General features: G+C 71.4%; 57 protein-coding genes and 1 pseudogene (1 of these 58 only partly in view). 39 read left to right on the top strand and 19 right to left on the bottom strand.

The annotated features are described in order from the left end of the window. A protein-coding gene (locus DRV84_RS11230) for a cation-translocating P-type ATPase (protein WP_147298855.1) crosses the window boundary here: on the top strand, window positions 1-1,956 show its 3' portion. The gene continues 750 nt to the left of window position 1, outside the view; only the last 1,956 of its 2,706 coding nucleotides appear in the window; its start codon lies off the left edge, out of view; its stop codon occupies window positions 1,954-1,956. A 10-nt stretch (window positions 1,957-1,966) separates the two neighbouring features. Here DRV84_RS11230 and glmS read toward each other — a convergent pair whose 3' ends face one another. Together glmS and glmU are read right to left on the bottom strand one after the other, a co-directional pair. Next, the gene (gene glmS / locus DRV84_RS11225; protein WP_115980619.1) at window positions 1,967-3,787 is read right to left on the bottom strand and encodes a glutamine--fructose-6-phosphate transaminase (isomerizing); all 1,821 of its coding nucleotides are present in this window, start codon (window positions 3,785-3,787) and stop codon (window positions 1,967-1,969) included. 2 nt (window positions 3,788-3,789) lie between these two features. Next, complete coding sequence (glmU, locus tag DRV84_RS11220; protein ID WP_115980617.1) at window positions 3,790-5,139, bottom strand: bifunctional UDP-N-acetylglucosamine diphosphorylase/glucosamine-1-phosphate N-acetyltransferase GlmU; 1,350 nt, start codon at window positions 5,137-5,139, stop codon at window positions 3,790-3,792. Between the two features lie 114 nt (window positions 5,140-5,253). Between glmU and DRV84_RS11215 the strand changes: the two genes are divergently transcribed. The 36 genes and pseudogenes from DRV84_RS11215 to DRV84_RS11040 all read left to right on the top strand — a co-directional run bounded on the left by DRV84_RS11215 (window position 5,254) and on the right by DRV84_RS11040 (window position 37,305). Beyond that, window positions 5,254-5,916 (top strand): HAD-IA family hydrolase, encoded by a 663-nt coding sequence (locus DRV84_RS11215; protein WP_115980614.1) that lies wholly within the window; start codon window positions 5,254-5,256, stop codon window positions 5,914-5,916. 38 nt (window positions 5,917-5,954) lie between these two features. Next, a complete protein-coding gene (locus tag DRV84_RS11210; RefSeq protein WP_115980612.1) occupies window positions 5,955-7,172 on the top strand; it encodes a DegT/DnrJ/EryC1/StrS family aminotransferase in 1,218 nt (405 codons plus the stop codon). Window positions 7,173-7,231: 59 nt separating this feature from the next. Next, window positions 7,232-8,395, top strand: coding sequence for an isovaleryl-CoA dehydrogenase (locus DRV84_RS11205; RefSeq protein WP_115980609.1), 1,164 nt, complete (start codon window positions 7,232-7,234; stop codon window positions 8,393-8,395). Between the two features lie 33 nt (window positions 8,396-8,428). Further along, window positions 8,429-8,941, top strand: a complete 513-nt coding sequence (locus tag DRV84_RS11200; protein ID WP_115980606.1) for a lysozyme inhibitor LprI family protein — start codon at window positions 8,429-8,431, stop codon at window positions 8,939-8,941. 350 nt (window positions 8,942-9,291) lie between these two features. Continuing rightward, entirely contained in the window at window positions 9,292-9,603 is a 312-nt protein-coding gene (locus DRV84_RS11195; protein WP_115980603.1) for a hypothetical protein, read from the top strand. Window positions 9,604-9,673: 70 nt separating this feature from the next. Then, on the top strand, window positions 9,674-11,278 hold the full coding sequence (locus DRV84_RS11190; RefSeq protein ID WP_115980601.1) for a carboxyl transferase domain-containing protein: 1,605 nt from the start codon (window positions 9,674-9,676) through the stop codon (window positions 11,276-11,278). Between the two features lie 136 nt (window positions 11,279-11,414). Continuing rightward, the gene (locus DRV84_RS11185; RefSeq protein ID WP_115980598.1) at window positions 11,415-13,355 is read left to right on the top strand and encodes an ATP-binding protein; all 1,941 of its coding nucleotides are present in this window, start codon (window positions 11,415-11,417) and stop codon (window positions 13,353-13,355) included. Next, on the top strand, window positions 13,348-14,202 hold the full coding sequence (locus tag DRV84_RS11180) for a hydroxymethylglutaryl-CoA lyase (protein WP_115980595.1): 855 nt from the start codon (window positions 13,348-13,350) through the stop codon (window positions 14,200-14,202). Before DRV84_RS11185 ends, DRV84_RS11180 begins: the two co-directional genes overlap by 8 nt. A gap of 58 nt (window positions 14,203-14,260) precedes the next feature. Continuing rightward, window positions 14,261-15,055, top strand: coding sequence for a crotonase/enoyl-CoA hydratase family protein (locus DRV84_RS11175; RefSeq protein WP_115980592.1), 795 nt, complete (start codon window positions 14,261-14,263; stop codon window positions 15,053-15,055). Further along, on the top strand, window positions 15,052-15,438 hold the full coding sequence (locus DRV84_RS11170; RefSeq protein ID WP_115980589.1) for a hypothetical protein: 387 nt from the start codon (window positions 15,052-15,054) through the stop codon (window positions 15,436-15,438). The genes DRV84_RS11175 and DRV84_RS11170 overlap by 4 nt, the downstream gene beginning before the upstream one ends. Window positions 15,439-15,611: 173 nt before the next feature. Continuing rightward, window positions 15,612-15,977 carry an NADH-quinone oxidoreductase subunit A gene (locus DRV84_RS11165; protein ID WP_115980586.1) on the top strand — a complete coding sequence of 122 codons (366 nt, stop codon included), beginning with the start codon at window positions 15,612-15,614 and terminating at the stop codon, window positions 15,975-15,977. Next, on the top strand, window positions 15,968-16,516 hold the full coding sequence (locus tag DRV84_RS11160) for a NuoB/complex I 20 kDa subunit family protein (RefSeq protein ID WP_115980584.1): 549 nt from the start codon (window positions 15,968-15,970) through the stop codon (window positions 16,514-16,516). The genes DRV84_RS11165 and DRV84_RS11160 overlap by 10 nt, the downstream gene beginning before the upstream one ends. 16 nt (window positions 16,517-16,532) lie before the next feature. Next, complete coding sequence (locus DRV84_RS11155) at window positions 16,533-17,159, top strand: NADH-quinone oxidoreductase subunit C (RefSeq protein ID WP_115980581.1); 627 nt, start codon at window positions 16,533-16,535, stop codon at window positions 17,157-17,159. Beyond that, window positions 17,156-17,356 carry a hypothetical protein gene (locus tag DRV84_RS11150; protein WP_337957856.1) on the top strand — a complete coding sequence of 67 codons (201 nt, stop codon included), beginning with the start codon at window positions 17,156-17,158 and terminating at the stop codon, window positions 17,354-17,356. The genes DRV84_RS11155 and DRV84_RS11150 overlap by 4 nt, the downstream gene beginning before the upstream one ends. Further along, window positions 17,356-18,573, top strand: a complete 1,218-nt coding sequence (locus tag DRV84_RS11145) for an NADH-quinone oxidoreductase subunit D (RefSeq protein ID WP_115980647.1) — start codon at window positions 17,356-17,358, stop codon at window positions 18,571-18,573. The genes DRV84_RS11150 and DRV84_RS11145 overlap by 1 nt, the downstream gene beginning before the upstream one ends. After that, complete coding sequence (locus DRV84_RS11140) at window positions 18,570-18,857, top strand: hypothetical protein (protein ID WP_115980578.1); 288 nt, start codon at window positions 18,570-18,572, stop codon at window positions 18,855-18,857. The genes DRV84_RS11145 and DRV84_RS11140 overlap by 4 nt, the downstream gene beginning before the upstream one ends. 28 nt (window positions 18,858-18,885) lie before the next feature. Next, window positions 18,886-20,082: an NADH-quinone oxidoreductase subunit E gene (locus tag DRV84_RS11135; RefSeq protein WP_115980575.1), complete on the top strand. Its 1,197-nt coding sequence runs from the start codon at window positions 18,886-18,888 to the stop codon at window positions 20,080-20,082. 25 nt (window positions 20,083-20,107) lie between these two features. After that, window positions 20,108-20,782 (top strand): NADH:ubiquinone oxidoreductase, encoded by a 675-nt coding sequence (locus DRV84_RS11130; protein ID WP_115980572.1) that lies wholly within the window; start codon window positions 20,108-20,110, stop codon window positions 20,780-20,782. 17 nt (window positions 20,783-20,799) lie between these two features. Beyond that, on the top strand, window positions 20,800-21,033 hold the full coding sequence (locus DRV84_RS11125) for a DUF5337 family protein (protein WP_115980569.1): 234 nt from the start codon (window positions 20,800-20,802) through the stop codon (window positions 21,031-21,033). A gap of 23 nt (window positions 21,034-21,056) precedes the next feature. Next, on the top strand, window positions 21,057-22,352 hold the full coding sequence (gene nuoF, locus DRV84_RS11120) for an NADH-quinone oxidoreductase subunit NuoF (protein WP_115980566.1): 1,296 nt from the start codon (window positions 21,057-21,059) through the stop codon (window positions 22,350-22,352). Window positions 22,353-22,474: 122 nt separating this feature from the next. Continuing rightward, window positions 22,475-22,768 carry a hypothetical protein gene (locus DRV84_RS11115; protein WP_147298854.1) on the top strand — a complete coding sequence of 98 codons (294 nt, stop codon included), beginning with the start codon at window positions 22,475-22,477 and terminating at the stop codon, window positions 22,766-22,768. After that, window positions 22,762-23,184, top strand: coding sequence for a DUF5333 domain-containing protein (locus tag DRV84_RS11110; protein WP_239995059.1), 423 nt, complete (start codon window positions 22,762-22,764; stop codon window positions 23,182-23,184). Before DRV84_RS11115 ends, DRV84_RS11110 begins: the two co-directional genes overlap by 7 nt. Before the next feature lie 4 nt (window positions 23,185-23,188). Next, window positions 23,189-25,213, top strand: coding sequence for an NADH-quinone oxidoreductase subunit NuoG (gene nuoG / locus DRV84_RS11105; protein ID WP_115980561.1), 2,025 nt, complete (start codon window positions 23,189-23,191; stop codon window positions 25,211-25,213). After that, complete coding sequence (locus DRV84_RS11100; protein WP_115980559.1) at window positions 25,210-25,620, top strand: hypothetical protein; 411 nt, start codon at window positions 25,210-25,212, stop codon at window positions 25,618-25,620. Before nuoG ends, DRV84_RS11100 begins: the two co-directional genes overlap by 4 nt. A gap of 7 nt (window positions 25,621-25,627) precedes the next feature. Beyond that, window positions 25,628-26,665, top strand: a complete 1,038-nt coding sequence (gene nuoH / locus DRV84_RS11095) for an NADH-quinone oxidoreductase subunit NuoH (protein ID WP_115980556.1) — start codon at window positions 25,628-25,630, stop codon at window positions 26,663-26,665. A gap of 1 nt (window position 26,666) precedes the next feature. Then, window positions 26,667-26,855 carry a hypothetical protein gene (locus DRV84_RS11090; protein ID WP_115980553.1) on the top strand — a complete coding sequence of 63 codons (189 nt, stop codon included), beginning with the start codon at window positions 26,667-26,669 and terminating at the stop codon, window positions 26,853-26,855. Next, window positions 26,852-27,346 (top strand): NADH-quinone oxidoreductase subunit NuoI, encoded by a 495-nt coding sequence (gene nuoI / locus DRV84_RS11085; protein WP_115980551.1) that lies wholly within the window; start codon window positions 26,852-26,854, stop codon window positions 27,344-27,346. The genes DRV84_RS11090 and nuoI overlap by 4 nt, the downstream gene beginning before the upstream one ends. Before the next feature lie 229 nt (window positions 27,347-27,575). After that, complete coding sequence (locus DRV84_RS11080; protein WP_115980548.1) at window positions 27,576-27,989, top strand: carboxymuconolactone decarboxylase family protein; 414 nt, start codon at window positions 27,576-27,578, stop codon at window positions 27,987-27,989. Window positions 27,990-27,991: 2 nt separating this feature from the next. Next, window positions 27,992-28,594: an NADH-quinone oxidoreductase subunit J gene (locus DRV84_RS11075; RefSeq protein ID WP_115980546.1), complete on the top strand. Its 603-nt coding sequence runs from the start codon at window positions 27,992-27,994 to the stop codon at window positions 28,592-28,594. A 52-nt stretch (window positions 28,595-28,646) separates the two neighbouring features. After that, window positions 28,647-28,952, top strand: coding sequence for an NADH-quinone oxidoreductase subunit NuoK (gene nuoK / locus DRV84_RS11070; RefSeq protein ID WP_115980543.1), 306 nt, complete (start codon window positions 28,647-28,649; stop codon window positions 28,950-28,952). Window positions 28,953-28,956: 4 nt separating this feature from the next. Then, window positions 28,957-31,017: an NADH-quinone oxidoreductase subunit L gene (nuoL, locus tag DRV84_RS11065; protein WP_115980541.1), complete on the top strand. Its 2,061-nt coding sequence runs from the start codon at window positions 28,957-28,959 to the stop codon at window positions 31,015-31,017. Then, on the top strand, window positions 31,017-32,573 hold the full coding sequence (locus tag DRV84_RS11060) for an NADH-quinone oxidoreductase subunit M (protein ID WP_115980538.1): 1,557 nt from the start codon (window positions 31,017-31,019) through the stop codon (window positions 32,571-32,573). The genes nuoL and DRV84_RS11060 overlap by 1 nt, the downstream gene beginning before the upstream one ends. Then, the gene (gene nuoN, locus DRV84_RS11055; RefSeq protein ID WP_115980536.1) at window positions 32,570-34,012 is read left to right on the top strand and encodes an NADH-quinone oxidoreductase subunit NuoN; all 1,443 of its coding nucleotides are present in this window, start codon (window positions 32,570-32,572) and stop codon (window positions 34,010-34,012) included. The genes DRV84_RS11060 and nuoN overlap by 4 nt, the downstream gene beginning before the upstream one ends. 64 nt (window positions 34,013-34,076) lie before the next feature. Next, window positions 34,077-34,872: pseudogene (locus DRV84_RS11050) on the top strand (biotin--[acetyl-CoA-carboxylase] ligase). Beyond that, window positions 34,856-35,641 carry a type III pantothenate kinase gene (locus tag DRV84_RS11045; RefSeq protein ID WP_115980533.1) on the top strand — a complete coding sequence of 262 codons (786 nt, stop codon included), beginning with the start codon at window positions 34,856-34,858 and terminating at the stop codon, window positions 35,639-35,641. The pseudogene DRV84_RS11050 and the gene DRV84_RS11045 overlap by 17 nt, the downstream one beginning before the upstream one ends. Further along, window positions 35,638-37,305 carry a ribonuclease J gene (locus DRV84_RS11040; RefSeq protein ID WP_115980531.1) on the top strand — a complete coding sequence of 556 codons (1,668 nt, stop codon included), beginning with the start codon at window positions 35,638-35,640 and terminating at the stop codon, window positions 37,303-37,305. Before DRV84_RS11045 ends, DRV84_RS11040 begins: the two co-directional genes overlap by 4 nt. On the opposite strand, the gene DRV84_RS11035 is transcribed toward DRV84_RS11040, so the two are convergent. The 17 genes from DRV84_RS11035 to secG form a co-directional block, all read right to left on the bottom strand. Continuing rightward, window positions 37,306-37,836 carry a hypothetical protein gene (locus tag DRV84_RS11035; protein ID WP_205026734.1) on the bottom strand — a complete coding sequence of 177 codons (531 nt, stop codon included), beginning with the start codon at window positions 37,834-37,836 and terminating at the stop codon, window positions 37,306-37,308. A gap of 84 nt (window positions 37,837-37,920) precedes the next feature. Beyond that, the gene (locus DRV84_RS11030) at window positions 37,921-39,429 is read right to left on the bottom strand and encodes a DEAD/DEAH box helicase (RefSeq protein WP_115980528.1); all 1,509 of its coding nucleotides are present in this window, start codon (window positions 39,427-39,429) and stop codon (window positions 37,921-37,923) included. 127 nt (window positions 39,430-39,556) lie between these two features. After that, the gene (locus tag DRV84_RS11025; RefSeq protein WP_115980525.1) at window positions 39,557-40,864 is read right to left on the bottom strand and encodes an NAD(P)/FAD-dependent oxidoreductase; all 1,308 of its coding nucleotides are present in this window, start codon (window positions 40,862-40,864) and stop codon (window positions 39,557-39,559) included. Between the two features lie 85 nt (window positions 40,865-40,949). After that, window positions 40,950-42,308 carry a glutamine synthetase family protein gene (locus tag DRV84_RS11020; RefSeq protein ID WP_115980522.1) on the bottom strand — a complete coding sequence of 453 codons (1,359 nt, stop codon included), beginning with the start codon at window positions 42,306-42,308 and terminating at the stop codon, window positions 40,950-40,952. Further along, complete coding sequence (locus DRV84_RS11015; protein ID WP_115980520.1) at window positions 42,305-42,988, bottom strand: type 1 glutamine amidotransferase; 684 nt, start codon at window positions 42,986-42,988, stop codon at window positions 42,305-42,307. The genes DRV84_RS11020 and DRV84_RS11015 overlap by 4 nt, the downstream gene beginning before the upstream one ends. 55 nt (window positions 42,989-43,043) lie before the next feature. Continuing rightward, window positions 43,044-44,396 (bottom strand): glutamine synthetase family protein, encoded by a 1,353-nt coding sequence (locus DRV84_RS11010; RefSeq protein WP_115980518.1) that lies wholly within the window; start codon window positions 44,394-44,396, stop codon window positions 43,044-43,046. Between the two features lie 43 nt (window positions 44,397-44,439). Continuing rightward, complete coding sequence (locus tag DRV84_RS11005; RefSeq protein WP_115980515.1) at window positions 44,440-45,246, bottom strand: ABC transporter permease; 807 nt, start codon at window positions 45,244-45,246, stop codon at window positions 44,440-44,442. Continuing rightward, window positions 45,243-46,127 carry an ABC transporter permease gene (locus tag DRV84_RS11000; protein WP_115980513.1) on the bottom strand — a complete coding sequence of 295 codons (885 nt, stop codon included), beginning with the start codon at window positions 46,125-46,127 and terminating at the stop codon, window positions 45,243-45,245. Before DRV84_RS11000 ends, DRV84_RS11005 begins: the two co-directional genes overlap by 4 nt. A gap of 66 nt (window positions 46,128-46,193) precedes the next feature. After that, entirely contained in the window at window positions 46,194-46,910 is a 717-nt protein-coding gene (locus DRV84_RS10995; protein ID WP_115980510.1) for a transporter substrate-binding domain-containing protein, read from the bottom strand. Window positions 46,911-46,941: 31 nt separating this feature from the next. Continuing rightward, window positions 46,942-47,718, bottom strand: coding sequence for an ABC transporter ATP-binding protein (locus tag DRV84_RS10990; RefSeq protein ID WP_115980508.1), 777 nt, complete (start codon window positions 47,716-47,718; stop codon window positions 46,942-46,944). Between the two features lie 110 nt (window positions 47,719-47,828). Further along, window positions 47,829-48,563 (bottom strand): PhnD/SsuA/transferrin family substrate-binding protein, encoded by a 735-nt coding sequence (locus DRV84_RS10985; protein WP_115980505.1) that lies wholly within the window; start codon window positions 48,561-48,563, stop codon window positions 47,829-47,831. Next, window positions 48,560-49,000, bottom strand: coding sequence for a tellurite resistance TerB family protein (locus DRV84_RS10980; RefSeq protein ID WP_115980502.1), 441 nt, complete (start codon window positions 48,998-49,000; stop codon window positions 48,560-48,562). Before DRV84_RS10980 ends, DRV84_RS10985 begins: the two co-directional genes overlap by 4 nt. A gap of 38 nt (window positions 49,001-49,038) precedes the next feature. Continuing rightward, a complete protein-coding gene (locus tag DRV84_RS10975; RefSeq protein WP_115980499.1) occupies window positions 49,039-49,479 on the bottom strand; it encodes a tellurite resistance TerB family protein in 441 nt (146 codons plus the stop codon). Then, window positions 49,479-49,772 (bottom strand): DUF1330 domain-containing protein, encoded by a 294-nt coding sequence (locus DRV84_RS10970; protein WP_115980496.1) that lies wholly within the window; start codon window positions 49,770-49,772, stop codon window positions 49,479-49,481. The genes DRV84_RS10975 and DRV84_RS10970 overlap by 1 nt, the downstream gene beginning before the upstream one ends. Window positions 49,773-49,872: 100 nt before the next feature. Then, the gene (locus DRV84_RS10965; protein ID WP_115980494.1) at window positions 49,873-50,679 is read right to left on the bottom strand and encodes a hypothetical protein; all 807 of its coding nucleotides are present in this window, start codon (window positions 50,677-50,679) and stop codon (window positions 49,873-49,875) included. Continuing rightward, on the bottom strand, window positions 50,679-52,322 hold the full coding sequence (locus DRV84_RS10960; RefSeq protein WP_115980491.1) for a CTP synthase: 1,644 nt from the start codon (window positions 52,320-52,322) through the stop codon (window positions 50,679-50,681). The genes DRV84_RS10965 and DRV84_RS10960 overlap by 1 nt, the downstream gene beginning before the upstream one ends. Window positions 52,323-52,525: 203 nt before the next feature. Next, window positions 52,526-52,900, bottom strand: coding sequence for a preprotein translocase subunit SecG (gene secG / locus DRV84_RS10955; protein WP_115980489.1), 375 nt, complete (start codon window positions 52,898-52,900; stop codon window positions 52,526-52,528). Between the two features lie 176 nt (window positions 52,901-53,076). Here secG and DRV84_RS10950 point away from each other — a divergent pair, with 176 nt between their 5' ends. Together DRV84_RS10950 and DRV84_RS10945 are read left to right on the top strand one after the other, a co-directional pair. After that, window positions 53,077-54,369, top strand: a complete 1,293-nt coding sequence (locus DRV84_RS10950; protein ID WP_115980486.1) for an adenylosuccinate synthase — start codon at window positions 53,077-53,079, stop codon at window positions 54,367-54,369. Beyond that, window positions 54,369-54,596, top strand: a complete 228-nt coding sequence (locus DRV84_RS10945) for a DUF2842 domain-containing protein (RefSeq protein ID WP_115980483.1) — start codon at window positions 54,369-54,371, stop codon at window positions 54,594-54,596. Before DRV84_RS10950 ends, DRV84_RS10945 begins: the two co-directional genes overlap by 1 nt. Window positions 54,597-55,044 lie beyond the last annotated feature (448 nt).

Genomic DNA, 55,044 nt, shown 5'->3' with positions numbered 1-55,044 from the left:
CGGCGGCTTCTGGTGGTGATCCTGATCGTCTCGGCGGTCACGGCGGCGATCGGCGTGGCGAGCGGGCGCGAGATGCTCCTGATGGTCGAGACCGGCGTCGCCCTCGTCGTCGCCGCGGTGCCCGAGGGGCTGCCGATCGTGGCCAGCGTCGCGCTCGCGCGGGGCATGTGGCGGCTGGCGCGGCGCGACGCGCTGGTCGAGCGTCTCTCGGCGGTCGAGACGCTGGGCGCGACCAACGTCATCTGCACCGACAAGACCGGCACGCTGACGGAAAACCGCATGACCCTCGCCCGGATGGCGCTCGACGGCGGCACGGTGGAGGCGGCGGGCGAGGCGGAGGGCGACGCAGAGGCGCCCTTCACCCGCGAGGGCGAGACCGTCGAGCCGCAGGAGCACGCCGGCCTGCGCCGCGCGCTGGAGGTGGGCGCGCTCTGCAACGCCGCGACGCGCGACGCGGGCGACGGCGCGCCGCAGGGCGACCCGATGGAGATTGCGCTCCTCGAGGGGGCGGCGCGCGCCGGGCTCGCGCGGGAGACGCTCACCGAGGCGCAGCCGGAGGCGCGGCGCGTGCCCTTCGAGCCGGACGTGCGCATGATGGCGAGCTTTCACGAGACGGACGACGGCCTGCGCGTCGCCGTGAAGGGCGCGCCCGAGGCGGTGCTCGCGGCCTGTTCCCATGTCCTGCGTGACGGCGCGGCGGAGGCGCTCGACGAGGCGGCGCGCGACGACTGGGCCGCGCGCAACGAGGCGCTCGCCGCCGAGGGGCTGCGCGCGCTCGCCCTCGCCGAAAAGACGGTGACCGACGCGGAGGCCGCGCCCTACGAGGGGCTCACGCTGATCGGGCTCGTCGGCCTGCTCGATCCCCCGCGCGCGGCGGTGCGCGACGCGGTGCGCGCCACCCGCGCGGCGGGCATCCAGCCGGTGATGGTCACCGGCGATCAGCCGAGCACCGCCCGTGCCATCGCCGAGGCGGTGGGCCTCGTCGACGCGGCCGCCGACGCGGAGGTCGTCCTCGGCTCGGAGATGCCGGCCCCCGAGGACATGTCAGAGGACGAGCGCGCGCGGCTTCTCGCCACGCCGATCTTCGCGCGCGTCGATCCGGAACAGAAGCTCGACCTGATCCGCCTCTATCAGGACGCGGGCCGCGTCGTGGCGATGACGGGCGACGGCGTCAACGACGCGCCCGCGCTCGAGAAGGCCGACATCGGCGTGGCGATGGGCCGGCGCGGCACCGAGGTCGCGCGCGAGGCCGCCGACATGATCCTGCGCGACGACAGCTTCGCCAGCATCGTCGCCGCGATCCGGCAGGGCCGCACGATCTTCGGCAACATTCGCAAGTTCGTGATCTACATGCTCTCGGGCAACACGGGCGAGATCTTCGCCGTCTCGGTCGTGGCGCTGATGAACGCGCCGCTGCCGCTGCTGCCCCTGCAGATCCTCTACATCAACATCGTCTCCGACGTCTTCCCGGCGCTCGCGCTCGGCGTGGGCGAGAGCCGGGCGGACGTGATGAAACGCCCGCCCCGCGACCCGCGCGAGCCGATCCTGACGCGCCGCCACTGGTCGGCGATCGGCGGCTACGGCGCGGTGATCGGGCTCTCGGTGCTCGCGGTGTTCTGGCTCGCCTTCCGGATGGGCATGAGCGCCGAGGAGGCGGTCACGATCTCCTTCCTCGCCTTCGGCTTCGCCCGGCTCTGGCACGTCTTCAACATGCGCGACGCCGACGCGCCGGTCCTGCGCAACGAGGTGACGACGAACCGCTACGTCTGGATCGCGCTCGGGGTGGGCATCGCGCTCCTGCTGGGCGCGGTCTGGCTGCCGGGGCTCGGCGGGGTGCTGAGCCTCGTCGCGCCGAGCGCGGCGGGCTGGGCGCTGATCGCCGCCGGCAGCCTCGTGCCGCTCGTCGTGGGGCAGACCGCCAAGGCGCCGGCGCTGCGCCGGCGCGCCCGGCGCTGACGGGCGCGGCTCACTCCACCGTCACCGACTTGGCGAGGTTGCGCGGCTGGTCCACGTCCGTCCCCTTCGCCACCGCCGTGTGATAGGCCAGAAGCTGCGCGGGCACGGCGTAGAGGATCGGCGTCAGCATCGGGTCGGCCGTGGGCAGCACGATGCGGCGCCAGACGGTCTCGCCCGCGGCCTCCGCGCCGGCGGCGTCGGTGATCAGCAGCACCTCGCCGCCGCGGGCCATGACCTCCTGCATGTTGGAGACGGTCTTGTCGAAGAGCGCGTCGCGCGGCGCCATGACCACCACCGGCACGGTGTTGTCCACGAGCGCGATGGGGCCGTGCTTCAGTTCGCCTGATGCGTAAGCTTCGGCGTGTATATAGCTGATTTCCTTGAGTTTCAGCGCGCCTTCGAGCGCGAGCGGGAACATCACGCCGCGCCCCAGAAAGAGCACGTCGCGCGCCTCGGCGACCTCGGCGGCGGCGCTCTTCAGCGGGCCGTCGGTCTCGAGCGCGGCGGTGACGAGCGCGGGCAGCGTGCGCAGCGCCGAGAGCCGGTCGGCGAGCGCGGCGGCGTCGAGCGCGCCGCGCGCCTCGGCCGCGCGCAGCGCCATCAGCAAAAGCACCGAAAGCTGCGCGGTGAAGGCCTTGGTCGAGGCGACGCCGATCTCGGGCCCGGCGTGGATCTGCAGGTCGAGATCCGCCTCCCGCGCGATCGAGCTTTCCTCGACGTTGGTGACCGAGACGATCTGCGCCGCGCGGCCCTGCACGTAGCGCAGCGCGGCGAGCGTGTCGGCCGTCTCGCCCGACTGGCTGACGAAGACGGCGAGCGTTCCGGGCGCGACGGGCGGCTCGCGGTAGCGGAACTCCGAGGCGATATCGACCTCCGCCGGGATGCCCGCGATCTGTTCCAGCCAGTATTTCGCCGTCAGGCAGGCGTAATAGGCGGTGCCGCAGGCCACCAGCAGCACGCGCTCCGCGCGCGCGACGTCCAGCGCCGCGGGCAGGGCGAGCGCCGCGCCGCTCTCGCCGAGATAGGCGTCGAGCACCGCCGCGATGGCGCGCGGCTGCTCGGCGATCTCCTTGGACATGAAGTGCTTGTGCCCGGCCTTGTCGAGCCGCGCGACCTCGGCGCGCACGGTGCGCGCCGGGCGGGTCACCCGGCGGCCCTCGGCGTCCGCGATCTCGGCGCCCGCGCGGCGGATCACGGCGCGGTCGCCCTCCTCGAGATAGGTGAGCCGGTCGGTCAGCGGCGCCAGCGCGATGGCGTCGGAGCCCACGAACATCTCCCCCTCGCCCCAGCCGATGGCGAGCGGGCTGCCGCGGCGCGCGGCGACCATGAGATCCTCCTCGCCCTCGAAGAGGAAGAGCAGCGCGAAGGCGCCCTCGAGCCGGGCGAGCGTCGCGTCGGCGGCGGCGACCGGGTCGAGTCCCTGCGCGATGTGGCGCGCGGTCAGATGCGCGATGGTCTCGGTGTCGGTCTCGGTGGCGAAGTCCGCGCCGTCGTCCGCCAGCTCGGCGCGCAGGTCGCGGAAGTTCTCGATGATGCCGTTGTGCACGACGGCGACCGGCCCGGCCCGATGGGGGTGGGCGTTCGTCTCGTTCGGCGCGCCGTGGGTGGCCCAGCGGGTGTGCCCGATGCCGATCTTGCCGGCGAGCGGCGCGTGCACGAGCCGGTCGGAGAGATTGACGAGCTTGCCGACCGCACGGCGCCGCTCCAGCCGGCCGGCGTTGACCGTGGCGATGCCGGCGCTGTCGTAGCCGCGGTATTCGAGCCGCCCGAGCGCCTCCACGAGCATCGGCGCGACCTCGTGGGCACCGATCAGACCGACGATTCCGCACATGGTTACCTGTCCTTCGTCTTGCCTGCGCGCTCGCGCAGCATCTGCATCAGCCGCGCGGCGAGGCCCGGCTTGGTGACCTGCCGCGCCCGGCCGAGGGCGAGCGCGGCGTCGGGCACGTCCTCGGTGATGACGGAGCCCGAGCCGGTCATCGCGCCCGCGCCGACGCGCACCGGCGCGACAAGCATGGTGTCCGAGCCGATGAAGGCGCCCGCGCCGATCTCGGTGCGGTGCTTGGCGACGCCGTCGTAGTTGCAGGTCACCGTCCCCGCGCCGAGGTTCGCGCCTGCGCCAACGGCGGCGTCGCCCACGTAGCTCAGGTGGTTGACCTTCGCGCCCTCGTCGAGCGTGGCGCTCTTCACCTCGACGAAATTGCCGACGCGGACCTCTTCGCCCAGTTCCGCGCCGGGGCGCAGCCGCGCGTAGGGCCCCACGACCGCCCCGCGCGAGACATGGGCGCCCTCCAGGTGGCTGAAGGCGCGGATCGTCGCGCCCGTTTCGACGGTCACGCCGGGGCCGAAGACGACATGCGGCTCGACAGTCGCGTCGCGCCCGATCACCGTGTCGTGGGCGAAGAACACCGTCTCCGGCGCGGTCAGCGTCACGCCCGTCTCGAGCGCGGCGGCGCGCGCGCGGGCCTGAAAGGCGGTCTCGGCGGCGGCGAGATCGGCGCGGGAATTGACGCCGAGCATCTCCTCCTCGGCGCCACGCACCACCGTCGCGCGCGCGCCCTCGGCCCGGGCGAGCGCGACCACGTCGGTCAGGTAGTATTCCCCGCTCGCCGCCGCCGGCTCCAGCCGGTCGAGCAGCGGAAAGAGCAGCGGCGCCGGCGCGGCGAGCACGCCGGAATTGCAGAGCCCGATGGCGCGCTCGCCCGCGTCGGCGTCCTTCCATTCGACGATGCGGAGGAGATCCTCGCCCTCGGTCACGAGCCGACCGTAGCGCGCGGGATCGGCGGGCTCGAAGCCGAGGACGACCACCTCCGCCTCCGCCCGCGCGGCGCTCATCGCCTCGAGCGTCGCGGGCCGGACGAAGGGCGTGTCGCCGTAAAGCACCACCACGTCGCCCTCGAAGCCCTGCAGGAAGGGCGCGGCCTGCGCGACGGCGTGCCCGGTGCCGAGGCGCTCGGCCTGCACGGCGATGCCCGCCTCGGGCCACTCCTCGTGCGCGGCGGCGGCGACGTCCTCCATGCCGGGGCCGGTGACGACGACGACCCGCTCGGGCGCGAGGGCGAGGCCCGCGCGCAGCGCATGCGCGATCAGCGGCGCGCCGCCCACCTCGTGCAGCACCTTGGGCCGGTCGGAGCGCATCCGCGTGCCCATGCCGGCCGCGAGAATCACCAGTGCCGTCGCCATCCTGCCCCTCGGTTTCGCTTTGCCTCCGCGCACTCCCCGTATTACCGAAGGGCAGGGCGCTCGCAAGGTCGCGCCCCTTCACCAAGGATGTCGGGCTGTAACAGGAGCGTGGGCGTGCGCACGGTGATCTTCGACCTCGACGGCACGCTCGCCGACACGAGCGGCGACCTGATCGCCGCGGCGAACGCCTGTTTCCGCGCGATGGGCGCGGGCGACGTCCTCGACCCGCTGCGCGACGCGGGCACCGCCTTCCACGGCGGGCGCGCGATGCTGCGCCTCGGGTTCGCGCGCCTCGGGCGGGCGGCGGACGAGGCCGCCGTCGACCGGCATTACGACGATCTGCTCGCGGCTTACGAGCGGGCGATCGACGTGCACACCGTCCTCTATCCCGGCGCGCTCGAGGCGGTGGGCGCGCTATCGGAGGCGGGCTTTCGCGTCGGTATCTGCACCAACAAGCCCGAGCCGCTGGCCGAGCTGCTGACCGCGCGGCTCGGCGTGCGCGACGCCTTCGCCTCGCTCGTGGGCGCGGGCGTCCTGCCGCGCAAGCCCGACGCGGCGCCCTTCGTCGAGGCGGTGCGCCGCGCGGGCGGCGACCCGGCGCGCGCGCTTCTCGTGGGCGACACGGAGACGGATTTCCGCACCGCCCGCGCGGCCGGGGTCCCCGCGGTGCTCGTCACCTTCGGCCCGGAGGGCGAGCGCGTCGCGGCGCTCGGACCGGAGGCGGCGATCGGCCATTTCGACGAATTGCCGGAGGTGGCGACGCGGCTGTTGCCCTGAGCGTTGACGCGAGGGCGCCCAGCGGCCATTGACGACACATGAGCGCGCGTTTCACCGGCAGCTTCACCCAGCAGGAGCCGATCCCCGAAGAGGGGATCGCGGCGGCCGTGGAGGCCATGCGCCACGGGCGGCTCCATCGCTACAACCTCGTCCCCGGCGAGACGGGGGAGGTGGCGCTCCTCGAGGAGGAGTTCGCCGCCTTCACCGGCGCGCGCTACTGCCTCGCCGTCGCCTCGGGCGGCTACGCCATGGCGACCGCGCTGCGCGCCGCGGGCGTGGGGCCGGGCGACGCGGTGCTCTCCAACGCCTTCACGCTCGCCCCCGTGCCCGGCGCCATCGCGAGCCTCAGCGCGCATCCCGTGCACGTGGGCGTGACCGAGGCGCTGACCATCGACCTCGACGATCTCGCGGCGAAGGCCGATCGCGCGCGCGTCCTGCTGCTGAGCCACATGCGCGGGCACATCGCGGACATGGACCGGCTCATGGCGATCTGCGACGCGGCCGGCGTCACGGTGATCGAGGATTGCGCGCACACCATGGGGGCGGCGTGGCGCGGCGTGCCGTCCGGGCGGCACGGGGTAGCGGGCTGCTACTCGACGCAGACCTACAAGCACATGAACTCGGGCGAGGGCGGACTGATCGTCACCGACGACGCGGAGCTCGCCGCGCGGATGATCCTGCTCTCGGGCTCCTACATGTTCTACGACCGCCACGGCGCGGCGCCGCCGCCGGAGGCCTTCGAGCGGCTGAAATGGGAGGTGCCGAACGTCTCGGGGCGGATGGACGACCTGCGCGCGGCGGTCCTGCGCCCGCAGCTCCGCACGCTCGCGGCGCGCTGCGACGCCTGGACCGAGCGCTACCGCGCGGTCGAGGCGGGCCTGCGCGGCACGCCCGGCCTGACGCTGATCGACCGGCCGGAGGCGGAGCGCTTCGTGGGCTCCTCGTTCCAGTTCCTCCTCCTCGACTGGCCGGCGGAGGCGGTGGCCGAGGTCGTCGCGCGTGCGGCCGCGCGCGGCGTCGAGCTCAAGTGGTTCGGCGAGGCCGTTCCGCGCGGCTACACCTCGCGCTACGACGCGTGGCGCTTCGCGCCGGCCGAGGCGATGCCCGCGACGGACCGGGTGCTCGCCGGGCTGCTCGACATGCGGCTGCCGCTGACCTTCAGCCTCGAGGATTGCGCGCTCATCGCCCGCATCCTGCGCGCGGAGATCGGCGCGGTCGCCGCGCGCGGGGCGCCGGCGGACCAGCGCCGCGCTTGACCGGACGTCCCGCCGCCGTGTATTGAACACCTGTTCAATTCTGGAGGAGGAGAGCGGCGATGTTCATGGGCTCCATGCGCTTCGACCTCGGCGAGGACGTCGATGCGCTGCGCGAGACGGTGCACCGCTGGGCGCAGGAGCGGGTCAAGCCGCTCGCGGACCAGATCGACCGGGAGAACGACTTTCCCGCCGCGCTCTGGCGCGAGATGGGGGATCTCGGCCTTCTCGGCATCACCGTGGGAGAGGAGCACGGCGGCGCCGACATGGGCTATCTGGCGCACACGGTCGCGGTGGAGGAGATCGCGCGCGCCTCGGCCTCGGTGAGCCTCTCTTACGGCGCGCATTCCAACCTCTGCGTCAACCAGATCAAGCTCAACGGGACCGAGGCGCAGAAGGCGAAATACCTGCCCCGCCTCGTTTCGGGCGAGCATGTCGGCGCGCTCGCCATGTCGGAGGCGAGGGCGGGCTCCGACGTGGTGGGCATGAAGCTCGCCGCCGAGCGGCGCAACGACCATTACCGCCTGAACGGCACGAAATACTGGATCACCAACGGCCCCGACGCCGACGTTCTGGTGGTCTACGCCAAGACCGACCCGGATGCGGGGTCCAAGGGGATCACCGCCTTCCTGATCGAGAAGGAGATGGCGGGCTTCTCCACCAGCCCGCATTTCGACAAGCTCGGCATGCGCGGCTCGAACACCGCCGAACTGATCTTCGAGGACGTCGAGGTACCCTTCGAGAACGTGCTCGGCGAAGAGGGGCGCGGCGTGCAGGTGCTGATGTCGGGCCTCGACTACGAGCGCGTCGTGCTCTCGGGGATCGGCACGGGCATCATGGCCGCCTGCCTCGACGAGATCATGCCCTACATGCGCGACCGCACGCAGTTCGGCCAGCCCATCGGCAGCTTCCAGCTGATGCAGGGCAAGATGGCCGACATGTACACCAAGATGAACTCGGCCCGCGCCTACGTCTACGAGGTGGCCAAGGCCTGCGACCGCGGCGAGGTCACGCGTCAGGATGCCGCGGCCTGCGTTCTCTACGCCAGCGAGGAGGCGATGGTGGTCGCGCACCAGGCCGTGCAGGCCATGGGAGGGGCCGGATTCCTCAACGATTCCCCGGTTTCGCGCATCTTCCGGGACGCCAAGCTGATGGAGATCGGGGCCGGCACCTCCGAGATCCGGCGCATGCTGGTGGGGCGTGAACTTCTGAATGCTATGATGTAACAGAACGGCGGATCAACACGATGGAGACACGTGATGCGATTGGCCGTTCTGACCGCTGCCGTGGGCCTGGCGCTTTCGGGCGCCGCCGCGGCGCAGGATATCGATTTCGACATTCAGCCGACGCTCGACTGCATCGAGGAGGCGCCGCGCTCGGATCATCGCCCGATCTGCGTGGGCGAGGCGGCGCAGGCCTGCGTCCGGCGCCTGCGCGGCGCGGGGCCGGTCGATATCTCGCTCTGCATGGAGCAGGAGACGCGCTACTGGGCGCGCCGGATGGAGACCGCGCTCGACGCGATGGAGGAGAAGGCGAAGGCGGCGGACGAGGCCTTCGCCAAGACCGAGATGGCCGAGAAGGTGCCCTTCGAGCTCACCGAGGATCTCGCGCTGATGCAGACCGCCTGGGAAGACTGGCGCGAGAAGCGCTGCGCCTTCGAGGCGATGCTGCACCGCGGCACGCCCGACGCCTCGCTCGCCGCGGCGTGGTGCATGGTGCGCCGCACCGGCGCGCAGGCGCTCTTTCTGGAGCGCGCGGTGGCGCAGGACTGACCGCGCCGGGCCGCCGCCGTGCGGCGGCGGCCTGAGATGGCCGCGTTCCGGGACACCGGGCGCACGGCGCGGGGCCGGTGTGGCCCTCGTGTGACATCCGGCGCGGTCGCGCGGCCGGGCGGTGAGGCGCGGCGGCGGGGCGCGTCGGCCTGTGCGCGCGGTGCGGAGCGGTCGCGGGGCCCCGGCGGCGGGAAGCGCGGGCTGACTGAGTCACCGGCACCCGGATTTCCGGATGATCGCGCGGCGACCGGTGCCGGTCGGTGCCGCCGGGGGCTCCGCGCCACCATGGCGCCTCGGGACGTCCGGCGGGCTACGCCCGCGACGCGCCGGCGCGGCGGAGGAGGGCGGCCATGCCCCGCGGCGCGGTGATCTCGCTCGGGGTGTTCCTCGCGCTCGTGGGGGCGCTGGGCCTGCGGCTCGGCTGGCTCGCCGCGACGCTGGACGAGTCGGCGCTCATCGACCGCTACGCCGCGGCCTACGTCGCCGGCGGCGGCGCGCGCTCGGAGTGTCACGCCGAACCGGGGGCCGGGCCGCTCGCGCGGCTGCGCGTCGTCTGCGCGCCGCCGGACCGGCCCGCCGCGCGCCACGTCTGGACCGTCGCGCCCTGGGGCCAGCTTCTGAGCGTGGACCGCCCCGGCGACGGCGGGGGAGACGCGGCATGAACCGTGCGCATCCGGCGGGCCGGGCGCCTGCGCGCGGCGGGGCGCCGGCGCGAACGAGGGAGGGGAAGCGATGAAGATCGACTCGCGGGTTCTGACCGGCGCGGAGGGGTTTCAGGCCAACCGCGCCGCGCATCTGGCGCTGCTCGACGAGGTGCGCGCAGCCGCCGAGGCGGCGGCCGCGGGCGGCGGCGCGCGCGCCCGGGCGCGTCACGAGGCGCGCGGCAAGATGGCCCCGCGCGAACGGGTGGCCAACCTCCTCGATCCCGGTTCGCCCTTCCTCGAGGTGGGCGCGACGGCGGCGCACGGCATGTACGACGGCGCGGCGCCCTGCGCCGGCGTGATCGCGGGCGTCGGGCGCATCCACGGACTCGACTGCATGGTGATCTGCAACGACGCCACGGTGAAGGGCGGCACCTACTTCCCGATGACCGTCAAGAAGCACCTGCGCGCGCAGGAGATCGCGGAAGAGAACCACCTGCCCTGCGTCTATCTCGTGGATTCGGGGGGCGCGAACCTGCCGCAGCAGGACGAGGTCTTCCCCGACCGCGACCACTTCGGGCGCATCTTCTACAATCAGGCGAACATGTCGGCGAAGGGCATCCCGCAGATCGCCGTGGTCATGGGCTCCTGCACCGCGGGCGGCGCCTATGTCCCCGCGATGTCCGACGTCACCATCATCGTGCGCGAGCAGGGGACGATCTTCCTCGCCGGTCCGCCGCTCGTGAAGGCCGCGACGGGCGAGGTGGTGAGCGCCGAGGATCTCGGCGGCGGCGACGTGCACACGCGGCTCTCGGGCGTGGCGGATTACCTCGCCGAGGACGACGGCCACGCGCTGGCGCTCGCCCGCCGCGCGGTCGCCGGGCTCAACCGCCGCGCGCCCGAGACGGTCGTCTGGGAGACGCCCGAGCCGCCCGCCTACGACCCCGAGGAGATCCTCGGCGTGGTGCCCGCCGACCTGAAGACTCCTTACGACATCCGCGAGGTGATCGCGCGGATCGTGGACGGCTCGCGCCTCGACGAGTTCAAGCCGCGCTTCGGCGAGACGCTGGTGACCGGCTTCGCCCATGTCGCGGGCTGCCCGGTGGGCATCATTGCCAACAACGGGGTGCTGTTCAGCGAGGCCGCGCAGAAGGGCGCCCATTTCGTCGAGCTTTGCTCGCAGCGGAAGGTGCCGCTGGTTTTCCTGCAGAACATCACCGGCTTCATGGTGGGCCGGCGCTACGAGAACGAAGGCATCGCGCGCCACGGCGCGAAGATGGTCACGGCGGTCGCCACGACCCAGGTGCCCAAGATCACGCTTCTGGTCGGCGGCTCCTTCGGGGCGGGGAACTACGGCATGGCCGGACGGGCCTATTCCCCGCGCTTCCTATGGACATGGCCGAACAGCCGGATCAGCGTCATGGGCGGCGAACAGGCCGCCGGCGTGCTGGCCACCGTCAAGCGCGACGCGATGGAGCGCGCGGGCGAGGACTGGTCGGCCGAGGAGGAAGCCGCGTTCAAGCGCCCCACCATCGAGATGTTCGAGCGCCAGTCGCATCCGCTCTACGCCTCGGCGCGGCTCTGGGACGACGGGGTGGTGGACCCGCGCAAGAGCCGGGAGGTGCTCGCGCTCTCGCTGAAAGCCGCGCTCAACGCGCCCATCGAAGAGACACGCTTCGGCGTGTTCCGGATGTGAGGCGCCCGGGGGCCGCCGGAGGAGGGGGCTCTGCCCCCGTCGCGCGTGCCGCGCGACTCCCCCGGGATATTTTGACCAAGAAGAAGGAGCGGGGCGCCGCCGCGCCCCTTGGCTGCAGCATGGAGGGGAGGGCGCCGTGTTCGACAGCGTATTGATCGCCAATCGCGGCGAGATCGCCTGCCGCGTGATCGCGACGGCGCGGGCGATGGGGATGCGGAGCGTGGCCGTGCATTCCGACGCCGACGCGGGCGCGCGGCATGTGGCCATGGCGGATCGTGCGGTGCGGATCGGGCCGCCGCCGCCCGCGGAGAGCTACCTGCGCGGGGACGCGATCATCGAGGCGGCTCTTGCGACGGGCTGCGGCGCGATCCATCCGGGCTATGGCTTCCTGTCGGAGAACCCGGACTTCGTGGAGGCGGTGGAGGCCGCGGGGCTCACCTTCGTCGGGCCCTCGGCGGAGGCGATCCGGGCGATGGGGCTCAAGGACGCCGCGAAGGCGGCCATGGAGGCGGCCGGCGTGCCGGTCGTTCCCGGCTATCACGGCGAAAGCCAGGACGACGCGCATCTCTCCGGCGCGGCCGAGGCCATCGGCTATCCGGTGCTGATAAAGGCGGTCGCCGGGGGCGGCGGCAAGGGGATGCGCCGGGTGGACCGGCCGGAGGACTTCGCCGGCGCGCTCGCCTCGGCGCGGGCGGAGGCGCAGGGCGCCTTCGCCAACCCCGCGGTGCTCATCGAGAAGTTCGTGGCCAAGCCGCGCCACATCGAGGTGCAGGTCTTCGGCGACGGGGCGCGGGCCGTGCATCTCTTCGAGCGGGACTGCTCGCTCCAGCGCCGCCACCAGAAGGTGATCGAGGAGGCGCCCGCGCCCGGCATGACCGAGGAGATGCGCCACGCCATGGGCGAGGCCGCCGTGCGTGCGGCCGAGGCGATCGGCTACCGCGGCGCGGGGACGGTGGAGTTCATCGTGGACGCCTCCGAGGGGCTCCGGCCCAATCGTTTCTATTTCATGGAGATGAACACGCGGTTGCAGGTCGAGCATCCGGTCACGGAGGCGGTGACGGGCGTCGATCTCGTGGAATGGCAGTTCCGCGTGGCCGCGGGCGAGGCGTTGCCCGCGCGGCAGGAGGATCTGAGCCTCTCGGGCCACGCCTTCGAGGCGCGGCTCTACGCCGAGGACGTGGGCAAGGGCTTCCTGCCGGCGACGGGGCGGCTCTCGCATCTGGCCTTCCCGGCGGCGGCGCGGGCGGACACCGGCGTTCGGGCGGGCGACGCGATTACGCCGCATTACGACCCGATGATCGCGAAGCTGATCGTGCACGGGCCGACGCGCGACGTGGCGCTCGGCAAGCTCCGCCGCGCGCTGGACGAGACGCAGGTCGCGGGCACGGTCACCAATCTCGCCTTTCTCGGCGCGCTCGCGCGGCACGCGGGCTTCGCCGCGGGCGACGTGGACACCGGGCTCATCGACCGCGACCGCGCGGCGCTCGTCGCGGCGCCGGAGCCGGCGCCCGAGACGGTGGCGGAGGCGGCGCTCGCGGCTGCGGGGCTTCTCGAGGCGCGCGCGCCCGAGACGGGCTTCACCCTCTGGGCGCCGCTCCGGCGGCGGGTCGCGCTCGGCCGCGGCGAGGCGGAGATCGGGGTGCAGATCCGTGCCGAGGGACCGGACGCGCATGTCGTGGAGCTCGACGGGCGGGAGGTGCGCGCGGCGCGGCGCGACGGCCGCTGGCGCCTCGACGGGCGGCCGGCGGTGGGCGCGCATATGGGAGATGGCGTCGTCACCGTCTTCGCCGATCACGGGCAGTCCTTCGCGATCGTCGATCCGCTTGAGCGGGGTGCGGCGGCCCACGGCGCCGACGTGATCGAGGCGCCGATGCCGGGGCTCCTGCGCGAGGTGCTGGTCGCGCCGGGCGACAGGGTGGCGGAGGGCCAGCGCCTCGCCGTGCTGGAGGCGATGAAGATGGAGCACGCGCTGACCGCCTGGCGCGACGGCGTGGTGGCCGAGGTGCTGGCCGCGCCGGGCGGGCAGGTCGAGGCGGGCGCGGCGCTCATCCGGCTGGAGGAGGCGGGCGATGGCTGAGCGCGTCGAGATCTTCGAGGTGGGCCCGCGCGACGGGTTGCAGAACGAGGCGGCGGAGATCCCGACCGAGGCCAAGATCGCCTTCGTGGACTGCCTGAGCCGCGCGGGCTTCCGCCGGATCGAGGTGGCGAGTTTCGTGAACCCGAAGCGCGTGCCGCAGATGGCGGATTCGGGCGCCGTGCTCGCCGGCATCCGCCGCGCGCCGGGGGTCTCCTACGCGGCGCTGACGCCGAACATGACGGGCTTCGAGCGCGCGATCGCGGCGCGGGCGGACGAGATCGCGGTCTTCGCCTCCGCCTCGGAGGGGTTTTCGCGGGCCAACATCAACGCGACCGTGGACGAGAGCCTCGAACGGTTCCGCCCCGTGGTCGAGGCGGCGCGGGCCGCGGGGCTGCCGGTGCGCGGCTACGTCTCCTGCGTGACCGATTGCCCCTACGACGGGGCGGTGGCGCCTGGGGACGTGGCGCGGGTGGCCGGCGCGCTCTTCGCCATGGGCTGCTACGAGATCAGCCTCGGCGACACGATCGGGCAGGGCACGCCCGAGGGGGTGGCCGCGATGCTGGAGGCGGTGGCCGGCGTGGTGCCGCCCGCGCGCCTCGCCGGGCATTTCCACGACACCGCCGGGCGCGCGCTCGAGAACATCGAGGCGGCGCTGGACAAGGGGCTCCGCGTCTTCGACGCCGCGGCGGGGGGGCTCGGCGGCTGCCCCTTCGCGCCGGGGGCGGCGGGCAACGTGGCGACCGAGCGGGTGGCCGCGCGCCTCGCCGCGCTGGGCTACGTGACGGGGCTCGACATGGCCGTGCTGGAGGAGGCCGCGGCGATGGCGCACCGGCTGCGGTCGGGGTGAGGCAAGGCGTTTGCAAACGCCTTGCCCAAAATTCTTGCAAGAATTTTGGGGGCGCGGGATGAGCGACTTCGAGACGATCCGGATCGGGACCGACGCGCGGGGGGTGGCGACGCTCACGCTCGCGCGGGCGGAGAAGCACAACGCCATGTCCGCGCGCATGATCGCGGAGCTGACGGAGGCCGCGCGCCGGCTTGGCGGGGACGCGCGCGTGCGCGTCGTGGTGCTCGCCGCGGAGGGCCGGAGCTTCTGCGCCGGCGGCGATCTAGGCTGGATGCGCGAACAGATGGCGGCCGACCGCGCGACGCGCATCCGCGAGGCCACGAAGCTCGCCGAGATGCTTCTCGCCCTCGACCGGTTGCCGAAGCCGCTGATCGGGCGGGTGCAGGGCAACGCCTTCGGCGGCGGCGTCGGCCTCGCCGCGGTCTGCGACGTGGCGATCGGCGCGGAGAGCGTGAAGATGGGGCTCACCGAGACCCGCCTCGGCATCATCCCGGCGACCATCGGGCCCTATGTCGTCGCGCGCATGGGCGCGACGAAGGCGCGGCGCGTCTTCATGTCGGCGCGGGTCTTCGGCGCGGCGGAGGCCGAGCGGCTGGACCTGCTCGCCCGCGTCGTGCCGGAGGCCGATCTCGACGCGGCGGTGGAGCGGGAGGTCGCCCCCTATCTCTCCTGCGCGCCGGGCGCGGTGGCGGCGGCCAAGGCGCTGATCCGCAACGTCTCCACCCCGCCCGATGCGGCGATGATCCGCACGACGATCGAGGCGCTCGCCGACCGCTGGGAGACGGCGGAGGCCGACGAGGGCACCGCCGCCTTCTTCGCGAAGCGCGCGCCCGACTGGGCGCCGGAGGGGTGACCGCGCAGATCGCGCATCTCTACGCGCTGGGTTGTCTCGCCGGCGTCTTCTTCGAGATCGCGGTGATCGCCGGTCTGCCGCTCGGCGCCTTCACGCAGGGCGGGCGGCACCGGGGCGCGCTGCCGCGCCGCGCGCGGGCACTCGCCGCCGCGGGTATTCCGGTGCTGATCCTGCAGGCGCTCGCGATCCTCTCGGCGGCGGGCTTTCCGGGGCTCGGCTGGCCGCGCTGGACGGGCTGGGCGGCGCTGGCGCTCACGCTCGGGGAGGCGGCGCTCGCGCGGGTCTCGCCCTCGGGCGAGGAACGCGCGGTGCGGTTTCCGGTGGCGCTGGTCATGGCGGGGGGCGCGGGCTACGTCCTGGTTGTGACCGCGGGGCAGGGCTGACGCCGGGGCGGGCGGCGCGCGGCGCTTGACCCCGCCGGCATGCGGCCGCATACAGCGCGCGCCGCGGACCCCCGGCCCGGCGCCCTGCATTGACCGGACCGGGGGGCGAGCGTATCTCATGGGCGACCGCGGCCCGGCGCGGCGGACGCCCGAAGGCCGAAAGGAGCCGTCTCATGGACGACCTGCTCAGGGAATACGCCCCGATCCTGCTGCTTCTGGCGGTGGCGCTCGGGCTCGGGATCATCCTGATCCTCGCGGCGGTGGTCGTCGCCGTGCGCAACCCCGACCCCGAGAAGGTCTCGGCCTACGAATGCGGCTTCAACGCCTTCGACGACGCGCGGATGAAGTTCGACGTGCGCTTCTATCTCGTCTCGATCCTGTTCATCATCTTCGATCTCGAGATCGCCTTCCTCTTTCCCTGGGCGGTGGCCTTCTCGGAGATCTCGATGGCGGCCTTCTGGTCGATGATGGCCTTCCTCGCCGTGCTGACCGCGGGCTTCGCCTACGAATGGAAGAAGGGGGCCATGGAATGGCAGTGACGCCGAACACCGACACCGGCGCGGTCAACGCCGCCGGCCCCGATCCGGAGCACGCGACGCAGACCCTCAACCGCGAGCTTCAGGACAAGGGGTTCCTCGTCACCACGACCGAGGACCTGATCAACTGGGCGCGCACGGGCTCGCTGCACTGGATGACCTTCGGTCTGGCCTGCTGCGCGGTCGAGATGATGCACACCTCGATGCCGCGCTACGACGCCGAGCGCTTCGGAGTCGCGCCCCGCGCCAGCCCGCGGCAATCGGACGTGATGATCGTGGCCGGCACGCTCACGAACAAGATGGCGCCGGCGCTGCGCAAGGTCTACGACCAGATGCCGGAGCCGCGCTACGTGATCTCCATGGGCTCCTGCGCCAACGGCGGGGGCTATTATCACTACAGCTATTCGGTGGTGCGCGGCTGCGACCGGATCGTGCCGGTGGACATCTACGTGCCCGGCTGCCCGCCGACGGCGGAGGCGCTGCTCTACGGCGTGATGCAGCTTCAGCGCAAGATCCGCCGCACGGGCACCATCACGCGCTGAGACCCCGGAGGAGCTGATGACCGCAGAGGCCCAGACCGCCGCGCTCGAGGAGCTCGGCGCGCATATCGAGAGCCGGCGCCCGGATTGCGTCCTGTCGTGGAGCGTCACGCGCGGGGAGCTCTGCGTCTGCGTCGCGCCGGCGCGGATCGCCGGGTTCACGGAGTTCCTGAAGCAGGATTCGAGCTGCGGCTTCTCCACGCTGGTGGACATCACGGCGGTGGACTGGCCGGAGCGGCCGAAGCGTTTCGACGTGGTCTATCACCTTCTCTCGATGTATCAGAACCACCGCATCCGCCTGCGCGCGCCGGTCGACGAGGAGGAGCTCGTGCCGTCGATCACGCCGGTGCATCCCTCCGCCGGCTGGTTCGAGCGGGAGGTGTTCGACATGTTCGGCATCCTCTTCTCGGGGCACCCGGACCTGCGCCGCATCCTGACGGATTACGGCTTCCGCGGGCACCCGCTGCGCAAGGATTTCCCGACGACGGGCTACACCGAGGTGCGCTACGACGAGGCGGCGAAGCGGGTGGTCTACGAGCCCGTCAAGCTCGTGCAGGAATACCGGCAGTTCGACTTCATGAGCCCCTGGGAGGGCGCGCATTACGTCCTGCCGGGCGACGAGAAATCCGAGGAGAGCGCGCCATGATGGGCGGCGGTTACGGCATGGGTGGCGGCGGGCTGCTCTGGCTGATCGTGATCGGCGCGCTGGTGGTGATCCCCTTCTGGAAGCTGCTGCCGCGCTTCGGCATCCCGGCGTGGGTGTCGCTGGTCGCGATCATCCCGCTCGGGGCGCTGGTGCTCCTGTGGGTCATGGCGTTCAAGGATGACGGAGGCCGGGCATGATGGACGGCACGAAGCAGTTTGACGACGTCGAGACCGGCGAACAGCAGATCCGCAACTTCAACATCAACTTCGGCCCGCAACACCCTGCGGCGCACGGCGTTCTGCGGCTGGTGCTGGAGCTCGACGGCGAGATCGTCGAGCGGGTGGACCCGCACATCGGCCTGCTGCACCGCGGCACCGAGAAGCTGATGGAAAGCCGCACCTACCTGCAGAACCTGCCCTATTTCGACCGGCTCGATTACGTGGCGCCGATGAACCAGGAGCACGCCTGGTGCCTCGCCATCGAGCGGCTGGCGGGCGTCGAGGTGCCGCGCCGGGGGCAGCTCATCCGCGTGCTCTTCTGCGAGATCGGGCGCGTGCTGAACCATCTTCTCAACGTCACGACGCAGGCGATGGACGTCGGTGCGCTGACGCCGCCGCTCTGGGGCTTCGAGGAGCGCGAGAAGCTGATGGTCTTCTACGAGCGCGCCTGCGGGGCGCGGCTCCACGCGGCCTATTTCCGCCCCGGCGGCGTGCATCAGGACCTGCCGCCGCAGCTGATCGACGACATCGAGGCATGGGCGGACGCCTTCCCGTCCGTGCTCGACGACATCGACGGGCTGCTGACGGAGAACCGCATCTTCAAGCAGCGCAACGTCGACATCGGCGTGGTGACCGAGCAGGACATCCTCGACTGGGGCTTCTCGGGGCCGATGGTGCGCGGCTCCGGCCTCGCCTGGGACCTGCGGCGCGCGCAGCCCTACGAGTGCTACGACGAGTTCGACTTCCAGATTCCCGTCGGCAAGAACGGCGACTGCTACGATCGCTACCTCGTGCGGATGCAGGAGATGCGCGAGAGCGTGAAGATCATCCGGCAGGCGATCGCGAAGCTGCGCGAGGAGGGCCCGGGCGAGGTCATGGCGCGTGGCAAGATATCGCCGCCCGAGCGCGCCGAGATGAAGACCTCGATGGAGGCACTGATCCATCACTTCAAGCTCTACACCGAGGGCTTCCACGTCCCCGAGGGGGAAGTCTACGCCGCCGTCGAGGCGCCCAAGGGCGAGTTCGGCGTCTATCTCGTGGCCGACGGCACGAACCGGCCCTATCGCGCCAAGCTGCGCGCGCCGGGGTTCCTGCACTTGCAGGGCATGGAGCACATCACGCGGGGCCATCAGCTCGCCGACGTGGCGGCGATCATCGGCACGCTCGACGTCGTCTTCGGAGAGATCGACCGATGAGGCCCGCCGCCGCGGCGCTCGCCGCCCTGCCGCTCGCCTCCGCCTGCGCGCTGCCGCCCGAGGGCACGACGGAGGCGGATCGCGCGGCCTACGACGCCGCGGTGGCGAGCGTTGGCTGTACCCTCGCGGAAGAGGCCGACTATGCCCCGGTCGAGCTTCAGACCGGCCTCACCCGGCAGCAGATCATGGACATCTCGCGCTATCGCGTCGCGCAGGAGCGCGCGGTGCGCACGCCCGAGGGCGGCGTGCGCCTGACCGCCGGCCCCTGCGCCCCCGACGCCTGAGCGGCGCGCATCACACGAAGGACACGGCATGCTTCGACGCCTCCACCACGAGCAGCCCGAAAGCTTCGCCTTCACGGCCGAGAACCTAGAGTGGGCCAAGGCGCAGATCTCCAAGTATCCCGAAGGCCGGCAGGCGAGCGCGATCATCCCGCTCCTCTGGCGCGCGCAGGAGCAGGAGGGCTGGCTCACGCGGCCCGCGATCGAATACGTCGCCGACATGCTCGGCCTCGCGCATATTCGCGCGCTCGAGGTGGCGACCTTCTACTTCATGTTCCAGCTCGCGCCGGTGGGCTCGGTCGCGCATGTGCAGGTCTGCGGCACGACCTCGTGCATGATCTGCGGGGCCGAGGACCTGATGGCCGTCTGCAAGGAGAAGATCGCGAAGGAGCCGCATCAGCTCAGCGCGGACGGCAAGTTCTCCTGGGAGGAGGTCGAGTGTCTCGGCGCCTGCGCGAACGCGCCGATGGCGCAGATCGGCAAGGATTATTACGAGGATCTCACCGCCGAGCGGCTGAGCGAGATCCTCGACGCCTTCGCCGCGGGGGAGGTGCCGACGCCGGGCCCGCAGACCGGCCGCTACGCCTCCGAGCCCGCGGGCGGGCCGACGGCGCTCACCGCGCATGCGGAGGGGCGGCCGGCGCACAACGCCTCGGTCGAGCTCGCGCTCGAGATGGGCGACACGATCAAGCGCATCGACGGCAGCGAGGTGCCGCTCCGCACGCCGTGGCGCGATCTCTCGCGCGCGCCGGGGGAGGCCGAGCCGGACCCTAAGGGGCCGGTGCTGGCCGAGGCGCAGCCCACGGACGGCACCGGCATCGACAAGCGCGAGGCGCCCGTGCAGGGCCGCGGCAAGCCCTCCACCGGCGATCCCGCCCCGGCGCCCGAGCATGCGACCGCGCCCGAGGTGGAGCCGGCCGCCGTCGCGCCCGGCACGGCCCCGGAGCGGCTGGAGGCCCCGCGCGGCGGCGCGGCCGACGATCTGCAGCGCATCGAGGGGATCGACGCGGCCCTCGCCGAGGGGCTGGCGGCGCTCGGCATCCATCACTTCGACCAGATCGCCGGCTGGGGCGCCGAGGAGATCGCCTGGATCGAATACCACCTCGAGGATGCCGAAGGACGCGTCGCCCGCGACGCCTGGGTCGAGCAGGCCCGGCTTCTGGCCGAGGGGGGCGAGACGGCGCCGGACGGTCGTGCTAGAAGAGGCGATGTCGACAAGAAGACGTAACGGCATCACCTGAGGGGGACGAGAGATGGCGCAGACGGATAACGACACGACCTGCACGATGGTCTGCTGGGGCTTCGGCGGAGTCTCGGGGCTCGGCGTGCTGATCATCGGCGTGCAGGAGGGGCTCTGGTTCCTCGTCTCGCTGATCCTCGGCATCGCCTTCGCGGTCTGGTTCGGCCTCTTTCTGCAGCGCAAGCTCTGCGGCACCGTCGCGCCGCCGTGGGAGGGACAGTCGCTCGGCGAGCTGACGGGGATGGAGCCGCTCTCGCCGCAGCGCAAGCGCGAGCTCGGCCTCGAGGAGGAGCCGCCGACCCCGGCGCCCGCCCCGCAGCAGGCGGCCCCCGCGCCCGCGCCGAAGCCGGCGGAAGCGCGCACGGCGGCGCCGGCCCCCGAGGCCCCGGCGGCGGAGACGAAAGCCGCGACGACGACCGCGACGGAGGACGCGGCCGAAAGCAAGCCCGCCCTGCGCGACGCGCCGCGCGCGGGCGGGGCGGACGACCTGAAGAAGATCAAGGGCGTCGGCCCGAAGCTCGAGAAAGTCCTGAACGAGATGGGCGTCTATCATTTCGACCAGATCGCCGGCTGGAGCGCGGCGGAGGTCGCCTGGGTCGACGCCAATCTCGAGGGCTTCAGGGGCCGCGTGAGCCGCGACGACTGGGTGACGCAGGCCAGGGCGCTCGCCGCGGGCGAGCGCGGCTGACCCGCGACGGAGGGCGGATGCCGCAGGACCGGACGCCGGACGAGGAGACGCGCCGCGCCATCGCGCGGCAGGGCCGGGTGATCGCCGTGGTGATCGCGGCGGCCGGCGTCGCCGCGCTCCTCGCGCCGTGGCTCGCCGGGACCGTCGACCTCCCTGTGCGCGCGGAGATGCTGATCTATCTTGCGGCGATGGGCGCCTTTTTCTGGGCGTTCATCGCGGCCATCGGGCTCTGGCGCCGGCGGAACGGCTGAGGCCGGCGCGGAAAGGAACGGGAATGCTCAAGGACGAAGACCGCATCTTCACCAATCTCTACGGGATGCACGACCGCACGCTCGCGGGCGCGAAGGCGCGCGGGCACTGGGACGGCACCGCCGGGATCATCGCGCGCGGGCGCGAGGCGATCGTCGAGGAGGTGAAGAAATCCGGCCTGCGCGGCCGCGGCGGCGCGGGCTTTCCGACGGGGATGAAGTGGTCCTTCATGCCCAAGGAGTCGGACGGGCGGCCGGCCTATCTGGTGGTCAACGCCGACGAATCCGAGCCCGGCACCTGCAAGGACCGGGAGATCATGCGCCACGATCCGCACACGCTGATCGAGGGCTGCCTGATCGCCTCCTTCGCGATGGGCGCGCATGCCTGCTACATCTACATCCGCGGCGAATACATCCGCGAGCGCGAGGCGCTGCAGGCCGCGATAGACGAGTGCTACGACGCGGGGCTGCTCGGGCGGAATGCCGCCGGCTCGGGCTGGGATTTCGACCTCTACCTAACCCATGGCGCGGGCGCCTACATCTGCGGCGAGGAGACCGCGCTGATCGAGAGCCTCGAGGGCAAGAAGGGCATGCCGCGCATGAAGCCGCCGTTCCCGGCGGGCGCGGGGCTCTACGGTTGCCCGACGACGGTGAACAACGTGGAAAGCATCGCGGTGGTGCCCACGGTCCTGCGCCGCGGCGCGGACTGGTTCTCGGGCTTCGGGCGGCCGAACAACGCGGGCACCAAGGTCTTCGCGATCTCGGGGCACGTGAACAACCCCTGCGTCGTCGAGGAGGAGATGTCGATCCCCTTCGAGGAGCTGATCGAGCGTCACTGCGGCGGCGTGCGCGGGGGATGGAAGAACCTAAAGGCGGTGATCCCCGGCGGCTCCTCGGTGCCGCTGCTGCCCGGCTCGGTGATGCGCGAGGGGATCATGGATTTCGACTGGCTGCGCGAGAACCGCTCGGGCCTCGGCACCGCGGCGGTGATCGTGATGGATCAGTCCACCGACATCATCAAGGCGATCTGGCGCCTGTCGAAGTTCTACAAGCACGAGAGCTGCGGCCAGTGCACCCCCTGCCGCGAGGGCGCGGGCTGGATGATGCGCGTGATGGAGCGGCTGGTCAGCGGCGAGGCCGAGGTCGAGGAGGTGGACATGCTCCTCGACGTGACCAAGCAGGTCGAGGGGCACACCATCTGCGCGCTCGGCGACGCGGCGGCCTGGCCGATCCAGGGCCTGATCCGGCACTTCCGCGACGAGATCGAGGACCGCATCAAGGCGCAGAAAACCGGCCGCAGCACCGCCGTGGCGGCGGAATGAGCGCGCGGGGAGGCCGAGAGATGCCCGAGGCTGCGACGGCGCAATGGTGCGATGGCGGCGGCCGCCGCCAGCGGTGGCCGCGTCGCGTCGCGGGCCTTCGCGTCGCCGCGGGTGCCGCTTTGGTGGCCCTCGCCGCCTGCGGCGGCGGGCGGACGGAGGTCGCCTTCGACGGCGGGTCCTACAGCGCCTCGGCCGCGCGGGGCGAGACGGTGGAGCGCTTCATCGCCTCCGCCCGGCCGGTGAGCGCCGGGCGCGCGGGCGCGGTGCGCGCGGCCGAGCACGCGGGCAAGCGGTATTGCATCGAGACTTTCGGCAGCTCTGACATCGATTGGACGACCGGGCCCGATAGCGACCCGGCCGCGCTGCCGGTGGCAGGCGACGCGGTGACCCTCGAGGGGAGGTGCGCCCCGTGGTGAGCCTGCGCGCCTGTCTCTGCGCCGCCGCGCTTCTCGCCCCGCCGGGGGTGGGGGCGGCGGTCGTCGCTTCGGAGCGCCCGCCGCTCCGCGAGGTGCAGGAGATCGACGGCGCGCTTCTGGCCATCGCGATCGCCGACGAGGTGCGCCGGCGCTGCGACGCAATCGCGCCGCGCTGGGTCCGCGCCTACGCCCGGCTGAGTTCGCTCGAGGCGCGGGCGGCGGAGCTCGGCTATTCAGACGCGGAAATAGAAGATTACGTCGGGAGCGAGGACGAGAAGGCGCGGATGCGCCGGCTGGGCGAGGCCTACATCCGCCAGCAGGGCTACGACCCGTCCGTGACCGCCGAGCTCTGCGCCTTCGGGCGGGACGAGATCGCAAGCGGCAGCGCCGTGGGGCGGCTGCTCAGAGAGAAGTGAGATCATGACCGAACTGCGCAAGATCGTCATCGACGGCCGGGAGATCGAGGTCGATCCGGCCCTGACCCTGATCCAGGCCTGCGAGGAGGCGGGCATCGAGATTCCGCGCTTCTGCTACCACGAGCGCCTCTCGATCGCCGGGAACTGCCGCATGTGCCTCGTCGAGGTGGTGGGCGGTCCGCCGAAGCCGGCCGCCTCCTGCGCGATGCAGGTGCGCGACCTGCGCCCCGGCCCCGAGGGGCAACCGCCGCAGGTCAGGACCAACTCGCTCATGGTCAAGAAGGCGCGCGAGGGGGTGATGGAGTTCCTGCTCATCAACCACCCGCTCGACTGCCCAATCTGCGACCAGGGCGGCGAGTGCGACCTGCAGGATCAGGCGATGGCCTACGGTGTCGACTTCTCCCGCTACCGCGAGCCCAAGCGCGCGGTCGAGGATCTCGATCTCGGCCCGCTGGTCGAAACGCACATGACGCGCTGCATCTCCTGCACGCGCTGCGTGCGCTTCATCACCGAGGTGGCGGGCATGCCCGAGCTCGGCCAGACGGGGCGGGGCGAGGACGCCGAGATCACGAGCTACCTCGGCCAGACGCTCGATTCGAACATGCAGGGCAACATCATCGATCTCTGCCCGGTGGGCGCGCTGGTCTCGAAGCCCTATGCCTTCACCGCGCGGCCCTGGGAGCTGACCAAGACCGAGTCGATCGACGTGATGGACGCGCTCTGCTCCAATATCCGCGTGGACACCAAGGGGCGCGAGGTGATGCGGATGCTGCCGCGCAACCACGACGGCGTGAACGAGGAGTGGATCTCCGACAAGACGCGCTTCGTCTGGGACGGGCTGCGCCGCCAGCGCCTCGACCGGCCCTACATCCGCGAGAACGGCAAACTGCGCGCCGCCACTTGGGGCGAGGCGCTGAAGGTCGCGGGCGACAAGCTGCGCACGGCGGAGCGGCCTGCGGGCCTCGTCGGCGATCTCGCCAACACCGAGGCGGCCTTCGCCCTGCGCCAGTTGATGGAGCGCTTGGGCGGCGTGGCCGAGTGCCGGGTGGACGGCGCGCGGCTGCCCGCCGGCAACCGCTCCGCCTACGTCGGCACGGCGGCGATCGAGGATATCGACGCCGCACGCAACATCGTGCTCCTCGGCACCGATCCCCGCAACGAGGCGCCGGTCCTGAATGCGCGCATCCGCAAGGCGTGGCTCGCCGGCGGCGAGGTGAGCCTGATCGGCGAGCCGGTGGACCTCACCTTCGACGTGCACCACGCCGGCCGCGGCGGCGCCGATCTCGCGCGGCTGGCCGACGGCAAGGCGGAGCTTCCCAAGACGGCGGAGGGGCCGGGCCTCGTCATCGTCGGGCAGGCGGCGCTGCGCCGCCCCGACGGCGAGGCGGTCCTCGCAAGCGCCATGCGCCTCGCCGAGCGGATGGAGGCGGGGCTCCTCGTCCTGCACACCGCCGCCGGCCGCGTCGGCGCGATGGACGCGGGCGCGACCTGCGGGGGCGGCCTCGACGCCGCGCTCGACGGCGACGTGATCTGGGCGCTCGGCGTGGACGAGACGGACATCCCCGAGGGCCCCTTCGTCATCTATCAGGGCAGCCACGGCGACCGCGGCGCCCACCGCGCCGACCTGATCCTGCCGGGCGCCGCCTGGACCGAGGAGCAGGCGCTTTTCGTCAACACCGAGGGCCGCCCGCAGATGGCGCTCCGCGCGGGCTTCCCGCCGGGCGAGGCCAAGGAGAACTGGGCGATCCTGCGCGCAGTCTCGGTCGAGGCGGGGGCGCAGCTTTCCTACGACAGCCTCGCGCAACTGCGCCGCGCGCTCGTGGCCGAGGCGCCGTGGATCGCCGAGGTGGACCGCGTGCCCGCGAACGACTGGACCCCGCTCGCGCCGGGCGAGGTGTCGGAGGCGCCCTTCGGCCGTGCGATCGGGGATTTCTACCTCACCAACCCCATCGCGCGGGCGAGCGAGGTGATGGCCGATCTCTCGGCGCGGGCGCAGGCGCGCGCGGCGGAGCGCATCGCCGCGCAATGAGGCGGGCGCACGGGGCGCTCGCGCTCGCCGCGGCCCTCGCGGCGGGCTGCAGCGAGACGCCGGACGCGGCACCGGAGAGCCCGGCGCCCGCCCGGCCGGCAGAGGAGTATCTGGGCGTGGAGACCCGGCTTCTTGACACGGATCTCGTGAGCCTCGAGGTCGCCATGGCGGGGGCCGCGCCGCCCGCGGCGCTGCGCGCCTACGCCGACTGCGCGGCGGCGCGCTACACGCTGATCCGCGGCTACGCCTTCGCGCGCCACGTGCGCACGAATCTCGCCGAAGAGGGTGGCAAGACGACCGCAGATGCGGTTTACACCCTCTCGCCGGCGCGGCCCCGCGGCGTTTCGCCGCTCGACGCCGCGGCGGTGGTCGCCGCCTGCGACGCCCGCGGCATTCCGACGGTATGAGGACCTGATGGACGCTTTCTTCGCCACTCCCCTCGGCACCTTCCTGATCGTGCTGGCGCAGTGCCTCTCGGTCCTCGGCTTCGTGATGATCTCGCTCCTGTTTCTCGTCTACGCCGACCGCAAGGTCTGGGCGGCGGTGCAGATGCGGCGGGGCCCGAACGTCGTGGGGGCCTTCGGGCTCCTGCAGACGATCGCCGACGCGCTCAAGTACGTCCTGAAGGAGGTCGTCGTGCCCGCCGGCGCGGACCGGCCGGTCTTCATCATGGCGCCGCTGACGAGCTTCGTGCTCGCCGTGCTGGCCTGGGCGGTGATTCCCTTCAACGACGGCTGGGTGCTCGCCGACATCAACGTGGCGATCCTCTACGTCTTCGCCATGTCCTCGCTCGAGGTCTACGGCGTGATCATGGGCGGCTGGGCCTCGAACTCGAAGTATCCCTTCCTGGGCTCGCTCCGGTCCGCGGCGCAGATGATCTCCTACGAGGTCTCGATCGGCCTCGTCATCATCGGCGTGATCCTCTCGACGGGCTCGATGAACTTCGGCGCCATCGTCGGTGCGCAGGACAGCGCGGCGCATTTCTTCGGCTGGTACTGGCTGCCGCATCTGCCGATGGTGGCGCTCTTCTTCATCTCCGCGCTCGCCGAGACGAACCGCCCGCCCTTCGACCTGCCGGAGGCTGAATCGGAGCTTGTCGCCGGCTACCAGGTGGAGTACTCCTCGACGCCGTTCCTCCTGTTCATGGCGGGCGAATACATCGCCATCTTCCTGATGTGCGCGCTGATGAGCCTCCTGTTCTTCGGCGGTTGGCTCTCGCCCGTGCCGGGGCTGCCGGACGGCGCGCTCTGGATGCTGGCGAAGATGCTCTTCTTCTTCTTCCTTTTCGCCATGGTGAAGGCGGTGACGCCGCGCTACCGCTACGACCAGCTCATGCGCCTCGGCTGGAAGGTCTTCCTGCCGATGAGCCTGATCTGGGTCGTCTTCGTGTCCTTCGCCGCCAAGTTCGAATGGTTCTGGGGCATCTACGCCCGCTGGTCCGTGGGAGGCTGACATGCAGGAACTCAAGACCGCGATCCTCAACGCCCGCTACATCGACATGATGGAGCTCGCCGCGACGGCGGCCGAGGCCGCCGACCAGAGCCCCGAGCGGGACAACCAGATGGCCGGCCCGCGCGCGCAGGCGATCGCCGCCGCGATCTTCCGCTGGGCCGCCGACGACATCGACGGAGACGGCAAATGACGCAGATCGACTACGGCCGCGCCGCGAAATACTTCCTGCTCACCGATTTCCTGCAGGGCCTGAAGCTGGGCCTGCGCTACTTCTTCGCGCCGAAGGCGACGGTGAACTACCCGCACGAAAAGGGCCCCCTCTCGCCCCGCTTCCGCGGCGAGCACGCGCTGCGCCGGTACCCCAACGGCGAGGAGCGCTGCATCGCCTGCAAGCTCTGCGAGGCGGTCTGCCCCGCGCAGGCGATCACCATCGACGCCGAACCCCGCGCCGACGGCTCGCGGCGCACCACGCGCTACGACATCGACATGACGAAATGCATCTACTGCGGTTTCTGCCAGGAGGCCTGCCCGGTGGACGCCATCGTCGAGGGTCCGAACTTCGAGTTCGCCACGGAAACGCGCGAGGAACTCTACTACGACAAGGAGAAGCTCCTCGAGAACGGCGAACGCTGGGAGGCGGAGATCGCCCGCAACCTCGAACTGGACGCGCCGTATCGATGACGGACCGCGCTGCTTGCGCCGTGCCGCGCGTGTCGGCGCCGCGGGAGGGGGCGCTGCCCCCTCTTGGCCTTCGGCCAATTCACCCCCGGAGTATTTCGGCCAAGATGATGGGCCGGGTCGCGATCGCCCAGCATCTTGGCGGAAATACTCCGGGGAGCGCGAGGGGCAGAGCCCCTCGCCCTGCGCCGTCGTCGGGGGCGGTCGCACCCACAGGGCAGGAGGCGATCCGTTGAGCGACCGCAGCCCCTTCGAAGAGATGATGGTGCGCTGGCAGGAGATGGCGCGCTCGATGAACCCCTCGCTCGAGACCTTCAGCCCGCGGGCGCTGGAGGCCATGTGGCCGACCATGCCGCGCGAGTGGATGGAGATGGTCTTCGGCAACGCCTGGAACAAGGAGGGGCTCGACGCCAAGACCCGGCTCCTCTTGACTTTGGCGGGGCTCACGATGCAGGGGGCGCAGGCCGACGCGCAGATCCGGCTGACGGTGCGCCACCTGGCCGAGGCCGGGGCGACGCGTCAGGAAATCGTCGAAGCGATCGGCATGATGTCGGTCTTCGCGGGGCTGCCGGCGATGACGCGGGCCATGCAACTCGCGCAGGAGACGCTCGAGGCCTCGGCGGACGAGGGAAACGAGGAGACGTGACCATGGCCACCTTCGCCTTCTATCTCTTCGCCCTCGGCTGCGTGGCCGGCGGGCTGTTCACGGTGATCTCGCGCAATCCGGTCTATTCGGTGCTCTGGCTGATCCTGTCGTTCCTGTCGGCGGCGGGGCTGTTCGTGCTGATGGGCGCCGAGTTCGTGGCGATGCTGATGATCATCGTCTACGTCGGCGCGGTCGCGGTGCTGTTCCTTTTCGTCGTGATGATGCTCGACGTGGATTTCGCCAAGCTGAAGGCGGGGATGGCGCGGTACATGCCGCTGGCGCTCCTGATCGGGGTGGTGCTCCTGATGCAGCTCGGCCTCGCGCTCGGCGGCTGGCAGGGCGCGGAGGTGGCCGAGGCGCAGCGTGCGCAGCCGATCCCGGCGGAGCTGCACAACACCGAGGCGCTCGGCATGGTGCTTTACGACCGGTATTTCCTGCTGTTCCAGCTTTCGGGGCTCATCCTGCTGGTGGCGATGGTGGGCGCGATCCTCTTGACGCTGCGCCACCGCGCGGACGTCAAGCGGCAGAACGTGCTGGCGCAGATGTACCGCGATCCCGAGGCGGCGATGGAGCTCAGGGACGTGAAGCCGGGGCAGGGGCTGTGAAGCCGCGCGACCGGGGTCAACGAGAGCGGGCCGGGGCGCCCGGAGGGACGGAATGATCGGACTGGAACATTATCTCACGGTGGCGGCGGCGCTCTTCGTCATCGGCATCTTCGGGCTCTTTCTCAACCGCAAGAACGTCATCATCCTGCTGATGTCGGTCGAGATCATCCTGCTATCGGTCAACATCAACCTCGTCGCCTTCTCCTGGTATCACGGCGATCTCGTAGGGCAGATCTTCACGCTTTTCGTGCTGACCGTCGCCGCGGCGGAGGCGGCGATCGGGCTCGCCATTCTGGTGGTGTTCTTCCGCAACCGCGGCACGATCGCGGTGGAAGACGTCAACATGATGAAGGGCTGAGCCGATGGAGACGCTGCTTCTCTTCGCGCCGCTCGCGGGCGCGCTGATCGCGGGCTTCGGCTGGCGCGCGATCGGCGAGACCGCGGCCATGTGGGTGGCCACCGGGCTCCTGTTCTTCTCGGCGCTCTTGTCGTGGATCGTGTTCCTGACCTTCGACGGCATCACCGAGACCATTCAGATCCTGCGCTGGATCGAGAGCGGGACGCTCGCGACCGACTGGGCGATCCGGCTCGACCGGCTGACGGCGGTGATGCTGATCGTGGTGACGAGCGTCTCGGCGCTCGTGCATCTCTATTCCTTCGGCTACATGGCGCATGACGAGAATTTCCGCGAGGGCGAGGCCTACAAGGCGCGCTTCTTCGCCTATCTCTCGCTCTTCACCTTCGCCATGCTCATGCTGGTGACGGCCGACAACCTCGTGCAGCTCTTCTTCGGCTGGGAGGGCGTGGGCCTCGCCTCCTATCTGCTGATCGGGTTCTACTACCGCAAGCCGTCGGCCAACGCCGCCGCGATCAAGGCCTTCGTGGTCAACCGCGTGGGCGATTTCGGCTTCGCGCTCGGCATCTTCGCGATCTTCTTCCTCGTGGATTCGGTGCGCTTCGAGGACGTCTTCGCCGCCGCGCCCACCATCGCCGAGACGCAGATCACCTTCCTCTGGGGGAGCTGGAACGCGGCGGAGCTGGTGGCGGTGCTGCTCTTCATCGGGGCGATGGGGAAATCGGCGCAGCTTCTGCTGCACACCTGGCTGCCGGACGCGATGGAGGGGCCGACGCCGGTCTCGGCGCTCATTCACGCGGCGACCATGGTCACCGCCGGCGTGTTCCTCGTCTGCCGCATGTCGCCGGTGATGGAGTTCGCGCCGAACGCGATGACCTTCGTCACCTGGCTCGGGGCGGCGACGGCCTTCTTCGCGGCGACGGTGGGGCTCGTACAGACCGACATCAAGCGCGTGATCGCCTATTCCACCTGTTCGCAGCTCGGCTACATGTTCGTCGCCGCCGGCGTCGGCGCCTATCCGGTGGCGATGTATCACCTGCTGACGCACGCCTTCTTCAAGGCGATGCTGTTCCTCGGTGCGGGCTCGGTGATCCACGGGATGCATCACGAGCAGGATATGCGGAACTACGGTGGCCTGCGGGCGAAGTTCCCCTATACCTTCTGGGCCATGCTGATCGGCACGCTGGCGATCACGGGCGTCGGCATTCCGGCGGTTCTGTTCACGCTGGGGGGCGTCCCGATCGGCTTCGCCGGATTCCTCTCGAAGGACGCGGTGGTCGAGAGCGCCTATGCCGGCGCCGGCGGCGTGCCTTTCTGGCTCCTGGTGATCGCGGCGCTCCTGACGAGCTTCTATTCCTGGCGGCTGATGTTCCTGACCTTCTGGGGCAAGCCGCGCGGCGACAAGCACACGCACGCCCATGCGCACGAGAGCCCGGCGGTGATGACCGTGCCGCTCGGCGTGCTCGCCGTGGGCTCGGTGCTGGCCGGGATGATCTGGTACAACGCCTTCTTCGGGCACACCGACAGCGTCGCGAAGTTCTTCGGCATGCCCTACGCCGAGGCGGAGGCCGAGGGCGGCGAAGAGGCCTATGGCTACGTCTTCGCCGGCGAGCCGGGGCAGGGCGCGCTCTACATGGCGCCCGAGAACACGGTGATCGCCGACGCGCACGCGGTGCCGAAGTGGGTCAAGGTCAGCCCCTTCTTCGCCATGCTGATCGGGCTCGGCCTCGCGTGGCTCTTCTACATCCGCGACCCGGCGATCCCCAAGCGCCTCGCCGAGAGTCAGCGGCCCCTCTACCTTTTCCTGCTCAACAAGTGGTATTTCGACGAGCTCTACGAGTTCGTCTTCGTCCGGCCCGCGCGCGGCGTGGCGCGCACGCTCTGGAAGCGGGGTGACGGCGCTGTGATCGACGGGACGATCAACGGCGTCTCCATGGGCGCGATCCCGTGGCTCACGCGGCTCGCGGGGCGGGCGCAGACGGGCTACATCTTCTCCTACGCCTTCTGGATGGTGGTCGGCATCGTCGCGATGATCACCTGGATGACGCTCACCGGGGGGGCGCGCTGATGGACAACCTGCTTTCCATCGTCACCTTCACGCCGGCGATCGCGGCGGCGATCCTCGCTGTCTTCCTGCGCGGCGACGACGAGGCCGCGCGCAACAACGCGCGATGGCTCGCCCTGATCGCGACGACGGCGACCTTCCTCGTTTCGCTCTTCATCCTGTTTCAGTTCGACCCGGCCGACACCGGCTTCCAGATGGTGGAGGAGGCCGAGTGGATCTTCGGCCTGACCTACAAGGTCGGCGTGGACGGGATCAGCGTGCTCTTCGTGCTGCTGACGACCTTCATCATGCCGCTGACGATCGCCGCCTCGTGGCACGTCACCGAGCGGGTGAAGGAATACATGATCGCCTTCCTCGTGCTCGAGACGCTGATGATCGGCGTCTTCGTGGCGCTCGATCTCGTGCTCTTCTACCTCTTCTTCGAGGCGGGGCTCATCCCGATGTTCCTGATCATCGGGATCTGGGGCGGGAAGGAGCGGATTTACGCCGCCTTCAAGTTCTTCCTGTACACCTTCCTCGGCTCGGTGCTGATGCTGGTGGCGATGGTGGCGATGTACGTCGACGCCGGGACCACCGACATCGCGGCGCTCCTGCGCCATCAGTTCGCCTCCGAGACGCTCGACCTCTGGGGGCTGCAGATCATCGGCGGCGCGCAGACGCTGATGTTCCTTGCCTTCTTCGCGAGCTTCGCGGTGAAGATGCCGATGTGGCCGGTGCACACCTGGCTTCCGGACGCGCACGTGCAGGCACCGACGGCGGGCTCGGTCGTCCTCGCCGCGATCCTGCTGAAGATGGGGGGCTACGGCTTCCTGCGCTTCAGCCTGCCGATGTTTCCGGTGGGCGCCGACGTGATCGCGCCGCTCATCCTCTGGCTTTCCGCGATCGCCGTGGTCTACACGAGCCTCGTCGCCCTCGCGCAGGAGGACATGAAGAAGCTGATCGCCTATTCGTCGGTCGCGCACATGGGTTTCGTGACCATGGGTATCTTCGCGGCGAACCAGCAGGGGCTCGACGGCGCGATCTTCCAGATGATCAGCCACGGCTTCATCTCGGGGGCGCTTTTCCTTTGCGTGGGCGTGATCTACGATCGGATGCACACCCGCGAGATCGAGGCCTATGGCGGCCTCGTGAACCGGATGCCGGCCTATGCCGCCGTGTTCATGCTCTTCACCATGGCGAACGTCGGCCTTCCGGGGACGAGCGGCTTCATCGGCGAGTTCCTGACGATGATGGGCGCCTTCCAGGTCAACACCTGGGTTACCGCGGTCGCGGCGACGGGCGTGATCCTCTCGGCGGCCTATGCGCTCTGGCTCTACCGCCGGGTGGTGCTCGGCGACCTGATCAAGGCGAGCCTCAAGTCGATCTCGGACATGGACCGCCGGGAAAAGGCGATCTTCGCGCCCTTCGTCGTGATGACGCTCCTGCTCGGGGTCTACCCGGCGCTCGTGACCGACATCATCGGGCCGTCGGTCGCCGCCCTCGTCGAGGGCTACGACACCGCGCTCGCGCAGCATGACGCCGCCAGCATGGTGGCAGCGGCAGAGGAGGCCGCGCAATGACCGCTCAGGATCTCGCCCTTCTCACGCCGGAGATCGTGCTGGCCGTCTACTCCATCGCGGCGCTGCTCGGCGCGGTCTACACGGCCAAGGACGCCCTCGCGCCGCAGATCACCTGGGCCACGGCGGCGGTCTTCGTCGGGCTCGCCGCATGGATCGCCACGCGCGGCCCCGGGGCCGAGGAGGCCTTCGGCGGGCTCGTGGTCGTCGACGGTTTCTCCCGCTTCGCCAAGGCGGCGCTTCTGCTCTCGGCGGCGGCCGTGCTGGCGATCAGCCAGGATTACATGACGCGCCGGGGCCTCCTGCGGTTCGAATATCCGCTGCTCGTGGCGCTCTCCGTCGTCGGCATGATGGTCATGGTCTCGGCGGGCGATCTGATGTCGCTCTACCTCGGGCTGGAGCTGCAGTCGCTCGCGCTCTACGTGCTGGCGGCCTTCCGGCGCGACAGCGCGAAATCGACCGAGGCGGGGCTAAAGTATTTCATCCTCGGCGCGCTCTCCTCGGGGCTTCTGCTCTACGGCGCGTCGCTCGTTTACGGCTACGCTGGCACCACGCTCTTCACCGGGATCTTCGCCGCGGCGGGCGACGGAAGGGCCGAGATCGGGCTACTGATCGGGCTGGTTCTCGTGGCCTCGGGGCTCGCCTTCAAGGTCTCGGCGGTGCCTTTCCACATGTGGACGCCCGACGTCTACGAGGGCGCGCCGACGCCGGTGACGGCCTTCCTCTCGACCGCGCCCAAGATCGCGGCGATGGCGCTCTTCGCGCGGGTGCTGCACGACGCCTTCGGCGGCGTCGTCGCCGACTGGCAGCAGGTGGTCGCGGTGCTCGCGCTCCTGTCGATGTTCGTGGGCTCCATCGCGGCGATCGGGCAGACGAACATCAAGCGGCTGATGGCCTATTCCTCCATCGCGCACATGGGCTACGCGCTCATGGGGCTCGCGGCGGGGACGGCCTTCGGCGTGCAGGCGATGCTCGTCTATCTCGCCATCTACGTCGCGATGAGCGTCGGCACCTTCGCCTTCATCCTCTCGATGGAGCGGGGCGGCGCGCCGGTGGTCGAGATCGGGGCGCTCCGGATGTACGCGCGCCATCAGCCCGGCCGCGCCATGGCGATGCTCGTCCTGCTCTTCAGCCTCGCGGGCGTGCCGCCCTTCCTCGGCTTCTTCGCCAAGCTCTACGTGCTGCGCGCGGCCTACGAGGGCGGGCTGATCTGGCTCGCCGTGGGCGGCGTGCTGGCGAGCGTGATCGGCGCCTATTACTACCTGCGCATCGTCTATTTCATGTACTTCGGCGAGGAACGGGGCGAGCCGGTCGAGGCCGGGGGCGGCGTCGTGCTCTGGGGCGCGCTCATGGCCTCGGCGGCGGTGATGCTCGTGGGCATCGTTAATCTCTTCGGGATCGAGGGCGCGGCGGCCGCCGCCGCGACGGCGCTTGTCCGCTAACGCCGCGCCCGCGGGCTGGCCGGACGGCGTCGGGCGGGTCATCCTCGACGAGGCGCCCTCGACCATGGCCGAGGCCGCGGCCCGCGCCGGCGAGGCGCCGGGACCGCTCTGGATCATGGCGCGCCGGCAGACCGCCGGGCGCGGGCGGCGCGGCCGGGCCTGGGCCGATCCGCCGGGCAACCTCGCCGCGACGCTCCTGACGCCCGCGCCGGAGACCGAGCGCGCGGCGCTCATGTCCTTCGTCGCGGCGCTNCGATCCGCCGGGCAACCTCGCCGCGACGCTCCTGACGCCCGCGCCGGAGACCGAGCGCGCGGCGCTCATGTCCTTCGTCGCGGCGCTCGCGCTCTTCGACGCCTGCGCCGAGGTGACGGGGCGGCCGGAGGCCTTCGCGCTCAAGTGGCCGAACGACGTGCTGCTGCACGGCGGAAAGCTCGCCGGCATCCTGCTGGAGACGGTGGCGCCCGCGCATCTCGCCATCGGCATCGGCGTCAACCTCCGGCATGCGCCGGAGCCGGCGACGCTGGAGCCCGGCGCCGTGGCGCCCGTTTCGCTCGCCGAGGGGCTCGGCGCCGACGTCGGGCCCGAGGCCTTTCTCACGCCGCTCGCCCGCGCCTTCGAGGTGCGCGCGCGGAGCTTCGCGACCTACGGCTTCGCGCCGATCCGCACCGCGTGGCTCGACCGCGCGGCGCGCAAGGGCGAGACGGTGACCGCGCGCACGGGGAGCCACGAGGTGACGGGCCGCTTCGAGACGCTGGACGACGCGGGCCGGCTCATCCTCGCCACGCCGGCGGGGCGGCAGGCCATCGCCGCGGCCGAGGTCTTTTTCGCCGGGGGAGAGGCGCATGCTGCTCGCGGTTGATTGCGGCAACACGAACACCGTCTTCTCGATCTGGGACGACGATCATTTCGTCGCCACCTGGCGCATGGCGACGCAGCCGCAGCGCACGGCGGACGAGTATTACGTCTGGCTCTCGACGCTGAAGGCCTTCCAGAAGATCGAGCGCGACATCACCGACGTGATCGTCTCCTCCACCGTGCCGCGTGTCGTGTTCAACCTGCGCGTCCTCGCCGACCGCTACTTTCACACCCGCCCGCTCGTCGTGGGGCGGGAGGATTGCGCGCTGCCCGTCGCGGTGCGCGTCGATCCCGGCACGCAGGTCGGCCCCGACCGGCTGGTGAACACGGTGGCGGGGCACGACCGCTACGGCGGCGACCTGATCGTGGTGGACTTCGGCACCGCCACCACCTTCGACGTGGTCGATGCCGACGGCGCCTACGTCGGCGGCGTGATCGCGCCGGGGGTCAACCTGTCGCTCGCCGCGCTCCACGACGCCGCCGCGGCGCTGCCGCATGTCGACATCTCCCGCCCGCAGCGCGTGGTGGGCACCAACACCGTCGCCTGCATGCAGTCGGGGATCTTCTGGGGCTACATCGGCCTCATCCGGGAGATCTGCGACCGCATCCGGGGCGAGCGCGACCGCGCGATGCGCGTGGTGGCGACCGGCGGGCTCGCGCCGCTCTTCCAGCAGGCCGAGACGCTTTTCGACCATTTCGACGACGACCTGACGATGCACGGGCTGACCGTGATCCATGCGCACAACAAGAAAGAGGAGGCTCGGGCCCGATGAACGACCGTCTGATCTATCTGCCGCTCGGCGGCGCCGGCGAGGTCGGGATGAACGCCTATGTCTTCGGCTACGGCCCGAAGGGCAAGGAACGGCTGATCCTCGTCGATATCGGCGTGACCTTTCCCGACATGGACAGCTCGCCCGGGGTCGACCTGATCTTTCCGGACATCTCCTGGCTCGAGGCGAACCGCGACCGGCTGGAGGCCGTCTTCATCACCCACGCGCACGAGGACCACGTCGGCGCGCTCGGCCATCTCTACACGCGCCTCGGCCAGCCGCCGGTCTACGCGCGCGCCTTCACCGGCCATCTCGCGCGGCTCAAGATGGAGGAGCAGGGACAGGACCCCGCCCGCGTCTCCATCGCCGAGCCGATGCCCGAGATGGTCGAGGCCGGGCCGTTCCGCGTCGGCTTCCTGCCGATCTCGCACTCGATCCCGGAAAGCGCAGGGATGGTCATCGACACGCCGGCGGGGCGGGTCATGCACACGGCGGACTTCAAGATCGACGTGACCCCGGTGGTGGGCGAGGCCTTCGACCCCGCCGCATGGGAAGCGGCGGCGGCGCCGGGGGTGCAGGCGCTCCTCTGCGATTCGACCAACGTCTTCGTGGAGCGGCCGGGCCGGTCCGAGGCCTCGCTCGCCTCGAACCTCGAGTCGCTGGTGGCCGGCGCGGGCGGCATGGTGGTGGCGACGACCTTCGCCTCCAACGTGGCGCGGCTCAAGACGCTGGCGGAGGCCGGCGTGCGCGCCGGGCGCTCGGTCTGCCTGATGGGGCGTGCGATGCGGCGGATGCTGGAAGCCGCGCTCGAGACCGGCGTGCTCGAGGATTTCCCGCCCACCGTCAGCCCGGAGGATGCCGCGGGCGTCCCGCGCGAGAACCTGATGCTGGTCGTCACCGGCAGCCAGGGCGAGCGGCGCGCCGCCTCCGCCCAGCTCGCGCGCGGCAAGTACCAGGGGATCGAGCTCAAGGCGGGCGACACCTTCCTCTTCTCGTCCAAGACGATCCCCGGCAACGAGCGCGGCGTTCTGCGCATCATCAACCAGCTCTCCGAGATCGGTGTCGACGTGATCGACGACGCGACGGACCGCTACCACGTCTCGGGCCACGCCAACCGCCCGGACCTCGAGCGGATGCACGACATCGTGAAGCCGAAGATGGTGATCCCGATGCACGGCGAGCACCGGATGCTGCGCGAGCACATGAAGCTCGCGAAGAGCCGCGGCTACGCCTCCGCCATCGCGCCCAACGGCACGATGCTGGACCTCACCGGCGACGCGCCGCAGGTGGCCGAGCACGTGGAGACGAGCCGCATCTACCTCGACGGAACGGCGCAGATCGGCGCGCTCGACGGGGTGGTGCGCGACCGCATCCGCATGGCGCTCAACGGCCACGCGCTCGTCACGCTCATCATCGACGAGGACGGCGACCCGCTCGGCGAGCCGTGGTGCGAGCTGTCGGGCCTGCGGGAGAGCGGGCGCTCGCGCGCCGATCTCGCCGAGGTGATCGAGGGCGATCTCGCGCAGTTCATGGGCCGCGCCGGCAAGAAGGTGCTCGGCGACGACGACAAGCTCGAGGACGGGCTGCGCCGCATCGTGCGCAACACTGCCTTCAACGAGATCGGCAAGAAGCCGGAGGTGACCGTGGTGATCAGCCGTCTCGGCTGATCACGCCGCGCCGAGGCGGTCGAGCGCGCGGGCGTAGCGCGCGAGCCGCGCGCGGTCCTTTTCCGTCGGCTGCGCGATGCGCGCGAGGTCCATGTTGTCGCGCAGGTCCGCGATCTTGACCGCGCGGCCGAGCGGGTCGGCGCCCGCGCGCGCGACGAAGGCCTTGTAGCTCTCGTCGGCCCGCCGCGTCACCGCGTCGAGGCCGCGCAGCACCGCCTCCGACGCCCCCGCCACCGCGAGGTGGTCGAGCGTGACGGGGCTGTCCTCCACCACGTCGTGGAGCACGCCGACGATGCGCGCGTCGTCGCTCTCCTGCGCCGCCATCACGCGGAGCGGATGCAGGATGTAGGGCGCGCCCGCCTTGTCGGTCTGGCCCGCGTGCGCCTCGGCGGCGCTGGCCACCGCGCGCTCGAGCGTCAGCGCGCCCGGCCGCTCCGCCAGAAGATATGCCAGCGCAGGCGTCTCCGCCCTGGCGGCCGCGTGCTGCCGCAGGGCGAAGGCCAGCGCATCGTCGAAACGATGTGTCACCATGATACCGTCCATGTGGTGAGGGGCGGCGGATGACCCTCCGCCGGGGGATGAGGTCGGCGCCCGCGCGCCGGGCGCCGGGCCGCCTCAGCCCGCGAGGCGTTCCTCGAGGCTGAGCGCGATGAAGCGGGGGAGGTGATCGCCCATGCCGACGACCTTCGCGGACTCGCCGCTGTCGTCCGCCTTTTTCGCGCGCGAGCGCCGCTTCTTCGGCGCCGGCTTGTCCGCCGGCGCGCTCGCGGTCTCGGCCGCCGGGGCCTGATCCCCGGCCGGCTCGGCCACCTGGATCGACGCGTCGTCGGCCTCCTGCGCCGTGGCGGCGGGCGCGTTCTCTTCGGCCGGGGCGCTCTTCTTGCGGCGGCTGCGTCCGCCGCGGCTGCGCTTCGGCGCCTCGGTCTCGGCGCGCGGGGCGTCCGCCTCGGCCTCGGGTTTCTTCGGCGCGGGCGCCGCCTCCGGCAGATCGACGCGCGGAATCTCCTTGCCGAGCAGGCGCTCGATATCGACGAGGTGCTTCTCGTCCTTGGGCGCGCTGATCGTCAGCGCCTTGCCCTCGCGCCCGGCGCGGCCGGTGCGCCCGATGCGGTGGACGTAATCCTCCGCATGCGTCGGCACGTCGAAGTTGAAGACGTGGCTCACCGCCGGAATGTCGAGCCCGCGCGCCGCCACGTCGGAGGCGACGAGGAACCGCAGCGTCCCGTCGCGGAAGGCCTCGAGCGTGCGCGTGCGCGTCGCCTGATCGAGGTCGCCGTGGATCGGCGCCGAGTCGTAGCCCGATTTCTTCAGCGACTTGGCGAGGGTGTCCACCTCGACCTTGCGGTTGCAGAAGATGATGGCGTTCTTGCAGCCTTCGCCCTCGCGCTCGATCAGCGCGCGCAGGAGCTTGCGCTTGTCGCTCGCCTCCCGGTCGCGCCGGCCCGGCTGAAAGAGCGCCACGCCCTGCTCGATCGTCTCGGAGGCGGTGGCCTGCCGCGCCACCTCGATCCGCTCGGGCGCCTGCAGGAAGGTGTTGGTGATCCGCTCGATCTCCGGCGCCATGGTCGCCGAGAAGAAGAGCGTCTGCCGTGTGAAGGGCGTCAGGCTGAAAATCCGCTCGATGTCGGGGATGAACCCCATGTCGAGCATGCGGTCGGCCTCGTCCACGACCATGACCTGCACGCCGGTCAGCAACAGCTTGCCGCGCTCGAAATGATCGAGAAGCCGCCCCGGCGTGGCGATCAGTACGTCGACGCCCTTGTCGATCAGCGCGTCCTGCTCCTTGAAGCTGACGCCGCCGATCAGCAGCGCCTTCGTCAGCTTCACGTTCTTGGCGTAGGTGTCGAAGTTCTCGGCCACCTGCGCGGCGAGTTCCCGCGTCGGGCAGAGCACGAGGCTACGCGGCATCCGCGCCCGCGCGCGCCCGCGCGCGAGCATCGTGATCATCGGCAGCGTGAAGCTCGCCGTCTTGCCGGTGCCGGTCTGGGCGATGCCCAGCACGTCGCGCCCTTCGAGCGCCGGGGGAATCGCGCCGGCCTGAATCGGGGTGGGCTCTTCGTAGCCCGCCTCCTCGATCGCCTTCAGAACCTTCGGGTTGAGGTCGAGATCGCTGAACTTGGTCATGTATATCCGTGATTTACGGACACACCCGGCCCGTAGCGTCTGTCGGAGCCGTCGGTCGACCGGGCGGCGAGGCGCCCGTGGCTCGGGCGTGTCTTAAGGGAAAAGCGGCCGCCGGTCAATGCGCGGCTCAGAGCCCCAGCCGGTCGCGCAGCGCGTACCAGCTCATCGCCAGCACGAGAAGCGGCGTGCGCAGCCGCGGCCCCCCGGGAAAGGCCGGCGTCGGCACGGCGGCCATGGTGTCGAAGCCCTCCGTCTCGCCCGCGACCGCCTCGGCCATGAGCCGCCCCGAGAGCGTGGCGAGCCCGACGCCGTGGCCCGAGTACCCCGAGGCCGAGAGCACCCGCAGCCCCACCCGCGCGAGATAGGGCAGGCGGCGCAGCGTGATCGCCAGCGTACCGCCCCAGGCGTAGTCGATCGCCACGTCTTCCAGATGCGGAAAGACCTTCAGCATCGGCCGGCGCACGAGCCCCGCGATGTCGGCGGGAAAGCGGTAGCCGTAGGTCTCGCCCCCGCCGAAGAGGAGCCGCCCGTCGCCGCTCAGCCGGAAGTAGTTGACGACGAACTTGGTGTCGGCCACCGCCACGTCGCGCGTCAGCACCTCCGCCGCGCGGGCGCCCAGCGGCTCGGTCGCGGCGACGAAGTTGTTGATCGGCATGACACGTTCGGCGATCCGCGGCGCGAGCCCCTCCAGATAGCCGTTCCCGGCGAGGATCACGTGATCGGCCCGCACGCGCCCGGCCTCCGTGCGCACCTCCGGCGCGGGCCCCTCGATCAGCTCCACCGCGCGCGTGCGCTCGAAGAGCCGCGCGCCGGCCCCCTCGGCTGCACGCGCGAGGCCGAGCGCGAAGGCCAGCGGATGCAGATGCCCCGCCCCGTGATCGAGCGCGCCGCCACGGTAGGCCGGCGAGGGGCAGAGCGCGTGCCCCGCCGCGCGGTCGAGCGTCTCGATCTCCTCGTAGCCGTAGCGCTCCGCGAGATGGGCCGCCTCGGCATGGATCTCCGCGCGCTCGGCATCGGTGTAGCAGAGATGCGCGACCCCGGGCCGCAGCGCGCAGTCGATGCCGTGCCGCGCCACCAGATCGCGCACCAGCGCCTTCGCCTCCTCGCCGAGCCGCCAGAGCCGGCCCGCGTGCGCCTGCCCGAGCCGCGCCTCGAGCTCGCGCTGGCCCACGCGTTGCCCGCTTCCCAGTTGCCCGCCGTTGCGCCCCGAGGCGCCGAAGCCCGCCCGGCTCGCCTCCAGCACCACCACGTCGAAGCCCCGCTCCGCGAGGTGCAGCGCCGCCGAGAGCCCCGTGTAGCCCGCGCCGACCACGCAGACGTCCGCCCGGGTCTCGCCCGACAGCGCCGGGCGCGGGGGCGGCGCCTCCACCGTCGCGGCGTACCAGCTCTCCGGATAGGCGCCGGGGCGGTCGTTGGCGGTCAGCAGGTCGGTCACGCGCAGCCTCGGTCCTTCTTCTTGGCTTAAATATCCTCGGGGGGTGAATTGGCCGTCAGGCCAAGAGGGGGGCAGACAGCCCCCCTCACACGTTCAACAGCAGGTGCTCGCGCTCCCAGGGGCTGATGATCTGCAGGAATTCCTCGTATTCGTTGCGCTTCACGGCGGCGTAGACGCGGGCGAAGTCCCGCCCGAGCGTTTCGTGCAGCCGCTCGGCCGCGTCGAAACGCTCCAGCGCCTCGCCGAGGATCTGCGGAAAATCGCCCTCGCCGTCGTAGGCGGTGCCGCGGAACTGCTTGGTGGGCCAGTCCTCGTCCATGAGCCCGAGGTAGCCGCAGGCGAGCGAGGCGGCGATGCCGAGGTAGGGGTTGCAGTCCATCCCCGCGACGCGGTTCTCGATGCGCCGCGCGTGCGGCGGCGCGATCGGGATGCGCAGGCCCGTCGTGCGGTTGTCGCGCGCCCACTCGAGGTTGATCGGCGCGGCGTAGTCCTTCACGTAGCGGCGGTAGCTGTTGACGTAGGGCGCCAGCACGGGGATCGCCGCGGGCAGGTTCCTCTGCAGCCCGCCGAGGAAGTTGAAGAAGGCGTCCGTCTCGCCGCCCTGCGGCCCCGAGAAGATGTTGCGCCCGGTCTCGCGGTCGATGACCGAGTGGTGGATGTGCATGGCGCTGCCGGGCTCGCCCTCGATCGGCTTGGCCATGAAGGTGGCGAAGCAGTCGTGGCGCAGCGCCGCCTCGCGGATCATGCGCTTGAAGAAGAACACCTCGTCGGCGAGCTTCACCGGGTCGCCGTGGCGCAGGTTGATCTCCACCTGTCCAGCGCCGCCCTCCTGCGTGATGCCGTCGATCTCGAAGCCCTGCGCCTCGGCGAAGTCGTAGATGTCGTCGATGACGGGGCCGTATTCGTCGACCGCGCTCATCGAATAGGCCTGCCGCGCGGCGGCGGGCCGCCCCGTGCGGCCCATCATCGCCTCGATGGGCTTTCCGGGGTCGGTGTTGCGCGCGACGAGGTAGAACTCCATCTCCGGCGCCACCACCGGGTCCCAGCCCTGCGCGTGATAGAGCGCGACGACCTGCTTGAGCACGTTCCGGGGCGCGAAGGGCACGGGCTCCCCGTCGCGGTCGAAGGCGTCGTGGATCACCTGCAGCGTCCAGTCGCCGGTCCAGGGCGCGGCGGTGGTGGTGGACATGTCCGGCTTCAGGATCATGTCCGGCTCGACGAAGTTGTCCGCGTCCGCCTCGGGCGTCCAGCCGCCGGTGATCGTCTGGAAGAAGATCGAGTTGGGCAGATGGAACTCGCTCTGCCGCGCGAACTTGGAGGCGGGCACCGCCTTGCCGCGGGCGATGCCGGGCAGGTCGGAGATGATGCATTCCACCTCGTCGAGGCGCCGCCCCTCGAGGTAGAGGCGCGCGGCCTCGGGCAGGCTCTGGATCCAGTCGCTCATGCGATCCTGCGCTCCCTGAAAAAGCGGGCGATCATCGCGCCCACCTCGGTCCGGTCGGTGGGTCTGTCGCCGGCGGCGAGCGCCGCGTCGAGCTTCTCGTCGGGCACCACGCCGCGCCCGCGCGTCTCGGCGAGGCCCTCGACCACGGCGAAGTCGAACTCCGGGTGCGCCTGCACCGTGAAGATCTCGCCGTCGTAGAGAAGCGCAGCATACGCGCAGTCGGGATGCGTCGCCACGACCTCGGCGTCCTCCGGGGCCTCGACGATCTGGTCCTGATGCCAGGCGTTCATCGCCACGGGCCGCCCGCCCCAGTCGTAGACGGTGCGCCCCACGGCCCAGCCGCCGGGCCATTTCACGACCCGCCCGCCGAGCGCCTGCGCGATGATCTGGTGGCCGAAGCAGATGCCGACGAGCGGCCGGCCGGCCGCGCGGATGTCGCGGATGAGTTGCTCCAGCGGCGGCATCCACGGGTGGTCCTCGTAGGCGCCGTGGCGCGAGCCGGTCACGAGCCAGCCGTCGGCGGCCTCGGGGCCCTCGGGGAAGGTGCCCGCCTCGACGTGCCATGTGCGGAACTCGAAGCCGTGCGGCCCGAGGAGCCGCGCGAACATCTCCGGATAGTCGCCCGAGCGGTCGCGGATCTCGTCCGGCGGGCGCCCGGTCTGCAGGATACCGATCAGCATGAAATCACCGATTGACACGTTTGACCTAGCCCGCGCCGCGCCCGGCCACAAGGGGTCAGGCGGTCTCGAGGTAGATCTGCCAGTGACGCTCGGGCGGGATCTCGACCAGCCGCCGCATCTCCTGGCGCTTCGTCATGCAGAGGTTGGCGACGAGCGTCTCGCCGAGGATGCGCCGCATCAGCGCCGAGCCCTCGATGCGCGCGATCGCCTCGGCCCAGTCGCCGGCCATCTGCGGCAGGTCGCGCTCGTAGGCGTTGCCGGCGATGGGTTCGGGCGGCGCGAGGCCGTCCTCGACGCCCGAGATCGCCGCGCCGAGGATCGCGGCGAGCAGCAGGTAGGGGTTGATGTCGCCGCCCGCGGCGCGGTGCTCGATCCGGCGCGCCTTGGCCGGGCCGGCGGGGATGCGGATCGCCGCGGTGCGGTTGTCGTAGCCCCAGCCCGCGCCGGTGGGGGCGTGCGCGCCGGGCACGAGGCGCGCGTAGCTCGGCCCGTGCGGGGCGAGGATCAGGGTCTGGTCCGGCATCGCCCGCAGGCAGCCCGCCACCGCCTGGCGCAGGATGTCCGAGCCCGCCGCGCTCCCGTCGTCGAAGACGTTGCGCCCCTCCGCGTCGAGCACCGAGAAATGCACGTGCATCCCGTTGCCCGCGTCGTCGGGGTAGGGCTTGGCGAGGAAGGTCGCCGCCATCCCGTGCCGCCGGGCGAGCCCGCGGGCGAGCGTCTTGAACAGCCACGCGTCGTCGGCCGCCGCCATGGCCTCGCGGTGGCCGAGCGTGATCTCGAACTGGCCGAGGCCCGCCTCGGAGATCGCCGAATCGACGGCGATCCCCATCGCGTCGCAGCCGGCGTAGAGATCGGTGAAGAAGGCGTCGAAGGCGTCGAGCTGGCGGATCGAGAGGATCGCGTGCCCCTGCAGCCGCCGCCCCGTCTGCGGGTTCACCGGCGGGCGCAGCGCCGCGCCCGAATCGTCGACGAGGGTGAACTCCATCTCCGTCGCCGCGCGCACCTGCCAGCCGCGCGCGCGATAGGCGTCGAGCGCCCGGGCGAGCGCGTGGCGCGGATCGCCGGCGAAGGGCGCGCCCGCCTCCTCGAACATCCACATCGGCACCAAGGCCGACGCCGTGTCGAGCCAGGGCATCGGCACCGGCCCGCGCTCGGTCGGGAAGAGCACCCCGTCCTTGTCGCCGGTCTCGAAGACGAGCGCGCTGCCCTCGATGTCGCTGCCCCAGACGTCGACGTTGAGCGCCGAGAGCGGCATCCGGAGCCCCGACGCCCCCAACTTCGCCGCCGCCGCGGCGGGCAGGCGCTTGCCGCGGAGCTGCCCGTTCAGGTCGCAGGCCGCGGCGCGGAAGGTCGTCACCGATCCGAGGTCGAGCGCGGCCCCGCGGGCATCGCCGTCGGCCGCGGCCATGGGGCGTCCGGACGCGTCGGAAGAGCCTGTGCGTGTCATCGGGTCACCGGATCACGTTGAGCCGGAGGCGCAGCCCGCGCCGTGCCTCCCTCGGCAGGTGGCGGTTCAGGCGGGCGTTGATCGCGCCGAAGAGCGCGATGATGCAGAGCGTCAGCAGGATGAAATAGCCCGCGAGGATCGGGTAGGGCACGAAGGGGTTGAAGGTCTTGTCCGCGAAGTAGTTGGCGTAATAGAGCGCGTCGCCTCGCTGTTGCCACGCCGGGAAGCCCGAGAAATAGACGAGCGTGGTGGCGTGGAAGAGAAAGATCGCCTCGTTCGTGTAGGCCGGCCAGGCGAGGCGCAGCATGGTGGGCCAGACGACGCGCCGGAAGCGCGGCCAGCCCGAGAGCCCGTAGGCGTCGGCGGCCTCGAGCTCGCCCTTGGGGATAGCGCGGAGCGCGCCGTAGAAGATCTCCCCCGAATAGGCGGCGGTGTTCAGGAACAGGACGATCGTCGCGCCCGCCCATGCGCTCGTGAAGGCGTCGAAGGCCGGCGCCACGGGCTTCAGCGAGAGAAAGAGGAAGTAGGCGAAGAAGAACTGGATGAAGAGCGGCGAACCGCGAAAGACGAAGATGAACCACTCCGAAGGCTTGCGCAGCACCCGAGCGCGCGCCGCCTTGCCGAGCGCCACCGCGTTGGCGAGCAAAAACCCCGCGCCGAGGGCCACGACCGCGAAATAGACGTTCCAGATCAGGCCCGAGCCGATGAGCGTGAATTGCTGGCAGAGCGTGAAATCCTCCCGCGGGAGGAGCCGCTCGCCGATGCCGACGGAGCGCAGGGCGTAGTCCGCGATGGTCTCGAGGCAGCTCACGCGCCGGCCCTCCGCTGCGCGGCGCCCTCGGCCGTCGCCTGCCCGCGCGAGAGCCGGACGGTCAGCCGCTCCAGCACGATCTCGGAGACGCGCGTGAAGGCGAGGTAGAAGACCAGGAGCGCCAGGAAATACCACATCCGCCAGTCGCCGTGCGGGTAGTCGGTGAAGCGCGGCGTCTTGGACGACCCCAGCTCGCGCGCCCAGTAGACGATATCCTCGACGCCCAGCAGGAAGAGAAGCGGCGTCGCCTTGATGAGCACCATCCAGAGGTTCGAGAGGCCGGGGATGGCATAGATCCACATCTGCGGCACGAGCACCCGCCAGAAGGCCTGCTGGCGGGTCATACCGTAGGCCTCGGCCGTCTCGATCTGCGCGCGCGGCACGGCGCGCATGGCCCCGAAGAGCACGTTCGCCGCGAAGGCGCCGAAGACGATCGCGAAGGTCAGAACCGCGAGCAGGAAGCCGTAGGTCTCGTGCACCCACTGCGGCGCGGTGCCGAGCGGCAGCTTCGCGGCCTGGCAGACGATGAAGTCGTTGCCTTGCCGCACCGGTTCGTCCCAGTCGGGGCAGAGCATCTGATGGCGCGTCCACTCGAAGATCTGGTCGAGCGCGATCACGAAAAAGAGGAAGAAGGCGATGTCCGGCACGCCGCGCACGATGGCGATGTAGCCCCGCCCGAGGAGCGACACCGGCAGCAGCCGCGACCGCGCCGCCGCCGCCCCCGCGAAGCCGAAGGCGAGCGCCGTGGGCGCGGTGATCGCGAGCAGGAGAAGGACGGTCCCGAACGACAGGTAGAAGCTCATGTGCTTCCCCGTCGTCAGGTAGCAGGCGAGCCACTGGACCGTCCCGAGCGCGTCGGGATCCGTGCAGAACGAAAAGATGGCTGTCCCCCCGGCGTGGTGGGCGCGGGCCCCGCGGCCCGCGCCCGTCCCGTGCCACTCAGGCGATCAGAACTGCGTGGAGACGTCCCACTCGGCGATCAGCTCGTTGAGCGTGCCGTCGTCCTTCATGGACTGGATCGCCGCGTCGAAGGTCTCGCGCAGCTCCGGGTCGCTCTCGCGGAAGCCCATGCCGACGCCGCCGCCGAGCGCGACGTCCGGACCCGCCCAGACGAGCTCGGGGTCGTTCTCGACGATCGGGGCGAGGAACGACTTGTCGGCCAGCACCGCGTCCGCCTCGCCGCTCTTGACGGCGGCGATCGTCTCGTCCGGCGTGGCGTATTCCACGAGCGTCGCGCCCTGTTCGGCGACGTAGCCCGCCTGAATCGTGCCGGTCTGCGCCGCGATCACGCCGCTCTCGACGTCCACGCCCTCCGACATGGCGGCGAAGGCCGACGGATCGGGCGGGGTGTAGTTCTGCGAGAAGTCGATGACCTCGTCGCGCTCCTCGGTGATCGACATGCCGGCGATGATGGCGTCGTAGTTGCCGGAGACGAGGTTGGGGATGATCGAATCCCAGTCGTTCGTCACCCAGGTGCACTCGAGCTCGGCGCGTTCGCAGAGCTCGTCGCCGAGCTCGCGCTCGAAGCCGTCGATCTCGCCGTCGTCGTTGATGAAGTTCCACGGCGGGTAGGCGCCCTCGGTGCCGAGGCGCACCACGTCCTGCGCGGCGGCCATCCCGGCGGAGACCGCCAGCGCCGCCGAGGCGAGAATCAGTCGTTTCATGGTCTGCACTCCCTCTCTGGTTTCATGTTGGTCAGGCGGCGCGGGTCGAGGACAAGAAGCCCTGCAGCCGCTCCGACTTGGGCGCGCCGAAGAGCGCCTCGGGCGGACCTTCCTCCTCGATCAGGCCCTGATGGAGGAAGATCACCTGGCTCGCGACGTCGGCCGCGAGCTTCATGTCGTGCGTCACGATGAGCATGGTGCGCCCCTCGGCCGCGAGATCCTTGATGACGCGGACGACCTCCTGCTCGAGCTCGGGGTCGAGCGCGCTGGTCGGTTCGTCGAAGAGGAGCGCCTCGGGCTCCATGGCGAGCGCCCGCGCGATCGCCGCGCGCTGCTGCTGCCCGCCCGAAAGCTGCGCGGGCCAGGCGTCGGCTTTGTCGCCGATGCCGACCTTGTCGAGATAGCGCCGCGCGGCCGCCTCCACCTCCGCCCGGTCGCGCCGCAGCACGGTGAGCGGCGCCTCCATCACGTTCTGCAGGATGGTCATGTGCGCCCAGAGATTGAACTGCTGGAACACCATGGACAGGTTCGTGCGGATGCGGATCACCTGACCCGGGTCGGCCGGGTGCCGGTCAAGGCCCGTGCCGCGCCAGCGCACGGGCTCGCCCTTGAAGAGAATCTCGCCCTGCTGGCTGTCCTCCAGCAGGTTGAGACAGCGCAGGAGCGTCGATTTCCCGGACCCCGACGAGCCGATGAGCGCCAGCGTCTCGCCCCGCGCGGCCGAGAGGCTGACGCCCTTCAGCACCTCGAGGCTGTCGTAGGCCTTGTGCAGGTCGCGGACCTCGATGACGGGCGGCTGATCGGGCAAGGCGCGTCTCGTGACGTTTCCGTGAACGCGCACACTAGGGCGCAAAACGCCGCAGGATGCAATGACCAACGCGAAGGAAGATGGCGCGGCGGCCGCGCTCTGCCCGCCGCTCAGGCGCTCGGCAGGGGTGGCGCCGGCGGCTGCGCCAGATAGACCGCCGCCGGGATCGCCACGAGGCCGCGCAGATCCAGCGCCGCGCGGTCCTCCGGGGGTAGCGCGGCGATGCCCGCCGCGACCGCGCGCGCGATGCGGTCCGCGTCCCGGCGGGCGGTGATGAGCGGCAGGCCGGGGGAGGGCGGCGTGGCGCCTGCGACCTCGAGCGCCTCCGCCACCGGGTCGTGGCGCGCGATCAGGCGCCAAGTCTGCGCGTCGAGCGCGGCGAGGTCGGCCGCCCCCTCCGCCACCGCGCGGGCGGAGGCGGCGTGCGATCCGGTCACCGTGAGCGCGCCGAAGCGCCGGCCCGTCGCCGCGAAATGCGCCGCCGGCGCGGCCCAGCCCGACTGCGAGAGCGGGTCGTTCAGCGCGAAGCGCGGCGCGCGCGCGTCGAGGCGCGCCGCCTCTCCCGCCCGCGTGACGTAGACTGAGCGATACCAGCCGGGCGCGCAGCCCGGCAGGCCGTAATCCGGCGTGCCGACCAGCGCCACGCGATCCGATAGCCGCGCGCGGTAGGGCAAGCCGCAGGTCTGTGCGAGCAGGAGGTCCGGCGCCTCCCAGACCTTCCAGGGGTCCGGCGCCTCGGTCAGCCGCGCCGGACCCTCGCCGAGCGCGGCGCGGATGGCGGCCCAGAGCCGCGCGGTCGCGCCCGCCGTCTCGGGGCGGGCGTACATCGGCAGCGCGGCGATCACCCGCCGGCTTCGACCCGGCGGCGCGCGCGCCCGCTATCCACGTCCGAGACGCCGAGCAGGTTGGTGGCCAGCCGCATCAGCGCGTTCTCGTGATCGTCGCGCACCCCGTCGGCGAGCACGACGGCCCAGAGCGCCTCGATCACGCCGAGGCGGTCGTCGTAGGGCACCGCGTCCTTGATCGCGCGGGTGAAACGCACGGTGTCGGGCGCCTCCGCCTCCAGCGCCTCGGCCTCGGACTGGAGCTTCTGCGCCTCGAAGGGGGAGAGGCCGAAGCGCTCCGCGGCGATCCGGCCGATCAGGTGGCGTTCCTCCTCGGCATAGTCGCCGTCGGAGCGGGCGACGCGGACGAGAAGGGCCGTGAGCGCGACGCGCGCGTCGTCGTCGGCCAGGGGCTCGGGATCGGGAGCGGTGAGACGCTTGAGGAAATCTGCGAACATGGGGGGCATATAGCCGCGCAGGCCGCGGGCGCCAATGGTCAGGGAATCGAGCGCGCGGCGTCGCGCAGCGCGGCGCTGTCGTAGTCCGCGATGCCGAGCGCCGTCTCGATCGCGCCGACGGCGCTCTGTTGATCGGCGTGCGCCACGCCGTCGGCCATCATCACCTGCCAGAGCGCCTCGAGGATGCCGAGCCGCTCGGCGTAGGGCACGCAGTCGCAGAGCACCGCGGCGAAGCGCTCGGTCCCGGGCAGGGCGCGCTCCAGCCGCTCGGCCTCCGCCCGGAGCTTCGCCGCCGCGACCGGGTCCAACTCGAAGCGCGCGGCGAGGATGCGGTCGATGCGCGCGATCTCCTCGAAGAGATAGACCCGGTCCGACTTCGCCACCCGCACCAGAAGCGCGGCGAGCGCGTGCGGCACGTCGGTCTCGGGCAGCGGCGCGGGCGCGGGATGCGTGAGGCGCGCGACGAGCTCGCGAAACATCAGCCCGCGTAGCCCTCGACGATGATCAGATCGACCTCCGCCGCGCCCTCGCGCAGCGCCTTGGCGCGCTGGTACTCGGGGCTGTCGTAGCAGGCGCGCGCGGCCTCCACGCTCGGGAATTCGAGCACGACCGAGCGCGCGGGCCAGCCGCCCTCGCGCGTCTCCTGCGCGCCGCCGCGCACGACGAAGCGCGCGCCGAATTTCTCGAAGGCCTCCGCGTTCGCGCGCCGGTAGCGGTCGTAGGCCTCCGGGTCCGTGACCTCCATCCGCGCGATCCAGTAGCCCTTGGGCATCGGTGCCTCCCTTGCGACGCTCATCGGCCCGTCTCCGGGCCGCTTCGCGAGCGCCCCGGACCGACGCGGACCATCGCGCCGCCCGCACTGGGCGTCAAGCTCACCCGATGGGCGCCGGGCAGCCGAAGCGCAGATCGTCGAAGGAGACCCCGCCCGGATCGCGGTTCTCCAGCGTCAGCCCGGCGATGGCGCCCTCGGCGTCGAGAAACCCGTGCGCCGAGATGCCCTCCGGCGCGGTGATCGTCACGCGCCCGATTTCCGCTCCGTCGCGGGCGTGGAAGGTGGCGTCGATCTCGCCCGTGTGCCCCTCGGTCGTGCCGAAGGCGTCGACGTATTCGGTGTGCACCCGAAACCCCACGGCGCAGGCGTCCCGGGTGAAGCGGATCGCCACGCTCCCCTCGCCGCGCGCCTCCGGGGCGGGCTGACCCAGCGGCCCCAGCGGATAGAGCGCCATGGAGCGATAGGCGGTATGGAGCGACAGGCTCAGCCCCTCGCCGGGCGCGCCGGGCTCGACCGCGAGCGGGGCCGAGGGCCGCCCCGCCAGCCGGTCGTGCGGCCCGCCGTCGTCCACCCGCACCGCCTCAAGTCGCTGCCCCGCGAAGCGCTCGCCCAGCCGCGCGCCCGCGACCGCGAGCCCGTGGTCGAAGCTGTAGCCCGGGTAGGCCTTCGCCGGCAGCCGGTCGAAGGTGACGAGCCGCGGCGCGAGCGGCGGCAGGTCGTCGTAGGGGACGGGGGTGAGGCGGTCGGCGGCGGCCGCCGCCGGAAGGACCGCCAGCGCGAGCGCCCAGACGCGACGGAGGGCAGCCCGCGCCGCGCCGGGACGCCCCCCGGAACAAGCGTCGGTGCCCGCTGCGGCAGTGCCGGGGACGCGCGGCGGCAGGGTCATCTTCGACCCGAACGTGCCCATCACACCAGCCGGCTCATCTCCTTCGCCGCGCGGATGAAATCGGCGAAGAGCGGGTGCGGCTCGAAGGGGCGGGACTTGAGCTCGGGGTGGAACTGCACGCCGACGAACCACGGGTGATCGGGCCATTCCACGATCTCGGGCAGGCGGCCGTCGGGCGACATGCCGGAGAACACCATGCCGGCGGCCTCCAGCTTCTCGCGGTATTTGACGTCCACCTCGTAGCGGTGGCGATGGCGTTCCGAGATGCGGCGCGCGCCGTAGATCCCGGCCACGCGGGAGCCCTCGGTCAGCACCGCCTCGTAGGCGCCGAGGCGCATGGTGCCGCCCTTGTCGTCCTCGGGCCGCCGTTCGATCCGCGCCTCGCCCTGCACCCATTCCTTCAGGTGGTAGACGACCGGGGTGAAGCGGCGCGCGCCCGCCTCGTGGTCGAACTCCTCCGAGCCCGCGTCGGGCAGTTCCGCGAGGTTGCGCGCCGCCTCGATCACCGCCATCTGCATGCCGAGGCAGATGCCGAAGTAGGGTACCTTGTGCGTGCGCGCGAACTCGGCGGCGCGGATCTTGCCCTCGGTGCCGCGCTCGCCGAAGCCGCCGGGCACGAGGATCGCGTGGAAGCCCTCGAGGTGCGGCGCCGGGTCCTCGCGCTCGAAGATCTCGGCCTCGACCCACTCGACGTTGACCTTCACGCGGTTGGCGAGGCCGCCGTGGGTCAGCGCCTCGGCGATGGACTTGTAGGCGTCGCCGAGTTGCGTGTACTTGCCGACGATGGCGATGTTGACGGTGCCCTCGGGGTGGCGCAGGCGGTCGCCCACGTCCTCCCACTTGGCGAGCTCGGGGCGCGGCGCGGGCGAAATGCTGAAGGCGTCGAGCACCGCCTGATCCAGCCCCTCGCGGTGGTAGGCGAGCGGCGCCTCGTAGATCGAGCCGAGGTCGTAGGCCGCGATCACCGAGTCGGGGCGCACGTTGCAGAAGAGCGCGAGCTTCTCGCGCTCCTTCTGCGGGATCGGCTTTTCGGAGCGGCAGACCAGCAGGTCGGGCGCGATGCCGATGGAGCGCAGCTCCTTCACGGAGTGCTGCGTCGGCTTGGTCTTGAGCTCGCCCGAGGCCGCGATCCACGGCAGCAGCGTCAGATGCATGAAGATGCACTGCCCGCGGGTCTTTTCCTGCGCGAACTGGCGGATCGCCTCGAAAAAGGGCAGCCCCTCGATGTCGCCCACGGTGCCGCCGATCTCGCAGAGCATGAAATCGACCTCGTCCTCGCCCTGGCGGATGAAGTCCTTGATCTCGTCGGTGACGTGGGGAATGACCTGAATCGTCTTGCCGAGGTAGTCACCCCGGCGCTCCTTCTCGAGCACGTTGGAATAGATCCGCCCCGAGCTCACGCTGTCGGTGCGCCGCGCCGCGACGCCGGTGAAGCGCTCGTAATGCCCGAGGTCGAGGTCGGTCTCCGCGCCGTCGTCGGTGACATAGACCTCGCCATGCTCGAAGGGCGACATCGTGCCCGGATCGACGTTCAGGTAGGGGTCGAGCTTGCGCAGCCGCACGGTGAAGCCGCGCGCCTGCAGGAGCGACCCGAGCGCCGCCGAGGCCAGACCCTTGCCGAGCGACGAGACGACCCCGCCGGTGATGAAGATGAAACGCGCCATGCCCGGCGTTCTCCCGTGACGGGGGCCGGCCCGGGACGCCGCGTGGCGCCGACCGGACGGCCCGAAACCTCTGCGCGGCCCGCCGGCCGCCCTTCGACACGGGGCTCAAGCGTTACACGAGCCGGCCCGGCCTGTCCAGCCGTCCACCACATGCTGTAACGTCAAGGGCGAACCCCGCTAGGAGTGGTGGTGCGCGGCCCCGCTCACTCCGCCCGAGGGACGAGCGGCGCGTCGGCGTCCTCCTGCGGCGGGGGCAGCAGCCCCTCCGCGTCGGGCAGCACCGGGCCGCCTTCCTCAGCGGGCGCCTCGACGTCCGCATCCTCGCCGAGGCGGTCGAGCACCGAGGTGCCGGTCGCGTTCTCCGCGGCGAAGATCGTGAGCGTGAGCGAGGTCGCGATGAAGGCGATGGCGAGCGCCCATGTCACCTTGCCGAGCGCGGTCGCCGCGCCCCGGCCGCTCATCGCGTTGCCGCCGCCGCCGCCCATGCCGAGGCCGCCGCCTTCGGACCGCTGCATCAGGACCACCCCGATCAGCGACAGGGCGAGCAGCAGGTGAACGATGAGGACGACGTTTTGCATGGAACCCCGCGCGCAACTTTCCGCGTCCCCTTAGGCGAAGCGTGCGACGGGGGCAAGGGAGGAGCGCGCCGCTCGGCGGGGCGATTTGCGGTTTCGGGCCCGTCGCGCCCCGGCTATACGGGCGCGGGCCTTTCGGGGCCCGGGTTTTCGGAGCGCATCGGACAGGAGCGGCGGCGATGGCGAACGTGGTGGTCGTGGGCGCCCAGTGGGGCGACGAGGGCAAGGGCAAGATCGTCGACTGGCTGAGCGAGCGCGCCGACGTGATCGCCCGCTTCCAGGGCGGGCACAACGCGGGCCACACCCTCGTCATCGGGGATCAGACCTACAAGCTGCACGCGTTGCCCTCGGGCGTGGTGCGGCCGGGCAAGCTTTCGGTGATCGGCAACGGCGTGGTCCTCGATCCCTGGCACCTCGCGCGCGAGATCGCGACGCTGAGAGAGCAGGGCGTCGCCGTCACGCCCGAGACGCTGATGATCGCGGAGAACGCGCCGCTGATCCTGCCCTTCCACGGCGAACTCGACCGCGCGCGCGAGGCGGCGGTGAGCGTGGCGAAGATCGGCACCACCGGCCGCGGCATCGGCCCCGCCTACGAGGACAAGGTGGGCCGGCGCGCGGTGCGGGTGGCCGACCTCGGCGATCGCGCGACGCTCGAGGCGCGGGTGGACCGCGCGCTCGTCCATCACGACGCGCTGCGCCGCGGCCTCGGCCTCGAGCCGGTGGACCGCGCGCGGCTCATGGCCGACCTCGAGGCCGTGGCCGAGACGCTGCTGCCCTTCGCCGCGCCGGTCTGGCAGGTGCTGAACGAGAAGCGCCGCGCGGGCCGCCGCATCCTCTTCGAAGGGGCGCAGGGCGCGCTGCTCGACATCGACTTCGGCACCTATCCCTTCGTCACCTCCTCCAACGTCATCGCGGGGCAGGCGGCGACCGGCACCGGCATCGGTCCCGGCGCGGTCGATTACGTCCTCGGCATCGTCAAGGCCTACACCACGCGCGTCGGCGAGGGGCCGTTTCCGACCGAGCTCGACGACGCCGACGGCCACCGCCTCGGCGAGCGCGGGCACGAGTTCGGCACCACGACCGGGCGCCAGCGGCGCTGCGGCTGGTTCGACGCGGCGCTCGTGCGCCAATCGATCGCGACCTCGGGCATCGACGGCATCGCGCTGACGAAGCTCGACGTGCTCGACGGCTTCGAGACGCTCAGGATCTGCACGGGCTACGCGCTCGACGGGCGGCGGCTCGAGCATCTGCCGACGGCCTCCGATCAGCAGGCCCGGCTCACGCCCATCTACGAGGAGCTGCCCGGCTGGGCCGAGTCGACCGAGGGCGCGCGCAGCTGGGCGGACCTGCCCGCGAACGCGATCAAATACGTCCGCCGGGTGGAGGAGTTGATCGGCGCCCCGGTGGCGCTACTCTCCACCTCGCCCGAAAGGGACGACACCATTCTCGTCAAGGACCCGTTCTCGGACTGATGACCCTCAGCTACAAGTCCCGCCGCCGCTGGTCGCTCGTGATCCTGCTCGTCGGACTGCCGCTCTACATCATGGCGGCGGTGACGGTGGTGGGGTGGTTCGACCGGCCGAGCATCCTCGTCGAGTTCCTGATCTACGCGGCGCTCGGCGTGCTCTGGGCGCTGCCCTTCAAGTTCGTGTTCAAGGGCGTCGGGCAGGCCGACCCCGACGCGCCGCCCGAGGAGTGAGCGCGCCGCGCCTGGGAGGGGCTGCGCGGTGGCCGGGTGGCCCGGGGCGCCCTGCGCGAAAGGGCGGAACGGGGGGCGTGCGTAGATCCCTTGGTCTTGCGAAGCCTCCGCAGCGGCACCCGTTGAACGGCCGCGTCTGCGCTACGGCGCGTGTCACGGAGTCGCAGGATCGGAAGGCGGAACGCGAGGAGGGCGTCCCGGCGCGCAGGCTCGGGGCTGAGCTACGCGCGCGCTCGCTTATTGGCATGGGCGTCGAGCGCACCTGTTGGCCGAACTACTTGGGCCGGCGCCGCGGCGCGGGCCGTCCGGACGCGCGGTCACGATCCCGACTGGTCGCGCAGCGCCCCCGCATCGTCTGCCCGCGGTCCCTCCGCCCGCCGACGCTCCGGCGGGGAGTTATGCTCGAAAATAGGTGATGGGACCTGCGAAGGCGGCGTATCGTGGCGGG

The sequence above is a fragment of the Rhodosalinus sediminis genome (genome assembly GCF_003385555.1).
In the GTDB taxonomy this organism is placed as follows: domain Bacteria; phylum Pseudomonadota; class Alphaproteobacteria; order Rhodobacterales; family Rhodobacteraceae; genus Rhodosalinus; species Rhodosalinus sediminis.
The sequence above is the reverse complement of the archived record's forward strand: the minus strand, read 5'-3'. Positions and strand labels throughout refer to the sequence as shown.

What these genes read in the sequence shown, in the direction of transcription:
- glmS (WP_115980619.1), bottom strand. Translation starts at nt 3,787, where the DNA reads ATGTGCGGAATCGTCGGTCTGATCGGTGCCCACGAGGTCGCGCCGATG.
- glmU (WP_115980617.1), bottom strand. Translation starts at nt 5,139, where the DNA reads ATGGCGACGGCACTGGTGATTCTCGCGGCCGGCATGGGCACGCGGATG.
- DRV84_RS11210 (WP_115980612.1), top strand. Translation starts at nt 5,955, where the DNA reads ATGAGCGCGCGTTTCACCGGCAGCTTCACCCAGCAGGAGCCGATCCCC.
- DRV84_RS11205 (WP_115980609.1), top strand. Translation starts at nt 7,232, where the DNA reads ATGTTCATGGGCTCCATGCGCTTCGACCTCGGCGAGGACGTCGATGCG.
- DRV84_RS11200 (WP_115980606.1), top strand. Translation starts at nt 8,429, where the DNA reads ATGCGATTGGCCGTTCTGACCGCTGCCGTGGGCCTGGCGCTTTCGGGC.
- DRV84_RS11195 (WP_115980603.1), top strand. Translation starts at nt 9,292, where the DNA reads ATGCCCCGCGGCGCGGTGATCTCGCTCGGGGTGTTCCTCGCGCTCGTG.
- DRV84_RS11190 (WP_115980601.1), top strand. Translation starts at nt 9,674, where the DNA reads ATGAAGATCGACTCGCGGGTTCTGACCGGCGCGGAGGGGTTTCAGGCC.
- DRV84_RS11180 (WP_115980595.1), top strand. Translation starts at nt 13,348, where the DNA reads ATGGCTGAGCGCGTCGAGATCTTCGAGGTGGGCCCGCGCGACGGGTTG.
- DRV84_RS11175 (WP_115980592.1), top strand. Translation starts at nt 14,261, where the DNA reads ATGAGCGACTTCGAGACGATCCGGATCGGGACCGACGCGCGGGGGGTG.
- DRV84_RS11165 (WP_115980586.1), top strand. Translation starts at nt 15,612, where the DNA reads ATGGACGACCTGCTCAGGGAATACGCCCCGATCCTGCTGCTTCTGGCG.
- DRV84_RS11160 (WP_115980584.1), top strand. Translation starts at nt 15,968, where the DNA reads ATGGCAGTGACGCCGAACACCGACACCGGCGCGGTCAACGCCGCCGGC.
- DRV84_RS11155 (WP_115980581.1), top strand. Translation starts at nt 16,533, where the DNA reads ATGACCGCAGAGGCCCAGACCGCCGCGCTCGAGGAGCTCGGCGCGCAT.
- DRV84_RS11150 (WP_337957856.1), top strand. Translation starts at nt 17,156, where the DNA reads ATGATGGGCGGCGGTTACGGCATGGGTGGCGGCGGGCTGCTCTGGCTG.
- DRV84_RS11145 (WP_115980647.1), top strand. Translation starts at nt 17,356, where the DNA reads ATGGACGGCACGAAGCAGTTTGACGACGTCGAGACCGGCGAACAGCAG.
- DRV84_RS11140 (WP_115980578.1), top strand. Translation starts at nt 18,570, where the DNA reads ATGAGGCCCGCCGCCGCGGCGCTCGCCGCCCTGCCGCTCGCCTCCGCC.
- DRV84_RS11135 (WP_115980575.1), top strand. Translation starts at nt 18,886, where the DNA reads ATGCTTCGACGCCTCCACCACGAGCAGCCCGAAAGCTTCGCCTTCACG.
- DRV84_RS11130 (WP_115980572.1), top strand. Translation starts at nt 20,108, where the DNA reads ATGGCGCAGACGGATAACGACACGACCTGCACGATGGTCTGCTGGGGC.
- DRV84_RS11125 (WP_115980569.1), top strand. Translation starts at nt 20,800, where the DNA reads ATGCCGCAGGACCGGACGCCGGACGAGGAGACGCGCCGCGCCATCGCG.
- nuoF (WP_115980566.1), top strand. Translation starts at nt 21,057, where the DNA reads ATGCTCAAGGACGAAGACCGCATCTTCACCAATCTCTACGGGATGCAC.
- nuoG (WP_115980561.1), top strand. Translation starts at nt 23,189, where the DNA reads ATGACCGAACTGCGCAAGATCGTCATCGACGGCCGGGAGATCGAGGTC.
- DRV84_RS11100 (WP_115980559.1), top strand. Translation starts at nt 25,210, where the DNA reads ATGAGGCGGGCGCACGGGGCGCTCGCGCTCGCCGCGGCCCTCGCGGCG.
- nuoH (WP_115980556.1), top strand. Translation starts at nt 25,628, where the DNA reads ATGGACGCTTTCTTCGCCACTCCCCTCGGCACCTTCCTGATCGTGCTG.
- DRV84_RS11090 (WP_115980553.1), top strand. Translation starts at nt 26,667, where the DNA reads ATGCAGGAACTCAAGACCGCGATCCTCAACGCCCGCTACATCGACATG.
- nuoI (WP_115980551.1), top strand. Translation starts at nt 26,852, where the DNA reads ATGACGCAGATCGACTACGGCCGCGCCGCGAAATACTTCCTGCTCACC.
- DRV84_RS11075 (WP_115980546.1), top strand. Translation starts at nt 27,992, where the DNA reads ATGGCCACCTTCGCCTTCTATCTCTTCGCCCTCGGCTGCGTGGCCGGC.
- nuoK (WP_115980543.1), top strand. Translation starts at nt 28,647, where the DNA reads ATGATCGGACTGGAACATTATCTCACGGTGGCGGCGGCGCTCTTCGTC.
- nuoL (WP_115980541.1), top strand. Translation starts at nt 28,957, where the DNA reads ATGGAGACGCTGCTTCTCTTCGCGCCGCTCGCGGGCGCGCTGATCGCG.
- DRV84_RS11060 (WP_115980538.1), top strand. Translation starts at nt 31,017, where the DNA reads ATGGACAACCTGCTTTCCATCGTCACCTTCACGCCGGCGATCGCGGCG.
- nuoN (WP_115980536.1), top strand. Translation starts at nt 32,570, where the DNA reads ATGACCGCTCAGGATCTCGCCCTTCTCACGCCGGAGATCGTGCTGGCC.
- DRV84_RS11045 (WP_115980533.1), top strand. Translation starts at nt 34,856, where the DNA reads ATGCTGCTCGCGGTTGATTGCGGCAACACGAACACCGTCTTCTCGATC.
- DRV84_RS11040 (WP_115980531.1), top strand. Translation starts at nt 35,638, where the DNA reads ATGAACGACCGTCTGATCTATCTGCCGCTCGGCGGCGCCGGCGAGGTC.
- DRV84_RS11035 (WP_205026734.1), bottom strand. Translation starts at nt 37,836, where the DNA reads ATGGTGACACATCGTTTCGACGATGCGCTGGCCTTCGCCCTGCGGCAG.
- DRV84_RS11030 (WP_115980528.1), bottom strand. Translation starts at nt 39,429, where the DNA reads ATGACCAAGTTCAGCGATCTCGACCTCAACCCGAAGGTTCTGAAGGCG.
- DRV84_RS11020 (WP_115980522.1), bottom strand. Translation starts at nt 42,308, where the DNA reads ATGAGCGACTGGATCCAGAGCCTGCCCGAGGCCGCGCGCCTCTACCTC.
- DRV84_RS11015 (WP_115980520.1), bottom strand. Translation starts at nt 42,988, where the DNA reads ATGCTGATCGGTATCCTGCAGACCGGGCGCCCGCCGGACGAGATCCGC.
- DRV84_RS11010 (WP_115980518.1), bottom strand. Translation starts at nt 44,396, where the DNA reads ATGGCCGCGGCCGACGGCGATGCCCGCGGGGCCGCGCTCGACCTCGGA.
- DRV84_RS10995 (WP_115980510.1), bottom strand. Translation starts at nt 46,910, where the DNA reads ATGAAACGACTGATTCTCGCCTCGGCGGCGCTGGCGGTCTCCGCCGGG.
- DRV84_RS10980 (WP_115980502.1), bottom strand. Translation starts at nt 49,000, where the DNA reads ATGTTCGCAGATTTCCTCAAGCGTCTCACCGCTCCCGATCCCGAGCCC.
- DRV84_RS10975 (WP_115980499.1), bottom strand. Translation starts at nt 49,479, where the DNA reads ATGTTTCGCGAGCTCGTCGCGCGCCTCACGCATCCCGCGCCCGCGCCG.
- DRV84_RS10970 (WP_115980496.1), bottom strand. Translation starts at nt 49,772, where the DNA reads ATGCCCAAGGGCTACTGGATCGCGCGGATGGAGGTCACGGACCCGGAG.
- DRV84_RS10965 (WP_115980494.1), bottom strand. Translation starts at nt 50,679, where the DNA reads ATGGGCACGTTCGGGTCGAAGATGACCCTGCCGCCGCGCGTCCCCGGC.
- DRV84_RS10960 (WP_115980491.1), bottom strand. Translation starts at nt 52,322, where the DNA reads ATGGCGCGTTTCATCTTCATCACCGGCGGGGTCGTCTCGTCGCTCGGC.
- secG (WP_115980489.1), bottom strand. Translation starts at nt 52,900, where the DNA reads ATGCAAAACGTCGTCCTCATCGTTCACCTGCTGCTCGCCCTGTCGCTG.
- DRV84_RS10950 (WP_115980486.1), top strand. Translation starts at nt 53,077, where the DNA reads ATGGCGAACGTGGTGGTCGTGGGCGCCCAGTGGGGCGACGAGGGCAAG.
- DRV84_RS10945 (WP_115980483.1), top strand. Translation starts at nt 54,369, where the DNA reads ATGACCCTCAGCTACAAGTCCCGCCGCCGCTGGTCGCTCGTGATCCTG.